The sequence below is a fragment of the Actinocrinis sp. genome (assembly GCF_035653575.1).
Taxonomy (GTDB): Bacteria; Actinomycetota; Actinomycetes; order Streptomycetales; family Catenulisporaceae; genus Actinocrinis.
The window spans coordinates 57672-115342 of record NZ_DASRBQ010000186.1; the positions used below are offsets into that span (position 1 = coordinate 57672).

Annotated in this window: 47 protein-coding genes and 1 pseudogene (2 of these 48 cut by a window edge); 21 read left to right on the plus strand and 27 right to left on the minus strand. The window is 71.3% G+C overall.

The window, feature by feature from the left end; genetic code table 11:
- Both VFA06_RS25490 and VFA06_RS25495 read right to left on the minus strand, forming a co-directional pair.
- Window positions 1-344, minus strand: partial view of a cellulase family glycosylhydrolase gene (locus VFA06_RS25490; RefSeq protein ID WP_324843260.1) — the beginning only. Its footprint begins 1615 nt before the window's first position; 344 of the gene's 1959 nt are visible here — the first part of the coding sequence; its start codon is at window positions 342-344; its stop codon lies beyond the left edge, outside the window.
- A gap of 145 nt (window positions 345-489) precedes the next feature.
- On the minus strand, window positions 490-2625 hold the full coding sequence (locus tag VFA06_RS25495; protein WP_324843261.1) for a transglycosylase domain-containing protein: 2136 nt from the start codon (window positions 2623-2625) through the stop codon (window positions 490-492).
- Between the two features lie 346 nt (window positions 2626-2971).
- Here VFA06_RS25495 and VFA06_RS25500 point away from each other — a divergent pair, with 346 nt between their 5' ends.
- From VFA06_RS25500 to VFA06_RS25515, 4 genes are all read left to right on the plus strand, one after another.
- Window positions 2972-3961 (plus strand): LacI family DNA-binding transcriptional regulator, encoded by a 990-nt coding sequence (locus VFA06_RS25500; RefSeq protein ID WP_324843262.1) that lies wholly within the window; start codon window positions 2972-2974, stop codon window positions 3959-3961.
- Window positions 3962-4292: 331 nt separating this feature from the next.
- Window positions 4293-5123 (plus strand): ZIP family metal transporter, encoded by an 831-nt coding sequence (locus tag VFA06_RS25505; RefSeq protein WP_324843263.1) that lies wholly within the window; start codon window positions 4293-4295, stop codon window positions 5121-5123.
- A 142-nt stretch (window positions 5124-5265) separates the two neighbouring features.
- A complete protein-coding gene (locus VFA06_RS25510) occupies window positions 5266-5709 on the plus strand; it encodes a DoxX family protein (RefSeq protein WP_324843264.1) in 444 nt (147 codons plus the stop codon).
- A gap of 318 nt (window positions 5710-6027) precedes the next feature.
- Entirely contained in the window at window positions 6028-8199 is a 2172-nt protein-coding gene (locus VFA06_RS25515; protein WP_324843265.1) for an NEW3 domain-containing protein, read from the plus strand.
- A gap of 24 nt (window positions 8200-8223) precedes the next feature.
- Here VFA06_RS25515 and VFA06_RS25520 read toward each other — a convergent pair whose 3' ends face one another.
- Window positions 8224-9159: a 2-oxoglutarate and iron-dependent oxygenase domain-containing protein gene (locus tag VFA06_RS25520; RefSeq protein WP_324843266.1), complete on the minus strand. Its 936-nt coding sequence runs from the start codon at window positions 9157-9159 to the stop codon at window positions 8224-8226.
- Window positions 9156-9584, minus strand: a complete 429-nt coding sequence (locus VFA06_RS25525) for an STAS domain-containing protein (RefSeq protein WP_324843313.1) — start codon at window positions 9582-9584, stop codon at window positions 9156-9158. The genes VFA06_RS25520 and VFA06_RS25525 overlap by 4 nt, the downstream gene beginning before the upstream one ends.
- Before the next feature lie 353 nt (window positions 9585-9937).
- Here VFA06_RS25525 and VFA06_RS25530 point away from each other — a divergent pair, with 353 nt between their 5' ends.
- From VFA06_RS25530 to VFA06_RS25550, 5 genes are all read left to right on the plus strand, one after another.
- Window positions 9938-11323 carry a helix-turn-helix transcriptional regulator gene (locus VFA06_RS25530; protein WP_324843267.1) on the plus strand — a complete coding sequence of 462 codons (1386 nt, stop codon included), beginning with the start codon at window positions 9938-9940 and terminating at the stop codon, window positions 11321-11323.
- 182 nt (window positions 11324-11505) lie between these two features.
- Window positions 11506-12870, plus strand: coding sequence for a glycoside hydrolase family 27 protein (locus VFA06_RS25535; RefSeq protein WP_324843268.1), 1365 nt, complete (start codon window positions 11506-11508; stop codon window positions 12868-12870).
- 46 nt (window positions 12871-12916) lie between these two features.
- Window positions 12917-13588: a polysaccharide lyase family 7 protein gene (locus tag VFA06_RS25540; protein ID WP_324843269.1), complete on the plus strand. Its 672-nt coding sequence runs from the start codon at window positions 12917-12919 to the stop codon at window positions 13586-13588.
- A gap of 119 nt (window positions 13589-13707) precedes the next feature.
- A complete protein-coding gene (locus VFA06_RS25545; protein ID WP_324843270.1) occupies window positions 13708-14589 on the plus strand; it encodes a patatin-like phospholipase family protein in 882 nt (293 codons plus the stop codon).
- On the plus strand, window positions 14586-15641 hold the full coding sequence (locus VFA06_RS25550; RefSeq protein WP_324843271.1) for a 1-acyl-sn-glycerol-3-phosphate acyltransferase: 1056 nt from the start codon (window positions 14586-14588) through the stop codon (window positions 15639-15641). The genes VFA06_RS25545 and VFA06_RS25550 overlap by 4 nt, the downstream gene beginning before the upstream one ends.
- A gap of 109 nt (window positions 15642-15750) precedes the next feature.
- Here the strand turns inward: VFA06_RS25550 and VFA06_RS25555 are convergent, their stop codons facing one another.
- The 3 genes from VFA06_RS25555 to VFA06_RS25565 all read right to left on the minus strand — a co-directional run bounded on the left by VFA06_RS25555 (window position 15751) and on the right by VFA06_RS25565 (window position 18683).
- A complete protein-coding gene (locus VFA06_RS25555) occupies window positions 15751-16401 on the minus strand; it encodes a GNAT family N-acetyltransferase (protein ID WP_324843272.1) in 651 nt (216 codons plus the stop codon).
- A complete protein-coding gene (locus tag VFA06_RS25560) occupies window positions 16398-17906 on the minus strand; it encodes an APC family permease (protein WP_324843273.1) in 1509 nt (502 codons plus the stop codon). Before VFA06_RS25560 ends, VFA06_RS25555 begins: the two co-directional genes overlap by 4 nt.
- A gap of 105 nt (window positions 17907-18011) precedes the next feature.
- A complete protein-coding gene (locus tag VFA06_RS25565) occupies window positions 18012-18683 on the minus strand; it encodes a GOLPH3/VPS74 family protein (protein WP_324843274.1) in 672 nt (223 codons plus the stop codon).
- Between the two features lie 430 nt (window positions 18684-19113).
- On the opposite strand from VFA06_RS25565, the gene VFA06_RS25570 reads away from it, so the two are divergent.
- Window positions 19114-20088 (plus strand): beta-ketoacyl-ACP synthase III, encoded by a 975-nt coding sequence (locus VFA06_RS25570; RefSeq protein ID WP_324843275.1) that lies wholly within the window; start codon window positions 19114-19116, stop codon window positions 20086-20088.
- Window positions 20089-20137: 49 nt separating this feature from the next.
- Window positions 20138-20989: an alpha/beta fold hydrolase gene (locus VFA06_RS25575; RefSeq protein WP_324843276.1), complete on the plus strand. Its 852-nt coding sequence runs from the start codon at window positions 20138-20140 to the stop codon at window positions 20987-20989.
- A 39-nt stretch (window positions 20990-21028) separates the two neighbouring features.
- Here the strand turns inward: VFA06_RS25575 and VFA06_RS25580 are convergent, their stop codons facing one another.
- Window positions 21029-22498: an aldehyde dehydrogenase family protein gene (locus tag VFA06_RS25580; RefSeq protein WP_324843277.1), complete on the minus strand. Its 1470-nt coding sequence runs from the start codon at window positions 22496-22498 to the stop codon at window positions 21029-21031.
- 249 nt (window positions 22499-22747) lie between these two features.
- Here VFA06_RS25580 and VFA06_RS25585 point away from each other — a divergent pair, with 249 nt between their 5' ends.
- A complete protein-coding gene (locus tag VFA06_RS25585; protein ID WP_324843278.1) occupies window positions 22748-23665 on the plus strand; it encodes an IclR family transcriptional regulator in 918 nt (305 codons plus the stop codon).
- On the opposite strand, the gene VFA06_RS25590 is transcribed toward VFA06_RS25585, so the two are convergent.
- Both VFA06_RS25590 and VFA06_RS25595 read right to left on the minus strand, forming a co-directional pair.
- Window positions 23637-24062 (minus strand): PPOX class F420-dependent oxidoreductase, encoded by a 426-nt coding sequence (locus VFA06_RS25590; RefSeq protein ID WP_324843279.1) that lies wholly within the window; start codon window positions 24060-24062, stop codon window positions 23637-23639. The two genes, VFA06_RS25585 and VFA06_RS25590, sit on opposite strands and share 29 nt — an antisense overlap.
- A 120-nt stretch (window positions 24063-24182) precedes the next feature.
- Window positions 24183-24869, minus strand: coding sequence for a pyridoxamine 5'-phosphate oxidase family protein (locus VFA06_RS25595; protein WP_324843280.1), 687 nt, complete (start codon window positions 24867-24869; stop codon window positions 24183-24185).
- Between the two features lie 39 nt (window positions 24870-24908).
- On the opposite strand from VFA06_RS25595, the gene VFA06_RS25605 reads away from it, so the two are divergent.
- On the plus strand, window positions 24909-26246 hold the full coding sequence (locus VFA06_RS25605) for an aminotransferase class I/II-fold pyridoxal phosphate-dependent enzyme (RefSeq protein ID WP_349260355.1): 1338 nt from the start codon (window positions 24909-24911) through the stop codon (window positions 26244-26246).
- Window positions 26247-26287: 41 nt separating this feature from the next.
- Here the strand turns inward: VFA06_RS25605 and VFA06_RS25610 are convergent, their stop codons facing one another.
- Window positions 26288-26968, minus strand: coding sequence for a lysophospholipid acyltransferase family protein (locus tag VFA06_RS25610; RefSeq protein WP_324843281.1), 681 nt, complete (start codon window positions 26966-26968; stop codon window positions 26288-26290).
- Between the two features lie 206 nt (window positions 26969-27174).
- Between VFA06_RS25610 and VFA06_RS25615 the strand changes: the two genes are divergently transcribed.
- Window positions 27175-27966: a methyltransferase domain-containing protein gene (locus tag VFA06_RS25615; RefSeq protein WP_324843282.1), complete on the plus strand. Its 792-nt coding sequence runs from the start codon at window positions 27175-27177 to the stop codon at window positions 27964-27966.
- A gap of 52 nt (window positions 27967-28018) precedes the next feature.
- Here VFA06_RS25615 and VFA06_RS25620 read toward each other — a convergent pair whose 3' ends face one another.
- The 8 genes from VFA06_RS25620 to VFA06_RS25655 form a co-directional block, all read right to left on the minus strand.
- Window positions 28019-28999, minus strand: coding sequence for a SanA/YdcF family protein (locus tag VFA06_RS25620; protein ID WP_324843283.1), 981 nt, complete (start codon window positions 28997-28999; stop codon window positions 28019-28021).
- An 87-nt stretch (window positions 29000-29086) separates the two neighbouring features.
- Window positions 29087-29644: a MerR family transcriptional regulator gene (locus VFA06_RS25625; protein ID WP_324843284.1), complete on the minus strand. Its 558-nt coding sequence runs from the start codon at window positions 29642-29644 to the stop codon at window positions 29087-29089.
- Between the two features lie 381 nt (window positions 29645-30025).
- Window positions 30026-30490 (minus strand): bifunctional nuclease family protein, encoded by a 465-nt coding sequence (locus VFA06_RS25630; protein WP_324843285.1) that lies wholly within the window; start codon window positions 30488-30490, stop codon window positions 30026-30028.
- Window positions 30491-30875: 385 nt separating this feature from the next.
- On the minus strand, window positions 30876-32174 hold the full coding sequence (locus VFA06_RS25635; protein ID WP_324843286.1) for a hypothetical protein: 1299 nt from the start codon (window positions 32172-32174) through the stop codon (window positions 30876-30878).
- A 340-nt stretch (window positions 32175-32514) separates the two neighbouring features.
- The gene (locus VFA06_RS25640) at window positions 32515-33045 is read right to left on the minus strand and encodes an FHA domain-containing protein (protein WP_324843287.1); all 531 of its coding nucleotides are present in this window, start codon (window positions 33043-33045) and stop codon (window positions 32515-32517) included.
- 222 nt (window positions 33046-33267) lie between these two features.
- The gene (gene gcvH, locus VFA06_RS25645; RefSeq protein WP_324843288.1) at window positions 33268-33660 is read right to left on the minus strand and encodes a glycine cleavage system protein GcvH; all 393 of its coding nucleotides are present in this window, start codon (window positions 33658-33660) and stop codon (window positions 33268-33270) included.
- 207 nt (window positions 33661-33867) lie between these two features.
- Entirely contained in the window at window positions 33868-36363 is a 2496-nt protein-coding gene (locus tag VFA06_RS25650) for a mannose-1-phosphate guanyltransferase (protein WP_324843289.1), read from the minus strand.
- Between the two features lie 166 nt (window positions 36364-36529).
- The gene (locus tag VFA06_RS25655) at window positions 36530-37129 is read right to left on the minus strand and encodes a CDP-alcohol phosphatidyltransferase family protein (RefSeq protein ID WP_324843290.1); all 600 of its coding nucleotides are present in this window, start codon (window positions 37127-37129) and stop codon (window positions 36530-36532) included.
- A 456-nt stretch (window positions 37130-37585) separates the two neighbouring features.
- On the opposite strand from VFA06_RS25655, the gene VFA06_RS25660 reads away from it, so the two are divergent.
- The 3 genes from VFA06_RS25660 to VFA06_RS25670 all read left to right on the plus strand — a co-directional run bounded on the left by VFA06_RS25660 (window position 37586) and on the right by VFA06_RS25670 (window position 42558).
- Entirely contained in the window at window positions 37586-38488 is a 903-nt protein-coding gene (locus tag VFA06_RS25660; protein WP_349260357.1) for an aldose 1-epimerase family protein, read from the plus strand.
- Window positions 38489-38800: 312 nt separating this feature from the next.
- Window positions 38801-39340, plus strand: coding sequence for a MarR family winged helix-turn-helix transcriptional regulator (locus tag VFA06_RS25665; protein ID WP_324843292.1), 540 nt, complete (start codon window positions 38801-38803; stop codon window positions 39338-39340).
- 446 nt (window positions 39341-39786) lie between these two features.
- Window positions 39787-42558 (plus strand): ATP-binding SpoIIE family protein phosphatase, encoded by a 2772-nt coding sequence (locus tag VFA06_RS25670; RefSeq protein ID WP_324843293.1) that lies wholly within the window; start codon window positions 39787-39789, stop codon window positions 42556-42558.
- Here VFA06_RS25670 and VFA06_RS25675 read toward each other — a convergent pair.
- Window positions 42494-43987, minus strand: a complete 1494-nt coding sequence (locus tag VFA06_RS25675; protein ID WP_324843294.1) for a hypothetical protein — start codon at window positions 43985-43987, stop codon at window positions 42494-42496. The two genes, VFA06_RS25670 and VFA06_RS25675, sit on opposite strands and share 65 nt — an antisense overlap.
- 368 nt (window positions 43988-44355) lie before the next feature.
- Between VFA06_RS25675 and VFA06_RS25680 the strand changes: the two are divergent.
- Window positions 44356-44697 (plus strand): annotated as a pseudogene (locus VFA06_RS25680) (RNA polymerase-binding protein RbpA); the annotation flags it as partial.
- Window positions 44698-44987: 290 nt separating this feature from the next.
- Here the strand turns inward: VFA06_RS25680 and VFA06_RS25685 are convergent.
- The 4 genes from VFA06_RS25685 to VFA06_RS25700 form a co-directional block, all read right to left on the minus strand.
- Window positions 44988-45755, minus strand: a complete 768-nt coding sequence (locus VFA06_RS25685; RefSeq protein ID WP_414639960.1) for a polyprenol monophosphomannose synthase — start codon at window positions 45753-45755, stop codon at window positions 44988-44990.
- Window positions 45756-45814: 59 nt separating this feature from the next.
- Window positions 45815-47395, minus strand: a complete 1581-nt coding sequence (lnt, locus tag VFA06_RS25690) for an apolipoprotein N-acyltransferase (protein ID WP_324843296.1) — start codon at window positions 47393-47395, stop codon at window positions 45815-45817.
- Window positions 47396-47573: 178 nt separating this feature from the next.
- A complete protein-coding gene (locus VFA06_RS25695; protein WP_324843297.1) occupies window positions 47574-49283 on the minus strand; it encodes an amidohydrolase in 1710 nt (569 codons plus the stop codon).
- A 9-nt stretch (window positions 49284-49292) separates the two neighbouring features.
- The gene (locus VFA06_RS25700; protein WP_324843298.1) at window positions 49293-50357 is read right to left on the minus strand and encodes an FUSC family protein; all 1065 of its coding nucleotides are present in this window, start codon (window positions 50355-50357) and stop codon (window positions 49293-49295) included.
- A gap of 169 nt (window positions 50358-50526) precedes the next feature.
- On the opposite strand from VFA06_RS25700, the gene VFA06_RS25705 reads away from it, so the two are divergent.
- Window positions 50527-51432, plus strand: a complete 906-nt coding sequence (locus VFA06_RS25705; protein WP_324843299.1) for a LysR family transcriptional regulator — start codon at window positions 50527-50529, stop codon at window positions 51430-51432.
- A gap of 60 nt (window positions 51433-51492) precedes the next feature.
- On the opposite strand, the gene VFA06_RS25710 is transcribed toward VFA06_RS25705, so the two are convergent.
- Together VFA06_RS25710 and VFA06_RS25715 are read right to left on the minus strand one after the other, a co-directional pair.
- Complete coding sequence (locus VFA06_RS25710; RefSeq protein WP_324843300.1) at window positions 51493-52251, minus strand: Sir2 family NAD-dependent protein deacetylase; 759 nt, start codon at window positions 52249-52251, stop codon at window positions 51493-51495.
- A gap of 70 nt (window positions 52252-52321) precedes the next feature.
- A complete protein-coding gene (locus VFA06_RS25715) occupies window positions 52322-52777 on the minus strand; it encodes an Lrp/AsnC family transcriptional regulator (protein WP_324843301.1) in 456 nt (151 codons plus the stop codon).
- A gap of 79 nt (window positions 52778-52856) precedes the next feature.
- Between VFA06_RS25715 and VFA06_RS25720 the strand changes: the two genes are divergently transcribed.
- Window positions 52857-54698, plus strand: coding sequence for an HSP90 family protein (locus tag VFA06_RS25720; protein ID WP_324843302.1), 1842 nt, complete (start codon window positions 52857-52859; stop codon window positions 54696-54698).
- Between the two features lie 6 nt (window positions 54699-54704).
- Window positions 54705-57467, plus strand: a complete 2763-nt coding sequence (locus VFA06_RS25725; protein ID WP_324843303.1) for a hypothetical protein — start codon at window positions 54705-54707, stop codon at window positions 57465-57467.
- Between the two features lie 8 nt (window positions 57468-57475).
- Here VFA06_RS25725 and VFA06_RS25730 read toward each other — a convergent pair whose 3' ends face one another.
- A protein-coding gene (locus VFA06_RS25730) for an FAD-dependent oxidoreductase (RefSeq protein WP_324843304.1) crosses the window boundary here: on the minus strand, window positions 57476-57671 show its final stretch. Its footprint extends 1001 nt past the window's final position; the window shows 196 of its 1197 coding nt (coding positions 1002-1197); the start codon falls outside the window, past its right edge; its stop codon occupies window positions 57476-57478.

The window sequence follows — 57671 nt, forward strand, 5'->3', positions numbered from 1 at the left end:
GAGTTCGCGCCGGTCAGCTGGCGCATCGCGGCGGCCGAGGTGCGCGCGTCGGCCACGCTGGCGAACGGCAGCCCGTTGTTCTCGGCCAGCTTCGCCTCGCCGGAGACGTTGAAGCCGCGCAGCACGACCTCGCGGCCGTAGCCGTCGACGAAGCCGTTCGGCGTGACGGTGAGCGTGGCGCTGGTCGCGTTGTCGAACCACTGATTGCCGGTCGTCGCCGCGATCGCCACCGCGCCGCCGGTTCCTGTCGCCGCACCGGCCGCCGCGGCCAGGCCGATCGCCAGGGCCGTCGCCGTCATCCTGCCGCGCAGTCGGCTCAGCCGCCCGCTTCGCACCGCCGCCATCGATCTTCCATCCTTCGCGCCGTAGGTATCCCGGCAGTGTCGGATAGCCCGGCGGCCGGCGGAAGTACGCGGGTTGCCAATCTTGCGCGTTCCGGTTGTCGCCGGGCGACAGGCCGGGCGGGCAACCGGATACACGCCCCGGGGGTTACTGCGGTTCGGGCGGGAAGCCGTGCGGCGCGGTGAAGTCCTGGACCGGCACGCCCGACAGCGCGCGGGTCATCGCCTCGTGCCAGATCGGCGCGGAGATCGTCGCGCCGAAGATCTGCCCGTAGTAGTACTGCCCGCCGACGCGCATGTTGCCCATGTAGTCGCCCTTGAGCGTGTCCGGGCGGATGAAGCCGGTCCACACGGCGGTGGCCAGCTGCGGTGTGTAGCCGTCGAACCAGGTGGCGATGGAGCTGGTGGTGGTTCCGGTCTTGCCCGCGGCCGGGCGGTCGAGGCCGAGTCCGGAGGCGGTCGCGCCCGGCTGGGTGAGCACGCCGCGCAGCAGCGCGGTCAGCTCGTTGGCGATGTTGGGGTCGAGCACCGCGCGGCAGTTCGGGTGCTGCGCCGGAAGCTGGCGGCCGGCGCCGTCGGTGGCGGCCGTGATGACGTACGGCTTGCAGTAGGTGCCCTGGGCGGCGATGGTCGCGTAGGCGCCGGCCATCTCGATCGGCGTGATCAGGTTCGTGCCGAGGGTGAAGGACGGGAACTGGTCGAGCGGCCTGCCGTCGCCGCTGTCGTTGTCGAAGGTCACCCCCATCGACTGGGCGATCTGCGCGGGGTGGCACAGCCCGGTCTGCTCCTCGAGGGTGAGGAAGTAGGTGTTGACGGAGAACCAGAACGCCTGGTCGAGGGGGCCGGTGAACGGGTTCCCGTCGTCGTTGCTCGGGTGGTAGTCCGGCGTCCAGAGCACCGAGTGCGTGCCGTTGCCCGGGCAGGCGGCGATCCGGGTGCCGGCGTCGTCCATCGGGCTGGGCACACTCATCACCTGGCTGGGATCGTGCCCGTCCTCGAGCGCGGCGAGCCCGACGAAGATCTTGAACGAGGAGCCGGCCTGATAGCCGCCGCTGCCCTCGTGCGCGGGATCGCCGGCCAGGTTCAAGTAGGTGTCGCCCAGGTTGTTGCCCATCGGCTTGGACTGCGCCATCGCCTTGATCTGGCCGGTCCCCGGCTGGATCATGGCCAGCGCCGAGGCGACCTTGTCGGTGGCGTAGGTGTGGCTGGAGATGGCCGCGTCCGCCGCCGTCTCGTCCTTCGCGCTCATCGTGGTGTGGATGGTCAGGCCGCCCATGTTCCACATCTGGATCCGGGCCGCCTTGGTCGGCCCGTAGTCCGGGTCGTTGATGAACGTCTGGTACACGTAGTTGCAGAAGAACGCGGCCGAGCCCTGCGCGACGATGCAGCCGTGCTTCGGCGGGGTCGGCTTCAGGCCGAGCGCAGTCTTCTGATACGCGGCCACCTGCGCGTCCGTCAGGTATTTGAGCACCGGGCTGGCCATGTCCTGCAGGACTATGTTGCGGCGGGCCAGCGCCGCGGCCGGGTGCTGCAGCGGGTCGTAGTCGCTCGGGCTGTTGACCAGCGCGGCCAGCAGCGCGGCCTGCGGGACGGTGAGCTTGGCCGAGGTGGTGGAGAAGTAGCGCTCCGCCGCCGCCTCGACGCCGTAGGCGCCGTTGCCGAAGTACACTAGGTTGAGGTACCGCTCCAGGATCTGCTCCTTGGTGAGCGACTTCTCGACCGCGACCGCGTACTTGAGCTCGGTGACCTTGCGGGTGAAGGTGTCGGCGATGGCGGCCTGCTGCTTGGCCTTGTCGGTGCCCGCCTCGAGCAGCAGCACGTTCTTCACGTACTGCTGCGCGATGGTCGAGCCGCCCTGCAGATTGCCGCCGTTTGAGTTGTGCACCAGGGCGCGGATCGTGCCCTTGATGTCGATGCCGCCGTGCTGGTAGAAACGCACGTCCTCGATGGCGACCAGGGCCTGCGGCATGCTCGGGCTTATCTGCGACATCGGCACCACGACCCGGTTGCCGCCCAGGTCGTCGCTCCAGGTGTACGCGATGAGGCTGCCGTCGTCGGCGAGTATCTTCGAACGCTGCGGCAGCACCGGGGTCTCGAAATCGCTGGGCAGGTCCTCGAAATGGTCCGAGGCGGCCTTCGCGGCCAGCCCCGCGCTGCCCACCAGGGGCAGGCTCAGCCCGGCGACCATGATGCCGCCGAGCGCGCTGATGATGATGAATATCAGCAGGTTGCCGAGCAGTCGGCCCGCTCCCCGCAACCCCGTCCCACCGGCCGCCTTGCTCATGGGGATCAGCGTACTCGGGTCACCACGTGCAGCAACCGGACTCGCTTGCGTAACGCAGCAGTCTTGGCGCGAAAACCGAGCGGCCGTCAGCTTCGCGCCGGTTCACCGGGGAGCGGAACGCATCATCCGTGACATTCCGGAAGTCACCCGGCTGATTTTCCGCCCCTTTCAGAACACACGTTTCACACCCGGCCCGGCTCCCCCGATGCTAGCCTGGCCATAAAGCACCAGGTGCGAGCCGCAACAGCGCAGGCCGCTGCCGGAAATCCGGGCTCGCCGCCGCGCCGCGGCCGCGGAACGAAGGGGAGGAGCCGTGGTGGCTGCCCAGGATGGGCCCAGAATCACCATGACCAGCATCGCCCGAGAGGCGGGGGTCTCGGTGCCGACGGTCTCCCGCGTGCTCAACGGCCGCTCCGACGTGGCGCCGGAAACCCGCGAGCGGGTCGAGGAACTGCTGCGCCGGCACGGCTACCGGCGCCGGGTCAACCGCTCGCAGGAACCGGCCGGGCTGATCGACCTGGTGTTCAACGACCTCGACAGCCCATGGGCGGTGGAGATCATCCGCGGCGTCGAGGACGTCGGGCACGCCGCCTGTGTGGGCACGGTGGTCTCGGCGATCCACCGCCGCCCGGCCGCGACCCGGCAGTGGCTGCGCAACGTGCAGGCGCGCAACACCGACGGCGTGATCCTGGTGACCTCCGACGTGCAGTCCCCGCTGCACGCCGAGCTGCGGCGCCTCAACGCGCCCACGGTCGTGATCGACCCGGCGGGCGTGCCCGGGCACGAGGTGCCGACGATCGGGGCCGCGAACTGGTCCGGCTCGCTGGCGGCGACCGAGCACCTGATCTCGCTGGGCCACCGGCGCATCGGCTTCATCGCCGGGCCGCGCACCCTGGTGTGCAGCCGCACCCGCCTCGACGGATACCGCGCCGCGCTCGAGGCCGCTGAGATAGCGGTGGATCCGCAGCTGATCGTGCAGGGCGACTTCTACCACGAGTCCGGCTTCAAGGGCGCCGCGGAACTGCTCGCGCTCGCGCAGCCGCCGACCGCGATCTTCGCCTCCAGCGACCAGATGGCGCTGGGCGGCTACGAGGCGGTGCGCCAGCGCGGGCTGCGGGTCCCGGACGACCTGAGCATCATCGGGTTCGACGATCTGCCCGAGGTGCGCTGGTCCTCGCCGCCGCTGACCACGGTGCGGCAGCCGCTGAGCGAGATGGGCGCGCTGGCCGCGCGCACGCTGCTGCGGCTGGCCGGCGGCGAGCAGATCGAGGGCCTGCGCTTCGAACTGCCGACGCAGCTCGTGGTGCGCGACAGCACCGGACCGGCGCGCGCGTGACGGTTTCGCGTCCGGCCGCGGCCCGCGGATCCAGGTAGAGATCAGGCAACCGGGGTAAGGACCAGTCAACCCCGGCGGTGCCGCGGCCGTGTCCACCAGGGCCGGCTCTCAGCGACCTACCCCCACCTCGCTGAGCTCCGGCCCGTTCGGCCCTAGCCACCCGCGGACGGGTGCGGCGATCATTAGTCCGCCCGGCCGATTGCGCGAGCGGATTTGTTAGGCAATCCTAACTTAGGCTAGCCTTGCCGACTGGTCGCCCCGGAATGCCCGGGCGGCGAAGCCTGCGCGCCCGCGTCCCGCGCGCCCCCGATCCGCCGTGGAGGATTTCCGGATGTCGTCGTCGCAGATAACGCTGCTGGGGGCGGTGGCCGGTTTCACCATCTACCTCGGCCTGCCGATCGGGCGGCTGCGTTCCCCCGCGCCGACGCTGCGCGCGCTGCTGAACTCGGTCGCCACCGGCATCCTGATCTTCCTGCTCTGGGACGTGCTCTCGCACGCCTGGGAACCGATCGACTCCGCGCTCTCCGACCACCGCTACGGCTCCGCGGTCGGCAATGGCGCGGTGTTCTTCGCCTGCTTCGGCGCCGGCCTGGTGGCGCTGGTGTACTTCGACCGCTACGTCGCCCGCCGGGTCGCAAGGGCGCGCGGTTTCGGTCCCGGCGCGGCCGCGGTCGACGAGCTCAATCCGCGCTCTGCCGCGTTCACCCGGTTCTTCGACCTGGCGATGATGATCGCGGTGGGCATCGGCCTGCACAACTTCGCCGAGGGCCTGGCCATCGGCAACTCGGCCGCGACCGGGCAGTTGCAGCTCGCGGTGCTGCTGATCATCGGCTTCGGGCTGCACAACGCCACCGAGGGCTTCGGCATCGTGGCCCCGATGGCCGCCGAGGGGCGGATGCCGACGTGGGCGCGGCTCGGGCTGCTCGGCCTCGTCGGCGGCGGGCCGACCTTCCTCGGCACCATCGTCGGCCAGCACGTGGTCAACGACACGCTCTCGATCGGCTTCCTGACCCTGGCGGCCGGCTCGATCCTGTACGTCGTGATCGAGCTGCTCGCGGTGGCGCGCAAGATGGGCCGCAAGGAGCTGACCACCTGGGGTCTGCTGCTCGGGGTGTTCCTCGGCTTCGTCACCGACGCCGTGGTGACCGCCGCAGGGGCCTGATACCGGCGCGAAATTCCGCAGCGCACAGGTTTAAACCGCGCGGCGCGGCAAGTTTCACAGAGTACTGAACTACCCGTCTCGGGGATCCGTTTCGCGCATAATCCGGCGCTCGCCGGCGTACCCACCCTGAGACGGTGATCAGATGCGCAACGCCCTGACGCTCAACCAGCACCTGACCTCCCTGTACCGCATCGTGCTCGGCCTGCTGATCTCCTGCCACGGCGCGTCGACGCTGTTCGGCCTGTTCGGGGGCTCGCTCGGCACCGGGAAGACCGTTTCGCCGACGCAGTGGCCCGGCGGCACCGCGGCCCTGATCCAGCTGGTGTGCGGGCTGCTGATCCTGATGGGCCTGGCCACCCGGCCGGCCGCCGTGCTGCTGTCCGGTTCGATGGCCTACGCGTACTTCTCCGTGCACCAGAAGCACGCCCTGCTGCCGATCCAGAACGGCGGCGAGCCCGCCGCGCTGTTCTGCTGGGGCTTCCTGATGATCGCCGTCCTCGGTCCGGGACCGCTGTCCCTCGACGCCGTGGTGGCGAGGCTGCGCGCCAGATCCGGCGCGGCGCGGCCGGCCGTCAGCGAGGCGTAGTCGACACAGAACCCTGACCTGATTTCCCCCGCTCCGTCCGGCGCGCGGTCCGCCGGACGGAGCGGTCGCGCTCCAGGCCTTGACAGCGTCCCGGGCCGGTCGTTTACTCCGGGGCGAATAAGTTTCGTTTCCTAACGAATTGTGTTCGCGAGTGTTGAATTGCCAGCGGAAGCTGAGAGTTCTGGAGCGTACATGCACCGGCTGACGGGAAAAGCAGGACCTAAGCGGCGCGCGTCGCTCGTCGCGTTCGCGCTAGTAGCGGCAAGTGCGGGTTATGCGACGCTGATATCGTCGCCCGCGTTCGCCGAGGACAACGGCGTGGGTACCACACCCGCGCTGGGCTGGAGCAGCTGGAGCTTCATCCGGCACGATCCGACCGCCGCGAAGATCGACGCCCAGGCGGACGCGATGAAGAGCAGCGGCCTGGCCTCGGTGGGCTACCAGTACGTCAACGTCGACGACTTCTGGTACCAGTGCCCCGGCAGCCAAGGGCCGAACGTGGACGCATACGGCCGCTGGGTCACCGACGCCACGAAGTTCCCGCCGAACGGAACCGAGGACGGCATCCAGGCGGTCGCGGATCATGTGCACGCCGACGGTCTCAAGTTCGGCCTCTACGTCACGCCCGGCATCTCCAAGCAGGCGGTCGCGCAGAACACACAAATCCTCGGCACCTCTTTCCACGCCGACGACATCGCGACCACGACCGGCGAGAAGAACTACAACTGCAAGGGTATGGTAGGGATCGACTACACCAAGCCCGGCGCACAAGCGTTCATCAACTCGTGGGCCGACGAGTTCGCCTCCTGGGGCGTGGACTACGTCAAGATCGACGGTGTAGGGCTCAGCGACGTCGCGGATATCCAGGCTTGGTCGACCGCGCTGCAGCAAACCGGGCGGCCGATCCACCTGGAGCTGTCCAACAGCCTCGCGATCAGCGGGGCCGCGACCTGGAAGCAGTACTCGAACGGCTGGCGCACCGGCGGCGACATCGAGTGCTACGGCTGCGAGAGCGGCGGCAGCAGCTACCCGCTGACCAGCTGGAACAGCGTGCAGTCGCGGTTCAACCAGGTCGCGAACTGGCAGCCGTACGGCGGCCCCGGCGCGTTCAACGACTACGACTCGATCGAGGTCGGCAACGGCGCGAACGACGGGCTCACGCCTGACGAACGCCAGACGCAGCTGAGCCTGTGGGCCCTCGCCTCCTCTCCGCTGATCCTGGGCACCGATCTGACGAACCTGGATCCGGCCGACCTCAGGCTGCTGAAGAACCGAGCGGTGCTCGCGGTGGATCAGGACTCGATCGACGCCTCGCGGATCGCGCAGTCGGCCACCTCCCAGGTCTTCGCCAAGACTGAGCAGAACGGGGACGTGGTCGTCGGGCTCTTCAACACCGGGCCGAGCGCCGCGTTGCTCTCCACCACCTCCTCCGCGCTCGGTCTGCCCGCCGCCAAGGCCTATCTGCTCGACAACCTTTGGACGCATCGGACGACCGAGACGACCGGCACCATCGCCGCGGACGTCCCGTCGCACGGCGTCGCGCTCTTCCGCGTCACCGGCACCAGCTTCCCGTACCTCGCGCCGCCGGACGTGACCGTCGATCTCAGCTCGCTGACGAACGCGGCAGCCGGGCAGCCCGCTTCGGTCACCGAGACCTTGGCCGACAACGGGATCGAGCCGGTCGAGCTTGCCCAGCTGGGCCTCGCGGCGCCCGCCGGATGGACCGCGAGTGCCGCCTCGGCCAGCCGGTTCCCCGTCGTCCAGCCGGGCCAGAGCGTGCAGACCACGTATCAAGTCGTGCCGGCTGCGCCCTCGGCGCTGTTCGAGACGGACACGGTCACCGCGAACGCCGACTACCGCTGGCACCTGCTGTTCCCCGGCAGCGCCTCGCTGGCCGAATCGGTGACGCTCGGCGCGCCCGTCCAGGCGCCGTATCAGACCTTTGCCTCGACGACCGCGAACTTCGCGCAGCTGGGCAACCGGCTCGGCATCCAGGCCGGCGGCGGCGACGTGTACGGCAGCACGAACCAGTACGGTGCGATCTACCTCCACGGCGCCGAACAGGACGGAACCGTGGCGACGGTCGAGATCACCGCTCAGGCGAACACGAACGCGTGGGCCAAGGCGGGGATCATGGTGCGCAACGACGTCACGAACGCTAACGGCTCGCCCGGATTCCTCATCCTTGCGGAGGCTCCCGGACACGGCTACGTCATGCAGTGGGACGCCAACGGCGACGGCCAGCTCGACTCCAACAGCGCGCCCAACAACCAGGGGCTCGGCACGGCGGCGTATCCGAGCTGGCTGAAGCTGGTGCGCAGCGCCACCTCCTACACCGGCTACTACTCGACCGACGACGTGAACTGGACGCTGATCGACACGGTCACGGTGCCGACCGCGGCCGCGACGCAAGATGTCGGGGTCTTCGCCACCGCGCACAACTCGGGGGCGATCGGCGAGGTCGACTTCCAGGACTTCACGGTCAGCTAGGCCGACGCCTGCGGGCGTACGGTCTCAGACCAGGCTCGCGGCGCGGGCCGCCTGCTGCCGGAGCCCGGCGAGGACGGAGAGCCGGTCCTCGGCCAGGATCCGCAGCGTGGTGGCCCGCGCCGGGAAGCGGCGCAGGTAAGTCGTGGTGAAGTGCGTTCCGTAGTGGACGAAGTCGTCGCGGGAGGCCTCGTTCAGCGGCCTGACACAGGCCTGGAAGTTGGGCGCGTGGAAGTACGTCATGGCGAACCGCTCGGCGGCCTGCGGCCAGGATTCGCGCGGCGCCGGCGGCAGCAGACCGCAGGTCATGTACTGCATCAGCACACCGGGAAGAACCGTCAGCGGCTCGGCCTCATCGGGCCGCACGACGATGGCCAGCAGGCCGTCGTCGACGCGCGCAGCGGCGGCCGCGATCGCCTCTGTCCGGTCGGCCTGCGCGGGTCCCGGCTCGAATCGAAGGGCACGCAGGGAATGCCAGCCGCCCCAGGTCAGCCTCGCGAACACGTCCGGATCCTCGGCCGCGAGGCCGAGCGCCACGAGCCGCAGCACGCGGTCGGCGACCTCACCGAGCCGGTCGGCCAGGGCGAGCATCGCGCGGCGGTACTGCGCGTCCGGCCAGGGCACTGGACCGTGGCAGGGCCAGTACTCGCGCACCCGCGGGTCGTCGGGCGCGATGTCCTGGCACACCGTGAAGGTCTCGCAGCGGTCCGGCTCCGTCGCCTCCGCCTCCTCGCCCGGCGCAGCGTATCCGGCGTACGTCAGATTGCTGACATAGCGGGCCTTGGCTGCGGCCGGCCGGGCGAAGAAGCGCTCGCTGGCGGCGAAGGCCCGCCGCGCCTCCGGCGCCAGCTCCCCGGCGGCGACCTGAAACGCGCCCTCGGTGCGCCAGGACCGCACCAGCGCCTCGCCGAGTCGCGCCTCGCCCAACGCGGGCTGCGACGCGAACGGATACGGCACCTTCACGCGTTCCTCCTCAGGCCGGGACCCCTATGCGGAGGAGCCCCGGCAGCCATGGCGGATCCCAGATCGGCGAAGACCGGCAGCCTTCGCTCACCACTCAGGACCCTGATGCGATCGCGCGCCGGACCGGGCGGGCACACCAGCCGCAGACCGCCGCCGAGCGCACGGGCCCGGGCATGGGCCCGCTCCAACACGTGCAGTCCCGCGGCGTCGAGGAAAGCCACCTCGGACAGGTCCACGACCAGGTCGGCGCAGTGCGGGCCGATCGCCCCGGACAGCTTCCACTCGACGCTGCCGGCCGCCGCGCAGTCGATCTCCCCGGACAGCTCCATCACCGTCCAGCCGCCGATCACGAGGCAGTGCGCGGCGTGCAGCGCGGGCGGCGGCGCTGGGCGCAGGCCGGGGCCGATGATCAACCGGGTCTCCATAGTCACAGGTCAGCGGGCGATTGAGCGCAGGGAACCGAGGTACGGCCGCGGCCTGCGCTGTCTCCGAAGCCTGATGGTGTATGAGATACGATGGGCGGTCGGATGCGGCTCACGCATGCCCTTATGCGAAATCGGCATACGCGATCACCCGGCGAGCCGGCGGCGGTGGGTTAGCGTGAGATCCGAGCCGGCCGCAGCGGTACGGCTCGGCAGACTCGGGCGGCGCGGAATCCAGCCCTGCGGGGAGACCGATGCACAGGTCGACAAGTGACGGCCACCAGCCGCGGCCACGGCAAGTGATCGCCGCGGCGCCCTCACACGCGGTGACGGCGCACGGTGTAACAGCTCACGGCGTGACGGCGCAGAACCGGCTGAGCGACCCGCGGGCCGGGTACCGCCCCGCGGCCGCCGGGCTCAGCCCGCTGCCGGCGGAGTTCTGGCGCTCCTGGGAGGTCACCCGCGCGGTGGCGGGCAACACGCCGGGCACGGTGATCGCGCTCACCCGCCAGGCGCACGGCCTGAGCCAGGCGGAGCTCGGCGCGCTGGCCGGGTTCTCCCAGTCCGCGATCTCCCGGCTGGAGACCGGCGGCAACCTCGGCTACGACATCAGGGTGCTCAGATCGCTGGGCCGGCTGCTCGGTGTGCCGCCCCGGCTGCTCGGGCTGGCCGACGACAGCCCGCCGGCCGCGCTGGAATCGGTCCGGCTGCCGATCGTGGGACGGCTCGAGGAGCTGGCCGGCGAGAGCTCGGTGGCGCTGCCTGGCACCGCGGTGGATCGCAAGACCCTGCTCGACGCCTGTATCGCGGCGGTCGTGGGCGCGCCGACTCAGGAGGCCTGGCGGCTGGTGGACGACGGCCGCGTCGCCGATCCGCGCACGGTGCACCGGTTGCTCGTGGTGCGCCGCCTGGTGAACGACGCGGACTCGTGGATCGGCGCGGACGGTCTGGCACCGGCGGTCGCCGAACTGTACCGGCTGATCGATCTGATGCGCCGGGCGGCCAGCGGCGGGATGCGGCAGTGGCTGCTGGACGTGACCGCGCTGTACGCGGAGTTCTACGGCTGGCTGCGGCAGGAGGTCGGCGACCTGCGCGGCGCCGCGGAGTGGACCGAGCGTTCGCTGCAGCAGGCCCAGGCGGCCGACGACCGGGACCTGGTCGCGTACGCGTACGTGCGGATGGCGCAGCTGGCGGAATCAGACCGCGACGACGACCGGGTGATCGGCCTGTCGCGGGCCGCGCTGCGCGAGCCCGGAACCTGCGCGCAGGTGCGCGCCCTGGCGCTGCAGCAGGAGGCGCGCGGCCACGCCATCGCCGGTAACTCGGCGGCCTGCATGAGCAGGCTCGAGGAGGCGCGCGGACTCGACCTGCCGGACGCGCCGCCGTGGAGCGACCGCTATCGGGTCGGCTACTACTTCGACGCCAACCACCTGAAGATCCAGCATGCCTCCTGCCTGCTGGAACTGGGCCGGGTGCGTGACGCGATCACCTTCTACGAGGACCACACCGACAGCCGCGAGCACCTGTGCCGCTGGGAGCAGGCCGTGCACGTCGCCCGGCTGGCCCGCGCCTACGCGCTGGTCGGCGAGCTCGACCGGGCGGCCGCGGTCGGGACGCAGGCCCTGGAGATGGGCACCGGCACCGCCTCCACGCTGGTCGTGCAGGAGCTGCGCAAGCTCGACGTGTGGGACGCGGTGCCCGCGATCGCGAACCTCACCGCCGAGCTGGACAGGCTGTCCTGAGGCACATCCCGGCAAGTCATAGGATGTTTCATCGTTGTTTCAATGCTCAGCGCAAGATGAGCTGGGATATCCCTTGGCCGATGCACTCATCCATCGGATGATTTGTTGACCGGGCGTTCGCCTCGGTGTAAGAAGTCGCCGTGTACACGACGAGGTCTACACCAGTAGGGAGGCGGTACCCGATGATGCGGCGATCCAGGACAACCGCGAGGCTCTTGGGCACGCTCGCGGCAGCGGCGCTGTGCGCGGGAGCCGTCCAGGGAACGGCTTCGGCCGGGGCGCTGGGAGCCGGCTCCTCCTCCGCCGCGCCTGACCGCGTGCCGTGGCAGCTGCTGCGGCCGCCGATGGGCTGGAGCAGCTGGAGCTCCTTCCACGGCGGGATCAGCGAATCGCTGATCGAGGCGCAGGCCACCGCCATGCACACCACGCTGCAGAAGTATGGCTACCAGTACGTCAACATCGACGCGGGCTGGTCCGACCACGTGGACCAGTACGGCCGCGACGCCTGGAACGCGACGAAGTTCCCCGACGGGATCCCCGCGGTGGCCAAGTTCGTGCACTCCCTCGGCCTCAAGTTCGGCATCTACCTCGTGCCCGGCATCCCGAAGGCCGCGCTGGCCGCGAACTCGCAGATCGCCGGCACGCCGTACCACGTGGCCGACATCGCGGACACCACCAGGCCCGGCAACACCGCCGCAGACGGCTCGGCCGCCATCGACTACGCCAAGCCCGGCGCCGCCGCCTACGTGCAGTCCCAGGCCGACCTGCTGGCCTCCTGGGGCGTGGACTACATCAAGATGGACTTCGTCGGGCCCGGCGGCGGCCGGGTGGCCGCGGACAACCGGGCCGACGTCGAGCACTGGCACGCCGCGCTCGCCCGCACCGGGCGCCCGATCCACCTGGAGCTGTCCAACTCGCTCAGCTTCGCCAACGCCGCGACGTGGGCGCAGTACAGCAACGGCTGGCGCATCGAGGGCGACGTCGAGTGCTACTCGCACTGCCCGGGCCTGACCAACTGGTCCGTGCGCGTGGCCCGCCGCTTCACCGATGTCCCGCAGTGGATCCCCTTCGCCGGGCCCGGGCACTGGAACGACCTGGACTCGGTCGAGGTGGGCAACGGCGCGGCGGACGGGCTCACGCCCGACGAGCGCCAGTCCATGGTCACCCTCTGGTCCGTAGAGTCCGCGCCGCTGCTGCTGGGCACCGACCTGAGCAAGCTGGACCCCGCCGACCTCGCGCTGATCACCAACCCCGAAGTCATCGCGGTGGACCAGGCCGGGCACCCGGCGCACCCGGTCTCGCAGGCGACCCCGCAGCAGGTGTGGATCGCGGCCAACCCGGACCACAGCTATACCGTCGCCCTGTTCAACCTCGGCGACACCGCGGCCCCGGTCACCGCGAACTGGAGCGACCTTGGCGGCGCCGGGTACGCCCTCGTGCGCGACCTGTGGCAGCACAAGAACCTCGGTCTCATCCGCGGCGGCTACACCGCGACCCTCGCCCCACACGCCTCGCTGCTGTTCCGAGTCATCCCGCTGGGCAAGTGACCGGTTCGCCCATCCACCACAAGGGGGACGGAAGGAAGAAAGAACCTTGAAACGCATTCTGCTAGGCGCGGGCGCCGCCGTCGCCGCGGCAGTGACCGCGATCGCCGTCGCGACGAGCGCACAGGCCAGCCCGCCCGTGACGCACGCCGCCTCCCCCGCCGCCGACCCGACCTCCGGGCTGACCCGCTACACCGACAGCTACAAGGTGCAGCACCCGTACAACCTGCCGGAGTCGGCGCGGTTCTCGGTGACCGGCGGCGAGTACAACCTCTGGATCCTCAAGGGCGACAAGGGATACAGCCCGGGCACCACCACCGGGGCGCGCACCGAGATGCGCTGGGCCACGAACTGGACCAGCGGCGAGCACCTGTGGGAGGCCGACGTCCTGATCGACCCGGGCACCACCGGCACCTGCATCATGCAGGTCCACGTCAACGGCCCGGGCGAGGCGATCTACATCCAGACCAAGAACGGCAACCTGTACAACAGCGTCAACACGCTGCTGGCCACGAACATGGTCGGCAAGTGGTTCCACCTGGCCGCGGCGTACAACCCGAGCAACCACCTGGTGCAGATCTGGGTCAACGGAAGCCTCGCCCTCAGCACCCACTACACCAAGCCCGCCGGAACGGCGTTCTACTTCAAGAACGGCGTGTACAACCTGAGCGGCAGCAAGTCCGAGACCCACTTCAAGAACATCGCGCTCTGGCACGGGTGACCCGGCCCGAGCTGGGGCACTGACCTCCCGAACGCCGAAATCCCGGCGCGTTACCGCAGTTCAGCGACGCGCGCCGGGACTTCGCGCGTGCCTGTGATCGATCGGGGCATACTCCAGGCATGTCAGCGCCCACCCGGTCAAACACGATGCCGGCCTACGACACCGCGTTCGTCCTGGGCGGCGGCGGGCACCTCGGCGCATACGAGGTCGGCATGCTGCGCGCCCTGCTGGAGGCGGGGATCAAGCCGGACCTGGTGCTGGGCACCTCGGTCGGCGCGATCAACGGCTCGGTGCTCGCGGCCGATCCGACCGAGCAGGCGGTGGCCCGCCTCGCCGAGCTGTGGAGCGGCCTGAGCAGCGGCGGGATCTTCGAGGCGAACCTGTTCACCAGGCTCGGCACGGCGGCGCGCACGCGTACGCACATGTACTCCAACTCGGTGCTGCGCCAGATGCTCGAATCGGACCTGCCGGTCTCCCGGATCGAGGAGCTGGCGGTCCCGTTCCAGTGCGTGGCCGCCTCGATCGAGCGGGCGGCCGAGCACTGGTTCGCCGAGGGGCCGATCGCCGACGCGGTGCTCGCCTCCTGCGCGGTCCCCGGGCTGCTGCCGCCGGTGGCCATCGGCGGCGAGCACTATCTGGACGGCGGCCTCGTCAACAGCGTTCCGGTCGGCCGGGCGGTCGCGCTGGGCGCGCGGACGATATACGTGCTGCACGTCGGGCGGCTCGAACAGCCGCTGCGGCCGCCGCGCCGGGCCTGGGAGGTGGCAGCCGTGGCCTTCGAGATCGCCCGGAGGCACCGGTTCGCCCGCGACATGGCCGACCTGCCGCACGGCATCACCGTGCACCTGCTGCCGACCGGCGCGGACGCCGACCGGACCACCAGCTGGTCGCAGTATGTGCGCTACCGCTCCTTTGACGACACCCGAGACCGCATCCGGCGCGCGTATACGGCGTCGGCCGCGTATCTCGAGCGCTCCCGGCGCAATAGGACGCGCACATGAGGGCTCTGCTGCTGAAGCACGCCGCGCTGCGGCGGCCGCTCACCATCGCGGCGGCGGCGCTCTTGTGGACGCTCTTCGCGGTGCTGACACCGGTCGTCGCGCTGATCTGCGGGCTGATCTCGCTGCGGCCGGGCGGGCGCGCACGAGCGGTGCGCATCGCGGTGTTCGCACTCTGCTATCTGACCGCGGAACTCGCCGGGCTGGGCTACGCCGCCTGGCTGTGGCTGCGCGCCGGTTTCGGCCGCCGGCTCGCCACGCCCCGCATGCAGGAGGCGCACTACGCGTTGTTGGCCGCGCTGCTGCGGCGGCTGTACCTGGTCGGCAGCAAGCTATTCAACGTACAGATCAGCGCACCGGCGACGGTCACGCCGCACAGCTGCGCGCCGCCGAGCCTGCCGCCGACGCCGGGGCGTCCGCTCATCGTGCTCAGCCGGCACGCCGGTCCCGGCGATTCCTTCCTGCTCGTGCACGCGCTGCTCACGCTCGCGCATCGCAGGCCTCGTATCGTGCTGAAGGAGGCGCTGTCCTTCGATCCGCTCATCGACGTGATCCTCGGGCGGCTGCCGCACTGCTTCGTCAGTCCCGGGACGAGCGGCAGCGAGCGGGCCACGGAGCAGATCGGGCGCATCAGCGGCACGATGGGCGCGGCCGATGCGCTGCTGGTCTTCCCGGAGGGCGGCAACTTCACGCCGCGCCGGCGGCTGCGCGCGATCGCCAGCCTGCGTCGCAGGGGTCTGACCCGCGCCAGCGCCCGCGCCCACCATCTGCGCAACCTGCTGCCCCCGCAACCGGCCGGCGTGTTCGCCGCGGTCGACGCCGCCCCGCACGCCGACCTGGTCTTCGTCGCGCACACCGGCCTGGACCATATGCAGTCGGTGGGCCAGGTGTGGCGCGGCCTGCCGCTGACGCACCCGGTCGAGGTGACCTGGTGGACGATCCCCACCGAGCGGGTCCCGGTGCAGGAGGACGCGCGGCTGCGCTGGCTGCACGACAACTGGGCCGAGATCGACGCGTGGATCAGCCGCGCGCAGCGAACCGAATCCATGTCTTAGCGCTCTCGCGCGCCGGTGGCGGGCGCGTGCCCGCCACCGGCCGATAGAATTCAGTGCCCTGTCAGACTCGAGCTCTTCTAATCTCAGAGCTCTGCGCAAGGCGCCTCAGTCACATGACGTTGCTCGGCGGGCGCCACATCGGGTACATCATCGTGGTCGCCGGAACCCCGTCAGGGAACGGAATCGGCTTCGGCAGGTCCCGATAACCGTGCCGGGCATACAGCCGGCGGCTGTCGATGCTCGCGGCCTCCAGATACGCCGCCACCGGCTCCTCGGTCCCGGCCAGCACCCGATGATGCGCTTCGAGCAGCGCGGAGCCGATCCCGCGGCCTTGAAGCTTGGGGTGGACCGCGAGGATCGCCAGGTGGTCGTGGTTTTCGCCGCTCGGGTGGTGTCGCTCCAGCTGTGCGTCGAAGGCCCGGAAGCGGTCCACACGGGTGCCCGTCAGCTCGGCCAGGCGCGCGCTGTACTCGGCGTCGTCGGCGTGACCGTCCTCGCCGTCTTGGCCGCCCTCCCGATACGGGATCCACAACGCCGCCGCGGTCCGATCAGGAGTCGTGTACACCGTCCCGGTCGCCAGCGCCTGATCCACGTAGAGGCGGAAGTAGTCCGGGAACAGCTCCTCGCGCGCCGCCGCGTCGGGCACCAGCCAGACCGAGGCCGGCAGGTCGTGGAACGCTATGGCGATCAGGTCACTGAGTTCCGCGGCGTCGTCCGGTTCCGCCTCGATGACGTCGACCGCGCACAGTTCGGGGCTCATGCGCCCTCCCCTGCCAGCGACGCGGCCGACGCCTTGGCGTCCGCGGTGAGGCTGTGCGCCGTGGCCGCGTCCGGTCCGAGGCCGATCACCTCGTATACCTCGGGCCTGCTGGAGCGCAGGTAAAGGGCCCAGCACACGCCGATGACGCCCGCGACCGCGAACAGCGAGGGCAGCACCTTGCCGGGCGTCGAGGGCGAGGTGTACCCGAGCAGGAGCGAGTAGTTGTTCGCGCACAGATAAACCATGACCAGCAGCACGAGCACTGATATGCCCGGCGCGATCACCCGCCGCCACAGGTTCTCCTCGCCCGGATGCGCCGCGAAGTACCTGACCACGGCGATCGAGGTGAGCGCGAGCAGGATCAGGATGCCGAACCCGCCGGTCGTCCCGCCCCAGAAGAACAGGTCGGTCTGCGGATTCCAGCCGCCGGCCGCGAAGGCGAGGATCGCCGCGAGGCCGATCGCGCTCTGTACCGCGGAGGCGGTGCGCGGCACGCCGTTGAGGCCGGTGCGGCCGAAGGAGCCGGGCAGCACCTGCTCGCGGCCGAGCGAGAAGGCGTAGCGCCAGCAGGCGTTGTGGAAGGCGAGGGCGGCGGCGAACAGGGAGGTCATGAAGAGGACCTGGCCGGCGTTGTTCAGGAAGTCCGAGCCCATCGCGAACAGCATGCCGGGCCCTTCGCCGGCCGCGGTCTTGGCGACGTTGCCGACGCCGTAGTGGATGGACATCACCCAGGAGGCGGCGGCGTACACGACGCCGATGACCGCCAGGGCGAAGTAGGTCGCGGCCGGGATGGTGCGCCGGGAGTCACGGGCCTCCTCGGCGTAGACCGGGGACTGCTCGAAACCGACGTATCCGAGTACTGCGATCGCGAGCGCCGCGCCGATCCCGCCCTTGGTCAGGTCGCCGGGGTTGAGCGTGCTGAAGGTGACCTTCCCGCCGGCCGGGTGCAGGCCGCCGTCGATGGTGAGCGCGACGATGACCAGCACCTCGAGGGTGAGCAGAGCGCCGAGCACGCGGCCGCTCAGGTCCACCCGGATCAGGCCGAGCGCGGTGACCAGGACCCAGGCGATCAGCGCCCAGATCCACCACTTGACGTCGGTGCCGGTCTTCTGCTGCACGTAGGCCTCGACGGTCGGGCCGAGCATGCCGTACAGGCCGATCTGCAGCAGGTTGTAGGCCAGCAGCGCGATCAGCGCCGCGGCGACGCCCGCCTCGCGGCCGAGCCCGCGGGTGATGAAGGCGTAGAAGGCCCCTGCGTTGCTGATGTGCCTGGACATCGCCACGTAGCCGACGCTGAAGAGGCTCAGCACGACGGCCACCACGATGAAGGCGGCGGGGACGCTGGTCAGGCCGGTGGCCGCGTAGGCCGTGGTGACGACGCCCGCGGTCACGGTCAGCGGGGCCACTCCGGCGAGCACGAAGTAGACCACTGACGGGACGCCGAGCCGGTCGCGGGCGAGCGCCGCGGAGACGCTCCCCGGCTGCGCGAGTGTGCTTCTTGCCATGGTGGGTGCTCCTATCGGGGACGGATAGAGCCTTGATGGCGGGCGGACCGGGCGGATGGAGCCGGCCGGTGCCGTTATCGGATGGTGGTGGGTAGTTCCTCGCAGTCAGAGGCGGTGGGCGGCGATGGCGCTGCCGACCGCCGCCTCGGTCTGGGTGATCAGTTCGACGAGCGAGGCGCGCAGCGAGCCGAGCAGCTCCCCGGCCCGCCGCAGCGCGGCCGGGCGGCTCTGCCTGACCTCCCACAGCACCGGCTGGTCGAGCCCGGTGGCCCGCAGCAGGCCGATGAGCACGAGGTCCTGCGGGTCGAGGTCCTGGCCGCGGATCAGCTGCGTGCACAGCAGCGCGGTCGGGCGCACGGCGACGTCCACGGAGGTGGGCAGCCAGCGGCCGCCCTGCCATGGCCGCTTGCGCGCCTCGCGCACGAGCAGGCCGTCGCCGACCAGGCGCCGGCCCACCTCGTCGTGCGCGCTCTGGCCGAAGAAGGCCAGCCAGGTGCGCGTCGGATGCTGTTCCTGCTTGAGGAATTCCAGGACGCGCCCGGACAGCGCGTCCTCGCGCGGACTCGAATCGAGCACCGCGACGGTCCCGTCGCGCAGCTCGATGCATTCGGCCAGAGCCAGCTCGCCGAGCAGCGCCCCGGCCAGGCCGAGGCCGGCGATCCGCTCCGCGAGGCGCGGCTTGCCGGTCGACTCCTCATGCGCCATGAGGAAGAAGTCGTCGGCGAGCCGGCCGGTGCCGCCGGCTCTGCTCTCCTGACCATGCGGATGTCCGGTCACGGCGCCGCCATGCCGTCGGCGCGCCGCCTTACACGGCGTCGGCGGTGTGCCGGGCGCATGATCAGAGCCTCCAACATCGGACGACGGCTCACCGTCATCACGGAACGCATCGCCGTGGAGACTATCCGCTTAACCCGTGCAGATTCCAGAGCCCGGAGCGATCAGCTTCGAACTCTGCGACCGATCTTTCTGAGGATTCTGCGAGATCCCGGCCAGCGCACCTCAGTGACCTGCGATAACGCCCACGACGCCGGCCGCGGCCGTTGGCCGAAGCGGCCAACAATCCGGCCCCGGACTTGGCACACATCACACCTGTGCGGCGTCCGGCCGCACGGAAGAATCGGACCGGTCACGCCACGGGCGGCGCCGGCGCCGGCGTCGCGCGCAGCCGGCGCCGGCGCCGTGGCCTTCGTCCCCTGAAGGAGCCAGCGTGTCCTCCGGTACCCGAATCGTCTCGCTCGGCCACTACCAGCCCTCCCGGGTGCTCACCAACGCGGACCTCGAAGAGCTGGTCGAGACCAGCGACGACTGGATCCGCAGCCGCGTCGGCATCGTGACCCGGCGCATCGCGGGCCCGGATGAGACCGTGGACGAGATGGCGACCGCGGCCGCCGAGAAGGCGCTGGCCTCCAGCGGGCTGACCGCCGCGCAGATCGACCTGGTGATCGTCGCCACCTGTACCGCCCTGGACCGGTCCCCGACCATGTCGGCGCGCGTGGCGGCCCGGCTCGGCCTGGGCAGCCCGGCGCTGCTCGACGTGAACGTGGCCTGCGCCGGCTTCACCCACGCGCTCGCGCTCGCCGACCACGCGATCCGCGCCCAGAGCGCGACGAACGCCCTGGTGATCGGGGTGGAGAAGCTGAGCGACTTCACCGACTGGACCGACCGCAGCACCTGCGTGCTGGTCGGCGACGGAGCCGGGGCCGCGGTCGTCAGCGCGAGCGAGCAGGCTGAGATCGGCCCGGTGACCTGGGGTTCGGTGCCGCAGATGGCCAGCGCCGTTCGGATCGAGGTGGAGCGGGACGAGGACGGCGCGCCGCGGCGGGCCGGCGGGGCGCGATTCGCGCAGGACGGCCAGAGCGTGTACCGCTGGGCCACGACTCAGCTGCCTGAGATCGCGCGGCGGGCCTGCGAACGCAGCGGCCTGACGCCGGCGGACCTGGCCGCGGTGGTCTTCCACCAGGCGAACCTGCGGATCATCGAGCCGCTGGCGGTCAAGCTCGGCGCGGTCAACGCGGTGGTGGCGAAGGACGTCGTCGAGTCCGGCAACACCTCGGCGGCCAGCATCCCGCTCGCCCTGGCCAAGCTCGTCGAGCGCGGCGAGATCCCGTCCGGCGGCCCGGTGCTGCTGTTCGGATTCGGCGGCAACCTCTCCTATGCCGGGCAGGTCGTACGCTGTCCGTGATCGACGGACGGCATTCAGAGACCGGCACACACGGAGCGGACGAGCGCGCATGGCGGAGCAGGCAGGCTGGAGCACGCGGCGGGTAGAGACTGGCAACGGTCTGACCTTCAATGTGGCCGAGCAGGGTGACGCCGGCGGTCGCGCAGTGCTTCTGCTGCACGGTTTCCCGCAAACGCACCGCTGCTACGACGCTCTCGCGCAGCGCCTCGTACCGCACGGCCTGCGGTTGCTCGCGCCCGATCAGCGCGGCTACTCCCCCGGTGCGCGTCCGGTCGAGGTCGAGGCGTATTCGATCGATGAGCTGGCCGGGGACGCGGCGCGGATCCTGGACGCCTACGGGATCGAACAGGCTGACGTCGTCGGTCACGACTGGGGCGCGGTGGTCGGCTGGGCGCTCGCCGCGACACGGCCCGAGCGTGTTCGTACGCTGACCGCGGTTTCGGTACCGCACCCGCGGGCGATGGGGGCCGCGCTTGCGGACGAGAGCAGCGGGCAACGCGAGCGTTCCGCGTACATCCAGTTGTTCCGCCAGCCGGGCAAGGCGGAGGACGTGCTGCTCGAGGATGACGCGGCGCGGCTGCGCGCGGTGTTCGAGCCGCTTCCGCAGTCCGCCGCCGAGCCGCATGTCAGAGCTTTGAGCGACCCGGCGACGCTCACGGCGGCGCTGAACTGGTACCGCGCGATGCGGGCCGAGGTGTCGGCCGCGCTGCCACCGGTCAGCGTCCCCACGACCTACGTCTGGTCCTCCGGCGACATCGCGATCGGGCGCGCCGCCGCGGAGCTCTGCGCCGGGCAGGTGACCGGTCCGTACCGCTTCGTCGAGCTGGACGGAATCAGCCATTGGATTCCGGATCAGGCTCCTGACGCGCTCGCCGCGGCCGTGCTCGAGCGCCTCGGCTGACCGCGCACGCCAGGACGGATCCAGCTCGAGCGGATGCGCTTAGAACGGGTACGGAGCAATCTCCGCCCGGACGGTGACCCAGCGTGTCTCGGTGAAGGCCTCGACGTTGGCCGCCGCGCCGCCGAAGCGGGCACCGGTGCCTGACGCGGCCAGCCCGCCGAAGGGCACGGTCGCCTCGTCGTTGACGGTCTGGTCGTTGATGTGCACCAGGCCGGTCGGGATCCGGTCGGCCAGTTCGAGGCCGCGCATCACGTCGCGGGTCAGGATGCCGAGGGAGAGCCCGTATTCGGTGTCGGCGGCGAGCTTGGCGGCCTGGTCGAGCGTGGAGAACCGGGTGACCGGCGCGACCGGGCCGAACACCTCCTGGGCGTACGCCGGGGCGTCGGGCGTGACCTCGGCCAGCACCGTCGGGCGGTAGAAGAGGTCTTCGTAGGTGCCGCCGGCCGCCAGCCGCGCGCCGGCCTCGACGCTCGCGGTGACCAGGCCGTGCACCTTGTCGCGCTGCCGGGCGTCGATCAGCGGGCCGAGCGCGACGGTCCCGCTCGCCGGGTCGCCGACCGGCAGGTGGTTCGCCTTCTCGGCGAGCGCGGCCACGTAGTCGTCGTAGACGGCCTCGTGCACGAGGTGGCGTCCGGTGGTCATGCAGATCTGGCCCTGGTGCAGGAACGAGCCCCAGGCCCCGGCGGACACCGCGCGGTCGAGGTCGGCGTCGTCGAGCACGATCAGGGCGCTGTTTCCGCCGAGCTCCAGGTGTGCGCGCTTGAAGTGCTCGGCCGCGAGGACTCCGACGCGGCGCCCGGCCGCGGTCGATCCGGTGAACGAGATGACGCGCACGTTCGGGTCGGTGACCAGTGCCTCGCCGGCCTCGACCCCGCCGGGCAGCACGTGCAGAACTCCTTCAGGCAGTCCGGCCTCCTCGAAGAGGCGGGCCAGCACGACGCCGCCGCACACGGCGGTGCGCGGGTCCGGCTTGAGGATCACCGCGTTGCCGAGCGCCAGGGCCGGGGCGACCGAGCGGCTGGCCAGGATCAGCGGGAAGTTGAAGGGGGCGATCACACCGACCACGCCGACCGGCACGCGACGGGAGAAGCTGAGGCGCGGTTCGCCGCTGGGGATCAGCTCGCCGTAGGGGCGGGAGGGCAGCGCGGCGGCTTCGTGCAGTTCGCCGAGCACGAGGCCGATCTCGAAGGCGGCGGCGCCGGGCACCTTGCCGCCCTCGCGCACGAGCCACTGCTCGACCTCCGCTCGATGCTCATCGAGCAGCGCGGCGGCGCGGCGCAATACGGCGGCGCGCTCGTGGTACGGGGCGGCGGCCCAGGCCGGCTGCGCGGCGGCGGCGAGCGCGCTCGCGCGGGCGACGTCGGCGGCCGCGGCCGAGCCGATCCGGGCCAGCTGCGCGCCGGTCGCCGGTTCGACGACCGCGGCGTCCCCGCCGGCGGCCTCGCTCCAGCCGCCGAGGAACACCTGGCCGGTCCAGGCCGACGGGTCGAGGAATGCTTGGTCTGCCACGGCGAGTCTCCTGCTGACGGCGCGGCCGGTAAGGCCGGGTGGGACGGGCGATATTCCGGTGACGGGTGCGCAGGGCGAACGTTCGTGCTGGCTGCGAACATAGGCCCGCACGCCTGACTCGTCAACGGTTCAACTAGATGGCCCGATCAGAGCCTGCCGCGCGCGTGGGCGCGAGCCGTTGACCGGCCAATAGGAGCCGCCATAACGTGCGTGCGGATCAACTGAGTCGTTCACGGCAGGAGGGAGCGCATGTCGGAACCGACGCCGGAAGCCGCGCCCCAGCCGGGCCGGGACGGCGCGGGCGCGTTCGTGCAGTCGCTGGACCGCGGGCTCGCGGTGATCCGGGCCTTCGACGCCGAGCATCCGGAGCTGACGCTCTCGGAGGTGGCCAGGGCGACCGGACTGACCCGGGCGGCCGCCCGTCGCTTCCTGCTGACTTTGGTGGAACTCGGCTATGTGCGCACCGACGGCCGGCTGTTCGCGCTGCGGCCGAAGATCCTAGAGCTCGGCTACGCCTACCTCTCCAGCCTGAGCCTGCCGGAGATCGCGCTGCCGCACCTGGAGCAGCTGGTGGAGCGGGTGCACGAGTCCAGCTCGGTCTCCGTGCTCGACGGCGACGAGGTGGTCTACGTCGCACGGGTGCCCACCAAGCGGATCATGACGGTCTCGATCAGCGTGGGGACCCGCTTCCCCGCGTATGCGACCTCGATGGGACGGGTGCTGCTGGCGTGGCACTCTGCCGAGTGGCTTGACGGCTATCTGGCGTCGGCCAGCCTGCGCGCGCTGACCGAGCACACGCTCGCCGATCCCGAGTCGCTGCGCGCCGAGCTGGCGGCGGTGCGGGAGCGCGGTTGGGCGATGGCGGACCAGGAGCTCGAGGAGGGGCTGCGCTCGGTGGCCGCGCCGATCCGGGACCAGTCCGGTCGGGTGGTGGCCGCGATAAACGTGGCGACGAACGTGTCGCGGACCGGGACCGACGAGCTGGTCGACCGGATCGTGCCGCAACTGCTGGCCACCGCGGGCCTCATCGAGCAGGATCTGGCCCGGTCCGCGATCGCCCAGTCTTCGGGAGCCCGTTCCACGGGGCCTCGGCCCCCGGCCTCGACACGGCACGGATCGGTCGCGAAGCAGGCGGCGGCTAGCCGACAGCCGGTCCCGAGGCCCTGAGGATGTCGAACCGCAACAGGACGCGCCGGTCACGCACCATCGCGGCGCGGTACTCGCCCCAGTCGGGGTGCTCGCCGCTGACCGTGCGGTAGTAGTCGACCAGCGCCTCGATGCGGTCCGGGCCGTCCGCGAACTCGGCCTGCCCCTCGACCTGGACCCACGGTCCGTAGAAGCCTTCGCTGAACACGCACAGCGCGACGCGCGGGTCGCGGCGGGCGTTCTTCGTCTTGGCACGGTCCTCGGTGACGCTCACGATGATCCGGCCTTGGGCGTCGACGCCCGGCGTTACCGGCGACATCTGCGCCTGTCCGTCGCGGCGGTACGTCGTAAGCACGCCGCGCGGATTCGCGGCCACGAACTCACGCGCCCGCGCGATCCGGTCAACCTCGTCGCCCACGGCGTCTCCCCTCTCCGCTGAGTGCGCCGACTGCCCGTCAGCTCCCTTGCCGGGGGCCGACCGCGACGGCAACCGAAGTCAACCGGATCCGCGCCGCGCCGATTCCCGCGCCGCGCCGAGTCAGGCCTGAATTCCCCCGCGCGAGTAGCCGACCAGATAATCCGGTATCCGTACGCCCTGCGCGAGGTTCTCGTCCGGGACCGGCGCGCCGGCGGTGAGCCTGAGCGGGATGTGCCCGGCCCAGTACGGCAGGCCGACGTCCTCGGGCTCCTCGCCGATATGGGAGCCGCGCGCCTTGAGCGAGACCTCGGCGAGCTCGATCGCCACGATGGCGGTCTTGGCGAGCTCCTTGCGGGTCGCGGGGCGGGTGTCCTTCGACCGGCCCTCGGCGACGTGGTCGATCAGCGCGGCCATGGCGCTGAGCTTCTCTTCCTCGGACCGCACGACTCGGGCGGTGCCGTGGATGACCACCGAGCGGTACGGGGCCGAGTGGTGCAGCCAGGAACGCGCGAATACGAGGCCGTCGATCAGCGTGATGGTCACGCCGACCGGTTCGCCGTCGAGCAGGGAGAAACGCCCTCCGGAGGAGCCGTGGATGTACAGCGTGTCGCCGTTGCGCGCGTGTACGGTCGGCAGCACGACCGGGGCGCCGTCGCGAATGAAGCCGACGTGGCAGACCAGCGCTTCGTCGATCACCGCGTGGACTGCGGCGCGGTCGTAGCTGACTCGCGACGCGTAGCGAGTCGGAGTACTGCGCTCGGTCTGTATGTACTCGTCCTGGGTGTATCCGCTGTCTGTCGCCGCCACCGCTTGCCCCTTCTATTGTTCTAATACATAATACATTTTGTGTTGGAACAAAGCTCCTGGGTCGCAGACTATGAGGTGACCGGGGCCCGCGCAAGCGATATCGCCGCGAGCATCGAGGCGGCGATCACGCACGGCCGGTTGACGCCCGGCGCCGCGCTCCCCCCGGTTCGCGAGCTGGCCGCGCAGCTCGGCGTGAACGCGAACACCGCCGCGAGCGCCTACCGGCTGCTGCGTGACCGCGGCACGGTCGAGACCCGCGGCCGCAACGGCACGCTGGTGCGTGAACGCCCGGCGACCAGTCCGGCCAGCCGCGCGCTCGCGCTGCCGCTGGGGACGGTGGACCTGTCGACGGGCAACCCGGACCCGACGCTGTTACCGCACCTGAACCCTCGACCGGTGACACGGCCGCACCTTTACGGCGAACCGGTGCTCGATCCCGCGCTGCGCCGTCACGCCGAGCGCATCCTTTCCCGCGACGGCATCGACTCCGAGCACCTGGCCTGTACTTTCGGCTCGCTCGACGGCATCGACCGGCTGCTGACCGCGCATCTTCGGCCCGGCGACACGGTGGCGGTCGAGGACCCGGGCTGGTCGCATCTACTCGACCTGCTGGCCGCGGACCGGCTCACGCCCCTGCCGGTCGCGGTCGACGACGCCGGCCCCGATCCGGAAGAACTGGCCAAGGCGCTGGCGGCGGGCGCGAAGGCGTTCATTGTGACCACCCGCGCGCAGAACCCGTACGGCGCCGCGATCACCGAGCAGCGTGGCAGGCAACTGCGCGCGGTACTGCGGGACTATCCCGATGTCCTGACGATTGACGACGATCACGGCGCGGACGTGACTCCGGGTCCGCCGCACACGCTGGCCGAGGCGACGCGGTATTGGGCCTATTTGCGCAGCGCATCGAAGGCTTACGGTCCGGATCTGCGTATCGCGCTGTTGTCCGCGGACGCGATTACTCACGACCTGGTGGCCGGCCGGCTGCGTCATACCGCACGGCACGTGAGCCGCATCATCCAGACGACGTGGGCTGACGCCCTTGCCGATCACACGACGCAGAAGCTGGTGAGCAGCGCCGGGGAGCGGTACGCGGAGCGCCGTACCGCATTGATCGATGCGTTAAAGCAGCGGGGCGTTCAGGCACACGGAAGTAGCGGGCTGAACGTGTGGGTGCCGGTTCCAGACGAGAGTGCCGCTCTGAGCGCTTTGCTGGCGGCGGGATTCGCTGCGGCTCCTGGTGCGTGGTTCCGAATCCGAACCGCACCGGGCCTACGCGTCACGAGCGCGGTACTCGATCCGAGCCAGTCCGATCGCGTGGCGGACGCGCTGGCGACTGCCGTACACCGGCCGCCCGATCCCGGCACGGGCTGGAGCTGACGCGCCGTCACGGCGCGCAGGTCGAGATCGAAGCGGCGAGATCAGAGCTCGGCGGGGCGCTCGTTGTACACGCCCGCGTACTCCTGGCCGGAGAGCTTCTGGATCTGCTCGATGACCGCGTCGGCCACCACCCGCCGGGCCCGTGAGTTCTCCGCCACCGGCTCGCCGGGGAAGTCCAGCTTCGTCGCGTCGATCGGCTCGCCGAAGCGCACGGTGACCGGGACGATCTTCGGGATCTTCGCGCCGACCGGCAGCACCTCGCGGGTGCCCTGGACCGCGAGCGGCACGATCGGCGCACCGGACTTGAGCGCCAGCCAGCCGACGCCGACCTTGGCCCGGTAGAGCCGGCCGTCGAGCGAGCGGGTGCCCTCGGGGTAGATCACGAAGGCGCCGCCGCTGTTGATGACGGCCAAGGACTGGTCTAGCGAGTCTTTAGCGGCGCGATGGTCTCCGCGCCGCACCGGGATGGCGCCGATGGCGGTGAAGAAGGCCTTCATCATGGCGCCCTTGATGCCCTTGGTCTCGAAGTACTCCGCCTTCGCGATGAAGGCGACGCGCCGCGGGGTGATCATGGGGATCAGGAGGGAGTCGACGAAGGAGAGGTGGTTGGAGGCGAGGATCACCGGCCCGTGGCTGGGGATGTTCTCCCGGCCCTCGATCTTCGGCCGCCAGATCAGCAGCGTCAAGCGGGTCGTCAGCGCCTTCAACACCACGTAGAACACGCCACGCCTCTCTAGTCCGTCACGGCGCCGTCGTCCGTGTCTGTGTGAGCGGGCCGGAATCGAAGGATACGGCCTAGCCTCGTTCGGGTGACAGCCGCCCGACACGTCCGGCGCAGTGTCGCGCCGACCGCGTCTCGTCTGCCAACCTCTCGTTCACTGTGCTCGATACAGCGCCTGTCGTCGATGGCGACCTGATGATCAATACCATGCGCGCGCCGTTGCCGGAACGGGTGTTCCCGTCTCGTCTGCCGCGCGACCGCCCGCCGCTCGGCCCGGACGGAAGGCCCGCGACGCGTTGGACCGATCCGCGAGTCGCGGCGGCGTACGCGGAACGCGACGACGAGACGGAACGCGAGGTGCTCTGGCCGGTCCTCGCCGACGCGGTACGCCCGCCGCAACCCAAGCGCGTCTCCGGTAGGCCGGACGGCACGGTGCTGGACCTCGGCTGCGGTCTCGGCGGCCTGGCGCAGTACCTGGCGGACCGTCATTGGCTGCGGGTTTACGCGTTCGATGTCTCCCCGACAATGCACCGGATCGGCGCGCAACGCTTCCGCGACGCCTGGGTCGTACGCACGATGCCCGACACGCGCGGCCGAATCCCGCTGCGCCGGGCGCAATGCACCGCGGCCGTCGCCCACCGGCTGTTGCTCCATCTGGCGCACCCCTGTCTGATCGTCGGGTTGCTGACCGAGGCTCGCAGGGTGCTGCGCCGCGGAGCGCCGCTGGTCGTGGTCGAGCGGGACACCCGCGAAGCGCTCGCCGCGACACTGGTCGTGAGCCCAGGCGCGAACGACCCAGCTGCCTGGAACCTGTCAGACGGCGCCCCGTACGTCGAGCACTACCGCTTGCGCGACGGGTCGACGCTTTCCGTCACCGCGTGGTGGTACTCCCCCGCGACCATCGTTGAGTGCATGGCCACGGCCGGGTTCCAAATCGAGGAGATCCGGGTTCTGCAATGCCCCGGGGGTGCGCTCCTGTATCGCGCCTCCGCGCTTTAGCGACGCTGCGCCAAGCCCTTGGTCATCCTTTACCGATCCCCGGCCCGCTGATTTAGCCGCCCGCCGTCCGCAGCGCGTCCGCGACCCCGCTGTCGTGCGGGCCGAGGAAGGTCGGGTTCGGCGTGAAGACGCCCTGGTACATCGCGCTCGCCCCGGCCAGGATCTCGCGCGCCTCGTCGTTGAGGTATTCGTCGTGGCCGAGCCGCCAGCCGGCGGTGCCGTCGCCGACCCCGTAGGCCTCGATCCCGGCCGCGCGGCACAGGTACACCGCGCGCGGCACGTGGAAGGACTGGCTGACGACGATGGCGCGGGTGACGCCGAAGACCCGCTTGGCCCGGTCGCAGGTCTCCCAGCTGTCGAATCCGGCGTAGTCGAGCACGATCAGCCGGCTCGGCACGCCGCGCGCCTCGAGGTAGTCGCGCATGGCCTTGGGCTCGTTGTAGGTGGGCGCCGAGTTGTCGCCGGAGACGAGGAACACTTTGATCTTGTGCGCCCGCCACAGCGCGAGGGAGACGTCGAGCCGTGAGGCGAGGTAGGGGCTCGGGGTGTCGCCGGAGACTGCCGCGCCGAACACGATGCCGACCGGCTCGGCCGGAACCGTGGATACGGAGCGGACGTACTGGTCCCCGCTGAGCCGTACGAAGGACACCGGTAGGAAGAACAGCACGGTGGCGACGCAGATCAGCTGGTAGGCCCGCCGCAGCCGTCGACGCCGAACCGCCGCGCGCGAAGGTGCCTGCTCACTTCCGACGCCTGCCCGCTCCTCGGGCAACCGCTCCGCTCCAGCGCCCGTCTGGTCACCCTCGGCGCCCGCCCGCTCCCCCGGCCCTCGCTCCGCCCCAGCACCCGCCTGCTGCTCGTCGACGCCCGCCCGCTCCCTCGGCCCTCGCTCCGCCCCAGCATCTAGCTCCGCGTCCTGTGACCGCTCCGCCTCGCCCCCGGCCGTCAGTTCACCGTCAGCGGCCTCAACACTGTCAACGCCGTCAACGCCGCCGTTGCCACCATTGCCGCCGTCATCAGGAATCTGCGTCACCGCTTCCGCCTCCGCCCCGCCGCCCAGCATCGACCCGGAAGGTCACCTGCTGGAAGGGACTGTGGCCGCTGCCTTAGCGGTTGCGACTCACACGGCGCGGGACCGGCGGCGCAGTGCCAGCTCGTCCACGACTCCGTGGCTCAGCAGCGCAGCGGGCGGTTCGGCGGCCGCGCCGTCCACCGGTTCGCCGGGCAGCTGCGTGAGCACCGCCTCGACTTCACGCCACACGGCGCCGACGGAGATGCCGAACACGCCCTGGCCTGCGTGCACCAGCTCCACGACCTCCTCGGCGGAGGTGCACTCGTACACGGTCGCGCCGTCGCTCATCAGGGTGATGCCGGCGAGTTCCGAGCTGCTGCGCGCGTGGACGTGCGCGACGGCCGCACGGATGTTGTGCAGCGAGACTCCGGTGTCCAGTAGTCTCTTGACGATCTTGAGAATGACGATGTCGCGGAAGTTGTACAACCGGCCGGCGCCTGAGCCCGGCACCGGGGTCAGCGAAGGACGCACCAGGTCGGTCCGCGCCCAGTAGTCGAGCTGACGGTAGGTGATCCCCGCCGCAGCACACGCGACCGTACCCCGGTATCCGTACGTGTCGAACGGATCCGGGGCAGCGCCCCGCGCACCGGTGGCAACCGCGCTCAACGCCGACCTCCGTTCCGCACGTCGTACTTACCGCTGACTGCTTACCGCTAGGTGCCGTCTGCCGTTCTCGTCCGCCGTCTGTCGTATACCGCGCACCGCTCAACCCACACCACCGGCCGCCGCAGCGCTTTCACGCCCTCGGCCGGAAACCCGCCCCGTCAGTGGCCTTCCCACTGTGTTCTTCCCGTGGGGAGCCGGTCTGGCAAACCCTCCGAACCGGTGACCCGGCCCGCCGGGACGGCCGTCCTGCCATCCCATCGCAGCTCCCGCGACGCTGTCGACGCTTCGTGGCAGGCTCTGCCGACCGTACGCAGTAGCCCCTCCCCGCGTCAACGACCACCGCGTTCGCCACGCCGGGCGACCGGGATCGCGCCGGATGGATCAGGCCTCGAAATCCTCTGGCGAGATCTGGTCCAGGAACTCCCGGAACCGCTCCACCTCGTCCTCCTGGTCGTCCGGCAGCAGGATGCCGGCCTCGGCGAGCACCTCCTCGGCGGCGAAGATCTTCGCCCCGCAGCGCAGCGCCATCGCGATGCCGTCGGAGGGCCGGGCCGAGACGGTGACCCCGCCGTCGAAGACCATCTCGGCGAAGAAGGTGCCGCCGCGCAGCGAGGTGATCCGCAGCGCGGTGAAACGCCGTCCGAGCGCTTTGAGGGTGTCGCGGAACAGGTCATGGGTCAGCGGCCGGGGCGGCGCGGCCCCCTCAAGCGCGGCCGCGATCGCGCTCGCCTCGCCCTGACCGATCCAGATCGGCAGGAACCGCTCCCCCGAGCTCTCCCGGAGCAGCACGATCGGCAGATTGGACGGCAGTTCGACGCGAACGCCGACAACGTCGAGTTCGTTCACGATAGACACCCTAGCGCGCGCCGGGGCGCACAACCGCTCCAGCCGGTTGATTCCAAGGCCTGGCGGCCGAAACACCCCGAAACCAGGTCCCAGGCGCGTCGCGGAGCAGGAAGGAGAGCGGGAGGAAAGCGGGAAGACCAGTCGAGGAGGCTAGGGAATCCGGGCCGCCCGGACGCGCTCCGGAGACGGTGCTGCGGTCCGAGAATGACCGCTGTCCGCCGCCTGGCCGGGGGCCGGCCCGGGCGGCAAGTACCAGCGCTGCGGGTCAGCCACTACCGCAGGAGCACAGCGCGGGAGAAGGACAGCGTCGAGGCGAAGGTGCAAACGCCGGTAGGCCGCCGCGATTTCGGCGCTTCGGGTCAGCGTCAGCGGTGCGGGTCAGGCGTCAGCCGCGCAGGAGGGCGGCGCGGACGAGCGCGGCGTGGAGCCGGACTGCGGCTGCCGCAGCCTCGGCGCTGCGGCCAGGACCGGCGAGCAGGGTGCGTTCCCGCCGGGCCGCGTCACGGTTGGGGCCGGGCGAGGTCGCCGAGGTGATGAGTTCCGCGACGCGGGCGGCCGAGGCCGCTACCACGCGCAGGTGCCGCGGCTCCATGCCGAACTGGGCCAGTTCCGCGGCCGCGCGGGCGACCAGCAGGTCCGCGCCGCCGGCCGACCGGTTCCCCGACAGCAGGCCGTACTCCACCAGCCCGTCCACCCAGGCCCGGTCCGTGCGCGCCGCGGCTGCCAACTGGTCCCGGTCCAGGGCCACCTCGCCGAGGTCGGGCGCGAAGAATTCCGGGTCGGGCCAGCGGCGCTCGGCGCGACGGGACGCGATTGTGGATGTCGCCGTGGCGCTGGTGGCGGAGCCGTTCGCGATCGTGGTGTTGGCGGCCGCGCCATTGGGGGCTGAACCGTTGGCGGCCGAGCCATGCACGGCTGAGCCGTTGGCGATCGTGCTGTTGGCGGCCTGGCCGTTCGGGGTCTGCGTGGTCAGAGACGGGGCGCTCGTTGCGGGGGCTTTGGCGGACTCGATGCCGGCGGACGCGGACACGGCACCAGGCACCGTTGCCGCCGTGCCGATTAGGTCAGCACACTGCGACTGGTGCTCGAGACCCGCCAGCCCCTGCTGCGGCACACCGGCGACCTGCTTCCCACCGCTGGCCGCCGGGACGTCGAAGAGCGCGTCCGCGGGGATCCTGCCGGCTTGACGCCGGGTCGCAACGCCCTGCATGTCGTCCACCGCGGCCGAGCGCGCCGCCGGGACCCGCGAGGATGCGGAGCGGCCGGTACGCGCCATGCCGCGGCCCGTGTGGCGTGCGGCTGCGGCGGCCAGGTCTCGCGCCGCGCCGACCGCTGCGAACTCGTCCTCGGCCGCGGATTGCCCGGCCGCCGGATGGGTCAGCGGATGCTCGGCTCCCGAAAGGTCGGCAGGATCGGGGCTGCCTGCCCAATCGGCGCCCGCTGCTCCCGGGGCCGGATGCTCGGCGTCGGCCGGATCCGGCGCCGCAGCGGCAGGCTGGTTCGACAGCACGATCCTGATGAGGTCGAGATCGGCCTCGGAGTAGCGGCGGTACCCCGAGGAGCTGCGCGCCGGGATGAACTGCCCGGCCGCCTCGATCCGGCGCAGCGCCGCCGCCGTGACGCCGGGGAAGTCGGCGGACAGCGCGGCCGCCGCCTCGCCGATGGTCAGGGTGCGGCGGCTCACGCGGCCAAAGGACGACGAGGCCGCGGTGTGCGCCCGCGCCCCGCTGCCCGCCCGGCCCTCGGCCGCACCGCGCGCTGTGCGCGTGCCGGCCCCACTACCGTTCGTCGACCCTCGCGTGCCCGCCATGGTGTCTCCCGGTCCTCGTGGTGCCAGATGGTGCTCGGTGCCCTCACCGCTTCCGGATCCAGTATGTCGGGGGCCACCGACAGGAACGGACGACCGCCGTCGAACCGGATCCGGCCCGGCCGTCCCAGCTTGCCGGGTGCCGCGGGCGCGCGTCCACGCCACGCGCCGCCGCTTTACCGCTTTGCGTAGCGCCTTTCCGGCCGATGCCGAGGCACTAACGACCTCCGGTGAGGAATACCAGCCGGTACTTGCCGATCTGGACCTCGTCGCCGTCCGCGAGGAGGACTTCCTCGATGCGCTCCCGGTTCACGTACGTGCCGTTGAGCGAGCCGACATCGCGCACCAGGTAGCCCTGCGCGGCGCGGGTGAACTCCGCGTGTCGGCGGGAGACCGTCACGTCGTCGAGGAAGATGTCGCTGTCGGGGGCGCGCCCGGCCGAGGTGACCTCGGTGTCCAGGAGGAAGCGGCTGCCCGCGTTCGGCCCGCGCTGCACCACCAGCAGTGCGGTGCCCGCCGACAGGCTCTCGGTGACACCGGCCTGTGGGTCGGCCAGCTCCCCGGCGGCGGGCTCCCCGGTGTCGGTGAGGTTGACCGCGCCGAGGGCGAGGGTCGAGGTCACCTCCGCGGGCCGCTCGCCGGAGGCAGGGTCCACCGGCACCGCCCCGGGCACCAGCGGGTTGCCGCAGTTGGAGCAGAAACGGCTGCCTTCCGAGTTGGCGTGCCCGCAGCGGGCGCACAACGGCATCGATCCGACCTCCCGCCGCGGCTCCGGCGCGGCAGCTCGTGACTGGCTGGGGGCGCCGCCGGGAGCGGGAGGCGGCGACGCATCGAAACCTAGGCGTCCGTCCGGCTCCGGGTCAACCGACCCGCCGGGCGCCGCGGGGGCCGGGTTGCCGCCCCGGCCGCGGCCGAACCGACCGAACAGCGCCACTGAACCCTCCCGCCGCCCTTTCTCGCGATCCGTCGGCTACTTCTCGGCGACGGCGCGGTAACCGGCGGCGTCGAGCAGCCCGTCCAGCGCCTCGGGCCCGGACACCTCGACCTCGAACATCCAGCCCTCGCCGTAAGGGTCCGAGTTCACCAGCTCCGGGTTGGCGTCGAGGGCGCCGTTGACGGCGGTGACGGTGCCGCTGACCGGCGCGTAGATGTCGCTGACCGACTTGGTGGACTCCAGTTCGCCGCAGGGCTCGCCGGCCTGGATCTCGGCCCCGGACTGGGGCAGGGTGACGAACACGATGTCGCCGAGCGCGTCCTGCGCGAAGTCGGTGATGCCGACCCGCAGCACCGTGCCGGAGTCCGCCCGCACCCATTCGTGTTCGGCGGTGTACTTCAGGTCCTCGGGGATGTCGGCCGTGGCCACTGCGCTGCTCCGTTGCTGGTTCGGGGCCGCGGACCGGTGCCCGGCGGATCTCGCCGGAGCGCCCCCTTGCCGCGCGTCCGTGGTTTGTACTGTCAGGTAGCTGGTGTCGCGACCATACACGGTGGCCAGGCCGACCGACCACACAGCCACAGTGCCTGTGGCCGGTCGGCCCGACATATGTCTTATGCGTCCCGTCTTAGGCGTCCGTTACGCACCTGCCTGTTCCACGACAGCCGCCCACAGGCCGAGTAGTTCGTCGGCCGATTCGGGGTCGGGTCCTTCCGCCCAAAGGTGCGTGACGGCCTCTGCGGGGTCGGGGAGGACGAGCGTCCAGCGGCCGTCGGCTTCGACGATGCGTACGCCGTCGGTCGTGTCGAGAATCCGGTCCTGCGCGGCCTCGACGACGGTACGCATCACCATCCCCTTGGCGGCCCACGGTGTCGGTACGTCCATCCTCCGCACGTACGCACGCGGGATTCGTGCGTCTGCCTGCGACAGCGTCAGGTGCGTGCGCGCGAGCAGGCCGAGCAGCCGCGTGAATGCCGCGATGCCGTCGAGCGAGGCGTGGAATTCCGGGATGACGAAGCCACCGCGTCCGTCGCCGCCGAAGATCACGCCCTTCTGCGCGGCGACACGGGTCAATTCATCGGGTGCGGTAGAGACCCACTCGATGCCGACCTTGTGGAAGCCGGTGACCCGTTCAGCAACACGCGTCGTCGTCACGGGCAGCGCGATGGTGCCCGAGACCCGCTCGGCCGCCACCAAGTCCATAAGGACCAGTAGCGCCCGCTCGTCGTCGATACGCGCACCGGTCTCGTCCACGAGCCAGATGCGTTCGCCGACCGGGTCGAACCGGACGCCCACCGAGGCGCGGGAAGAGGAGACCAACTCGCCGAGCCGGCGCAGCGCCGCGGCCTGCTCGGCGGGCGACTCGGTCGGATGCGCCTCGTCCATGCCGAGGTTGACAGTGAACGCGTCGACGCCGATCCGGCCGAGCAGCGCCGGCAGCACGAGTCCCGCAGAACCGCCGCCGGAGTCCACGACGATCTTCATCCCGGACTCCGCGACACCCGACACGTCGACCCGGCTGAGCAACTCCTGCACGTAACTTTCAAAGATCCGGGAAGGCGTGGCCAAATCGCCGATCTCGCCGGGGAACGCCCGGCGGAACTCGGCGCGCGAGTAAACCCGGTCGAGTTTGCGTTGCGCGGCCGGCGAGAGATCCGCTCCGGTGGAGTCGAGGAACTGGATCTCGACCGAATCCGGCACTCCGGGCGTCGTACGGATCGCGACGCCGCCGACCGTGCCGCGCGCGGTCTGAAGTCGCGCCACGGGCATCGGCACGCACTCAAGGTCACGCACGTTGAGCGCGCTCGATGTAAGCGCCGCGATGACTGCACGCTTAAGCGCACGCGCGGCACGCGAGCCATCACGCGCCGCGGTAACCGTCGCACCTTTCTTCAGCGTGGTCGCGTAGGCGCTGGCCAGCCGGACCGCGAGTTCCGGAGTGATCTCGACGTTGACCACGCCGCTCACCCCGCGCGGCCCGAACAGCGAGCGCTGGCTGCGCTGCTCCCAGATGACGTCGGTGTTGACCACCGCGCCGGCCTCGACCGTCTTGAACGGGTAGATGCGCACGCCGGCGGCGAGGATCGACTCCTCTTCGATCAGGCACTCGTCGCCCACGACGACGCCGTCCTCGATCCGGGCCGCGCGCATCACGTCGGTGTTCTTGCCGACGACGCAGCCGCGCAGGTTGGCCTGCGGTCCCACGTAGACGTTGCCGTGGATGACGGCCCGGTGCAGGAACGCCCCGGTCTTCACCACGACGTTGGAGCCGATGACCGTGTGTTCCCGGATTTCGACTCCCGCCTCCACCTTGGAGTAGTCGCCGACGTAGCACGGGCCCTTGAGCACCGCGGCCGGGTCGATCTCGGCGCCCTCGGCCACCCACACCCCGGGCGCGGTCTCAAAGCCGTCGATCTCGGCCTCGACCTTCCCGGTGAGCACGTCCGCCTGCGCCTTGATGTACGACTCGTGCGTGCCGACGTCCTCCCAGTACCCCTCGGCGACGTATCCGTAGACCGGCTTGCCTTCGGCAAGCAGCCGCGGGAAGACGTCGCCGGACCAGTCCACCTGCTCGCCGGGCGCGATGTAGCTGAGGACTTCGGGCTCCATCACGTAGATGCCGGTATTGACGGTGTCCGAGAAGACCTGGCCCCAGGTCGGCTTCTCCAGGAACCGTTCGACCCGCCCGTCCTCGGCGGTGATGGTGATGCCGAATTCCAGGGGGTCAGGCACGCGGGTCAGGCACACCGTCACCAGCGCGCCCTTCTTGCGGTGGTACTCGATCAGCGCGGTGAGGTCGATGTCGGTGAGCGCGTCCCCGGAGATCACCAGGAAGCTGTCGCCCTCCAGCTGCGCCTCGGCGTTCTTCACCGATCCCGCGGTGCCCAGGGGCGTGTCCTCGTTCGCGTAGTACAAGCTCATGCCGAGCTCTTCGCCGTCACCGAAGTAGTTGCGCACCAGTGAGGCGAGGAACTGCACGGTGACGACGGTCTCGGTGAGTCCGTGCCGTTTGAGCAGCCGCAGCACATGCTCCATGATCGGGCGGTTCACCACGGGTAGCAGCGGCTTCGGCATCGAGGAGGTCATCGGTCGCAGCCGGGTCCCCTCTCCCCCGGCCATTACGACGGCTTTCATGGTCCGCTGGGTCCTCTTTCCCGAATCAAAGGCGCGCCAAAGGCGCGCGGTCGCCCCCGTCGCCTCTTCCCTCCCCCGTTCGATCTCCCTTAATCAGCCGGGCGGCGCGAGAGGACGGATGTAGCCAAGATCACGCGGAGGCGGGATGGCGGGCGGCTGAGGACCGTCAAGCGGCGCTGTCGGGGCGCGCGATCAGCCTGCGGACCTGCACGACGTAGAGCCCGGCGGCTAGGTAGTACAGCGCGGTTCCCCAGATCGCGAAGGCCCAGCCGACCTCGCCGGCCACGTCGTGCAGCAGGCCGGTCCCGTCGCCGAGCAGCAGCAGCGGGAAGGCGTAGAGCAGGTTGAAAGTGGCGGCCTTGCCGAGGAAGTGCACCGGCGGCGGGCCGTAGCCATGGCGCCTGAGCACGGCGAGCGGGATGCTCATCAGCAGGTCGCGGGCCACCAGCAGGACGGCGAGCCATACCGGGATGATCTGACGCGCCGCCAGACCGGCCAGGGTGGAGAGGATGTAGAGCCGGTCGGCCGCCGGGTCGAGCAGCTGGCCGATCCGGCTGACCTGGCCGAACGCGCGGGCGATCTTGCCGTCGAGGTAGTCGGTGGCGCCGCTGACCGCGAGCAGCAGGATGGCCCAGCCGTCGTAGTGCGGCCCGTGGAAGACCGGCTGCAGGATCAGCCAGAGGAACAGCGGCACGCCGAGCAGTCGCAGCAGGCTGAGCGCGTTGGGGATGGTCCAGACCTGGTCGCCCGGCGTCGGCTCCGTCATGGCGCGAAGTCTACGGGTTGCCGCACGTCGAGGATGCAGGTGGCGGGGGCATGGCGGCCACGTGGCGAGCGGCGCGGCGGTCCGATGACCAGACCTGTCTAATGCCAAAGACGGGCAAAGCTTGTGCCAAGGCCCGCGCCGCGGCCTTCCGGCCAGCATGAGCGGGTCGTAGCGTTGAAGCGAACCGGCCGGCAGATGACACGTCCATCGGCGGTCGCGAGCACAGAGCACAGCCGTCCGCGCGTCCACGCTTCTCCCCCCTTGGCGTGGCCCGCGGGCGGCTGTCGTCCTTTCCCGGCTGCCGCGTCTGCGTCCCCGGCCGGTATGGAAGAGTATTCGCTCATGGACTCAGCGAAGACGCCGTCTGGGGCGCCCGGGGCGGATGCAATTGCGGGGAATGGGACCGGCCCGGTTTCGGGCGCGCCGGGGGCCTATCCGACGGGGCGGCAATTCTCCATCGCCGGCGGCGGATATCGCGCCGTGGTCACCGAGGTCGGCGCCGGACTTCGCGAACTGGAATTCCTCGGCGGCGGTGAACCCAGGCCGCTGGTCTACGGTTTCGCGGCGCATGAGGCGGCGCACGGCGGTGCGGGCCAATTGCTCGCGCCCTGGCCGAACCGGGTCGCCGGAGGCCACTACCGCTTCGACGGGGAAGAGCGGCAGCTCGATCTGACCGAGCCCTCCCGCGGCAACGCGATCCACGGGCTGGTGCGGTGGTCGGCGTGGCGGGTTGAGGAGCACTCAGCTGAGCGCGTTGTGCTCGGCCTCCGGCTCTACCCGCACCCCGGTTACCCGCACATCCTCGACCTGACCGCGGCCTACGCGGTGTCCGAAGCAGGGCTCGAAGTCGAGGTGACGGCCCGAAACGTCGGCGAGAACGCGGCGCCGTACGGCTATGCGGCGCATCCCTATCTGCTGCCGGGCGTGGCGCCGGAGCCGGACGCCGCCGACCAGTGGACGCTGCACCTGCCCGCGCAGCACTGGGTCCAGGTCGACGAGCGGATGAACCCGGTGGGCCTCGCCGACGTGGATGGCAGCGGATACGACTTCCGCTCTCCGCGGCAGCTCGGCCAAAGCCGGCTCGATACCGCTTTCGGAGGCCTGCAAAGGGAATTGGACGGCATCGGCAGGGTGCGGCTCAGCGAGCCCGGCGGAGGGTGCGTCACCCTGTGGATGGACCGTGGTTTGGAATGGATCCAGGTATTCACGGCGGACCCGCTCGACGGGGAAAGACACCGCGCTGCCGTGGCTGTTGAGCCGATGTCGTGCCCGCCGGACGCTTTCAACAGCGGCACGGATCTGATCCGCCTGGAACCTGGTGTGACGGTTGGCCACCGGTGGGGAATTCACGCGGGTTGAGGTGCATCCGCATGTGCATGCCGAACCCGAACTGACGGGGCGTCAGGGTAACAACTCGCAGGCCGTCTCGTCCAGTGCCTTGATCTCATGCTCGCTGATATCAGTGTTTTTTCTGACTATGGTTCCTGGCTGCTCCATTCGGGTTTATCATGGCCTGGAGAGTGAGCGACGGCGCTATCCCGTGCGCTCCCCCGGACCGCACGGACGGGGCAAAAGAGCAGCTGGGGCGCGCGGGGCGATGGTCGCATACATCGTCAAAGCCCTGCGAAAACGCCGTCTGGAGTAGCGCATCAGGATGCGAAGGGGTCAGTAATGAGTACAGCGACGAAGAAATCAAGCCTGTTACCGGCCTCGGGCGGCCGGTCGGCGCGCCGCGCCAGGGCGGTGGCGGAGGCGGAGCAGGTGCGGGCGCAGGAGTCGGCCTACCGGCCGGCCAGCGGGTACCTGTCCTGGCTGCTGACGCGGGCGAACCGGGAGCTCGGCCGGCAGATCGACCGGGTGCTCGACGAGGTCGACCTCACCGAGGCGCAGTACGGGGTGCTGCAGGCCCTGATCCACCTCAAGAGCGCGTCGTCGGCGACCCTGGCCCGCTCCGTGCAGGTGACCCCGCAGGCGATGGTCGGCCTGGTCGCGGCGCTCGAGCGCAAGGGCTACATCGCGCGCACGTCGCACCCGGGCGCCGGGCGGGTCATCACCACCACGGTGACCCCGATGGGCCAGGAGGCGTTCGACACGGCCAAGCGGCGGATCCGCAGCCTGGAGCGCAACGTGCGCAAGACGCTGACCGACGAGGAGTACGAGCTGGTCGTCACCAAGCTCGAGAAGCTGAGCACGATAATCTCCGAGGTCTGATCCACTCGGGATGACCCGCTCCGGCGGGCCGGCCACACCCACCGGCCCGGCCCGGCAGGCGGCGAGGTTCGTTGACGGCCGCGCCGTGCATCGTCCGCCCCCCAGTCGGGGCGATGCACGGCGCGGCCTTCGTGTGCGCGCCCTTCATCCGTGCTCTTCCTGTCTGCTCTTCATGCCTCCGCATTGCCGCGTTTCGGTACGAATCCGGATCTTCCGGCGCTCGCTCGCCTCACCTTTCCGAACGATCCGGCGAAAGCCCCTGTCGCCGGGCGCCGAAGAGGCGATGATGATGTGGAACACCACGCGGGCGCCGGAGCTGGACCCGGCCCGGAGCCCGTGAGCCCGCGGACCGGCGTCCGCGGCGCGCGCCGGTTGGATCGTCGTCGCCGCGGGAACAACCTTCTCCGCGTGGCTGTACCCGGATCGGGCGGAGGCGAGGCGCTCAGGTGGACCCCGTGGCAGGCGGAGTCGGGCTAGGCGTTCACCGCGGCGCGCTCTCGGCGCACTCTCCGGAAGTCGTCTTCGCCCCGGAGCGCATCGCCGCGCTGGCCGCCGCGATCGCCCGGTGCGGCGATCAGGCAGCGTCGATGGAAGGGGCCGCCCGGCAGGCGGTGGCCGCCATGCGCGGCGCCTTCCTCTCCGCGGAGGGCGAGTCCGCGATCGTCCTGGTGCGGCTCTTCCAGACCACCCGCTTCGAGCTGCTGACCCCGCAGCTGCGCTCGTACGCGCTGGCCCGCATGGCGCCAGGGGCCAGCGGCGAGGGCACCCGCTGCCTGGCGTTGCTGGCCACCCTCGGCGACCGTCCCACGTGGTGCGACCGGCACGCCTCCCGCGACCACCAGGCGCTTCCGCTGGCCGGCACCGAGGTGGTGCGCCGGGTGCCGCTCGGCCTGACCGTCATGGACCACCTGGTCGGCGCGGACGCGCAGCGCGCCGCGCATCCGCCGCATACCGGCCGGTCGAGCGCCGACGCCTGGCGCGGAGACCCCGCCGCCCACGGCGACTTCGCGCAGGGCGAGGTCACCTTTCACGGCGAGCCCAGACCGTCCCGGGTCGCCGTCCACCTCGTTTCCCAGGTGGCCGGCTCCCCGCTGGTGCCGGCGCAGTGGCTCGTCGAGGCGCACGGCGTAGCCTCAGCGCTGGGCCTCGGCGGGATCCTGCCGAACGGCGAGCTGTTCAGCGCGGTGATCTTCTCGCGGGTGCCGATCGACACGGTCACCGCGCACCGCTTCGGCGCGGTCGCCGAGGCACTGTGCGCCACTCTGGCCCCCTTCGCCCACCTGCCGCTGTTCGATCCCGCGCCGCCGGTGGGCCGGGTCGTGCCGCGCACCGAGGCCGCGTCAGCGCTCGACGAGCGGTACCACGCCAGCCCGATCCTGCCGGGTTCGGCCGACAGCTCGGCCGGCTGGTCGATGCAGCCGCGCCCCTCGGTCGAGTCGGCGCTGCGCGAGCAGCGGGAACGGCTGGCGCAGGAGTCGCGGATCGTCGAGACGCTGTACTCGGTGGGCCAGTCGCTGGCCCGGCAACTGGACCTGGGCAAGCTGGTCCAGCACGCGATCGAGGCGGCCACCAGCGTGGTCGGGGCGCGTTTCGGCGTGTTCTTCTATACCGCGCACGGCGAGGACGGCGCGCCGCGGCGGCGGTACGCGCTGGCGGGCTCGCCCCCGGAGAGCTTCGAGCGGCTCGAGCAACCGCAGGGTACTGCGTTGTTCGCTACCAACCCGCCGAACCGCGCGACCGTCCGATGCTCCGATGTGACGCGCGACCCGCGTTACGGCGCGAGCCCTCCGCACCACGGCATGCCAGCGGGGCACCCTCCGGTCCGGTCGTTCCTCTCCGTGCCGGTGATCGCGGCCAACGGCGAGGTCCTGGGCTCGTTCTACTTCGGCCATCCGGACGCGGGCATCTTCACCGAGCGCGATGAGCAACTGGCTCAAGGCATCGCGGCGCAAGCCGCCAGCGCGATGGAGAACGCGCGGCTCTACCGGCACGAGCGCACGACGGCGATGCGATTGCAGCGCTCGCTCCTTCCGGCCGCGCCGTCGCGTATGGGCGACCTGGACGTGGCCACCGCATACCTGCCCGGCGAGCAGGGCGCCCGCGTCGGCGGCGACTGGTTCGACGTGATACCGCTGTCCGCGGACCGGGTGGCGCTGGTCATCGGCGACGTCATGGGGCGCGGGATCGGCGCGGCGGCGGTGATGGGCCAGCTGCGCGCGGCGATCCAGGCGTACGCGGTGATGGACCTGCCGCCGGCCCAGGTGCTCGACCAGCTCAACAATCTGGTGTGCCGGCTGCCGCACGAGCAGATCGCCACCTGCGTCTACGCGGTGTACGACCCCTGCGACGGCACGGTGCGCTGGGCCAACGCCGGGCATCTGCCGCCGGCGCTGGTCTGCCCGGACGGTTCGGTGAACCTGCTGGAAGCGGACCTGGGCATGCCGCTCGGGGTGGACGGCGCGGTGTTCGCGGACGCGGTCAAGCCGCTGCCGGAGAACGCGCGACTGCTGCTTTACACCGACGGGTTGGTCGAGTGCCGGGACCAGTCGTTGCAGGACCGCCTCGGCAAGCTGCGCTCGGTGCTCGGCGGGCTGTGCAGTCCGCAGGCCCCGGTCAATGTGCAGGAAGGCGCGGCGCGGCTGGCCGAGGCGATGCTGACCGGCGCCGAGCACGACGACGTGGCGGTGCTGTTCGTCGCGGCGCATCCGGCGGCGACGCAGAAGGCCGCGATCACGCTCTCGCCGACGCTTGAGGCGGCGCGCGCGGCCCGCCGCTTCGCCAAGAAGACCACCGCGGACTGGGGCCTTGACGAGCTGACCGACTCGGTCCTGCAGATCGTCAGCGAGCTGGTGACCAACGCGGTCGAGCACGCGGGCACGCCGATGGAGCTGCGGATGCGCCGCCGGCCCGGGTCGCTGCTGCTCGAGGTAGCCGACGGGGACGGCCGGCTGGCCCGGCCCACGCCCACCGACAAGACCGACGAGCGGCACCGCGGGCTGATGATCGTGCAGACGCTCTCCGAGCGCTGGGGCGTGCGGCCCACCGGCAACGGCAAGGTGGTGTGGGCGCAGATCGCGAACCCGTACGAGACCGAGGTGCCGAAGCCGGTCGCGCCGGAAGACGCGCGCGAGGAGCCGGGCCCGACCCCGGCGATCAGAACTCGGGGCGGCCGGCGGGCAGCAGCGGCCGCAGTTCCTCACGCACCCGCCGCTCGATGACCGCGAGGTAGAGATTCGCGTCCTCGTCAGCGAAGCGGTCGGTACCGGTCTTGGCGGCCACCGCCTCACGCAGGTCGTAGCGTGCGCCAGCGGTCACCGTGAGGCCTGAGGCGGCGGCGCGGCCGAGTAGCGAGCGGTGGCGGCGACGGCGTACTGGGTCGCACGCGGTGCGCAGCACTCCGCGCGGAGCGGTGAATACAGCGGTCGGCAGTTTCCGCAGGGCGCGTACCGCACAGGTGAACGCGATGGCGGCGTCGAACGGCGCGGTACGGTCCGGAACGCGGTAGCGCTGGGCGATCGGTCCCAGGACGTGGCCGTAGAGCTCGACCTGCAGCAGCCCCGCACCGGCGGTGGCGTTAATGTACCCGGTCACGGCCAGCCCGGCCGGGTCACCGCCGATGCGCACGCGGCGGAACACCCTCGGTCCGGTGCCCCGCTGGGAGGGATCGGGCGCGTCGGGCAGCAGCCGCACCTCGTTGTCGCCGAGCCGGGTGGCGAGCGCGGGGACCGTCGAGATCGCGCAGTCGTCGATCAGGACCGTGCCGCCCTTCTCGGACGGGTCGGCCGGGTCCAGCGACCCGAGGCCGTCGGCCAGCCGCTCGGAGATCCGGTCGAGCAGGTCGGCCACGTCGAAGGAGCCGGAGCGTGAGGCGGCCGGGCCGAGGTCGACCAGCCAGCGGCGGCGCAGCGCCTGCGGTCCCGCGCCGATGAAGGGGTTCGCCGGGTCGGTCACCGGGTGCTGTTCGAGCCGGCCGTCGGCCAGGCGCTCGCCGAGCACGCCGAGGGCGTGCTGGGCCCAGGCCGGCTCGGCGGACAGCCAGCGGCTCGGCGTGAACCGGTCGCGGCGCAGCCGTTCGGCGACGGTGATGTAGGCGGCGATCTCGTCCGTGAGCGTGGCCAGCCAGCAGCACAGCGCGGCCGCGGCCGGGGCTCCGAGCCGCACGGCCGCGTCGGTCGCGCTGGGGACGGCCAGGCGCCAGGTCTCGCGCAGCCCGAACGGGTCCCAGCTGGTGACGGCCAGGCTGAGCAGCACGAGGGCGCCGAAGCCCCACAGCAGCCCGGCCAGCAGGCCGACGTTTCGGGCGACCGGGCCCGCCTCCGGGCGCCGGGTGGTGCGCAGGATCAGCCATAGGCCGGCCAGGGAGACGTACCAGGCGGCGATGCTCCATCCTGCGACCGTGGCGGCCAACGCGAGGATGACGACGATCGCGGCGTCCCGGTACAGCCTGCGGGCGCGCGCCGCGATGCAGTGGCGCAGCACGGTGGGCAGGTCGAGCTCGGGATGCGCCACCGGGAGCCGGTGCTCGTCGACCAGCAGTTCGCGTACCGCGCGGCGGGCGAACTCGGGATCGACGTGGGCCGCCGCGCACAGGTAACGGGTGGCGTCCTGGTCCGCAGGCCGCTGCGGCTCCACGGCGGGGCCGCTCATCGGCTCGCCCTTCTACTCCTTGACAGCGCCTCCATTGTCGCCTGTAGCGGCGCTGCCTGCGGCGTCTCCCGGCGCATTTGACCAACAGTTTGCCACTCAGACGCTCTACCGTGTCCGCGCCGCGGACCCGTGCCGGGTCCGGCGCCGGGCGGCGCGGCCGCCCCCGGCGTGTCCAGGACGTGGGCGCCATCCGCTCGACAGGCGGGATTCGAAGACTTATGTCCGGGTATGGCGTAGCTGTCGATGGTTCGCTGCGCCTTGCGGCACCTGCGGGGGAACAAGACGGCGCGCCGCGACGTTGGGCATACACGGTAGAGACGATGCGGAAGGCGCTGCGGCGCGCGCCGCAGGCAGGAGGAGACCGGACGATGAGCGAGCGAGCGCTTCGGGGCACGCGGCTCGGCGCGACCAGCTACGAGACGGACAGCGGCATAGATCTCGCGCCCCGCCAGGATGTGGAATACAGCTGCCCGAACGGACACCGGTTCGAAATGCCGTTCGCCCTTGAGGCCGAGGTCCCGGCGACGTGGGAGTGCCGGGTGTGCGGCGCGCAGGCGCTGCGCGTGGACGGCGTGGCCCCGGAGGAGAAGCAGGGCAAGCCGTCCCGTACGCACTGGGACATGCTGCTTGAGCGGCGCACGGTGGCGGACCTCGAGGAGGTCCTGGCCGAGCGCCTTGAGGTGCTGCGCACCGGCGGGATCAGCTACGCCCCGCCGACGCCCGCTCCGGCCAAGGCGGCCACGAAGGTGGCGCCGACCAAGAAGAGCGCGAGCGCCGCGCCCGCGTCCAAGGCGCCGACCACGAAGACCGCGGGCAAGTCCGCGGCTCGCCCGGCGAAGAAGGCCCCGGTCAAGAAGTAGTCCGACCGGTTTGGCGCGCCGCCTTGGCGGCGCGCTTGTGCCGTTAAGGGGGCATGCCGAGGCGGCCGAACGCACGGCTAGAGCGGAGCGACGCAGGTCCAGCGCGCCGCACTTGTCCCGCTCGGCGGTACACGAACCGGCTAGTTGTTCTTCGCGCCACGGCGAGTCAGCTTCGCCGTGCGGTCCTGGACGCCCCACACGGTGGCGCGCCACAGCGCCTCGACCACGATGTTGCCTGACATCTTCGAGACGCCGAACTCGCGCTCGACGAAGGTGATCGGCACCTCGACCACCCGGAATCCGGCCCGCACCGCGCGGCGGGCCATGTCCACCTGGAAGCAGTAGCCGGCCGACTCGACTCCGTCGAGGCCGAGGCCTTCCAGGGTCGCCCGGCGGAACGCGCGGAAGCCGCCGGTCGCGTCGCGCAGCTTCATCCCGGTGGCCAGCCGCACGTAGAGGTTGCCGCCGCGGGAGAGCACCTCGCGCGACTTCGGCCAGTTCACCACGCGCCCGCCGCTGACCCAGCGCGAGCCGAGCACGAGGTCGGCGCCCTGCTCGTCGAGCGCGGCGAGCAGCTTCGGCAGGTCCTCGGGGCGGTGTGAGCCGTCGGCGTCCATCTCGACCAGGACCTGGTACCCGGCGTCAAGGCCCCAGCGGAAGCCGGCCAGATAGGCCGCGCCAAGCCCTTCCTTGCCCTTGCGGTGCAGCACCTGGACGCGCGCGTCCTCGGCGGCCAGCTTGTCCGCGATCTCGCCGGTGCCGTCGGGGCTGTTGTCGTCGGCTACCAGGACGTGTACCTCGGGATTGTGTTCGTGAAGCCGCGCGACGATCCGCTCCAGGTTCTCCGACTCGTTGTACGTCGGGATGATCACAAGGGTCTGGGCGGCGGTCACGTGCGGGCCTTTCATTGCCGGTGGCGGTCGCGGGGATCGGGGCGCGAGACGGCGGCGATCGCGAGGCGGATAGATTATCGGAGCTTTGAGTCGCGTTTGGCACGGGCCACGCCCAGCGCCCACGCGGCGAGCGCGGCGGCGGCCATCGCGAGCTCGGGCCAGGCGCCGACCCGGTCGGCGAGGGTCAGCCCGGTGCGCGGGGTGACTTCGGCGGCGACCACCGCCGGGGTGAACTGCTTCGTCTGCTGGCGGATGTTGCCGTCCGGGGTGATGTACCCGGAGATGCCGCTGGTGGCGGCGATCATCACCGGGCGGCCGTGTTCGACCGCGCGCAGCTGGGTGATCGCCAGCTGTTGCTCCGGCTGCCCGCTCCAGCCGTAGGTCGCGTTGTTCGTCTGCACGACCAGCACCCCGGTCTGGCTGTTGACCGACGAGCGCACCGTGTCGTCGTAGGCGACCTCGAAGCAGATGACATCCGCGATGTGTACTCCGCCGACGGTGAGGATGCCGGGCTTGTTACCGGGAACATCGTCGCGCGGGACGCGGGCGAGTTCGGAGATGTACCGCGTCAGCAGCGAGCGGTACGGGATGTACTCGCCGAACGGAACCAGGTGTCGCTTGGCGTAGGTGGCGCCGGGGCCGGTGACCGGGTCCCAGACGATGCCTTCGTTGCGCGCCTGCCCCTTGCCGAGCAGCACCACTGTTCCGACCAGAACCTGGGTGTGGACGGCCTGGGCGGCCTGGGTGAGCGCGGCGTAGGCGATCGGGTCCTGGAAGGGGTCGACGTCGTCGGAGTCCTCGGGCCAGAACACCGCGGCCGGCTGCGGCAGCTTGCCCGCGGCGACCTCGGCCGCGTACTGCTCCGTGACGTTCAGGTGGTTGTCGAGCACCGCCGAGGCCTGTCCGTAGGCGTCGAGGCCGGTGCGCGGTACGTTGCCTTGGATCGCGGCGAGTTGAACGGGCTTCTCGGCAGTCGTCTGAAGCGGGGTCAGAATGCCGGCCAGCGGGACGAGCACGGCGAGCGCGAGCCAGCCCGCCGCTGCGCTCCAGGCGCGACGCGCCGAGGTCTCGTTGCCGGAACGCAGGACGTGATACGCCGTCAGGAGCACGGCAGCCAGGGTGGTGCCGACCAGGGCGGTGGCGAAAGTGACCAACGGCGCGCCACCGAGCGCGGCCAGCGGGGTGAGGACGGTGTGGCTCTGGCTGAAGGCGAGCCGGCCCCAGGAGAAGCCCTGCAGCGGCCAGCGGTCGCGCAGCGCCTCCTCGGCCACCCAGAGCAGCGCCTGCCAGAGCACCGCGCCGCGCAGCCGGCCGACCGCGGCGGTGGCCGCGCCGAGCGGCACGAAGTAGAACGCCTCCACGATGGCCAGCACGATCCAGGCGTCGGTGCCGACGGTCGTGACCCACTTGAAGGACAGGAAGCAGAAGGCCAGCCCGAACCACAGGCCGCACCAGGCCGCGGCGACGGCGGGCCGACGCAGGCCGCGGCGGGCTCGCAGGCGGGCGGCGTTGTGCGCGCACAGGACGAAGCCGGCGACGCTGATCGGCGCGAGCCACCACCAGCCGATCGGCGGGAAGGCGGCGACGAGCAGGAACCCGAGCGCGATCGCGGCCAGTTGCGGCAGCCAGTGCAGGCCGGGTCGTGGTTTGCGCAATCGCGGTCTGCGCCAGCGCGGGCGGCGCAGTCGCGGGACGGGCAGGCGGCGGCTTCGCGTCCGCGATTCCTCGCTCACGCTCTCTATCGAGGCCGGCACCGTGTCCACTTCGCGGAAGTGTACAGCCGTTGCCTGAGACGCCGGTTGATCAGGTCGTTACCGACCGCCCCCGCTGAGCTCAGGCGGCGAGCAGGTCGTGGATCGGACGTCCGCGCACCGCCGTGCGCAGGCAGCGTGGCAGGTCGAGTCCGGGCGTCAGATCGGGCAGACCGGGCACCGCGGCCCGCTCGTCGGTGGACCACGCGGCGACCCGCTCGTCGGGGGCCTGCACGATCAGGTCTCCGGCTTCCCACACGGCGTACGTCGCCGGGGCTCCGGGTGACAGGACGCCGGTCTCGTCCTGCGGCACGCCCGCCGCGGCCGGGTTCAGCGCGCGCCATCCGCCGCGGGTGTGCGCCGCGAACGCGGCGCGCGCGGTCATGCGCGAAGCCGCGGTGCGGTGGAAGACCGCGGCGCGCACCGCCTCCCACGGGCCGAGCGGGATGACCGGCGAGTCGGAGCCGAACGCCAGCACGACGCCTGCCGCGGTCGTCGCCGCGAACGGGTTCATGCCGAGCGCACGGCCGGGTCCGAGGCGCTGGACGTACATACCGTCGGTCCCGCCCCACGCCGCGTCGAATCCGGGCTGCGCCGAGACCACGACGCCGTGGTGCGCGAACTTCTTGATGTGCTCGCTGTCCATCAGCTCGGCGTGTTCGGCGCGCACCCGCATGGCTCGCAGTCGCCGCTCGCCCACCAATTCATGTGCGAGGTCGAGCCCGGCGACCAGCAAGTCGAGCCCGTAGTCGCCGATGACGTGGAAGCCGGGTTGCACCTGCGCTTCGACGCAGGAGACGAGGAACGCACCGATCTGTTCGGCCGTCAGGTATGCCGCGCCTGCGTAGCCGGCCGCCGTCGCGCCGCCGAGGCCCGACTCGCTCGCGTCGGCGTAGGGCTCGCGCAGGCAAGCGGTGTGGGAGCCGATCGCGCCGTCGATGAACAGGTCGCCGCCCGCGCCCACGCCGCCGAGTTCGACGGCCTTGATCGGGTCGGTCAGCTCCCCCCAGTAGCCGAATACGTAGGGGCTGGCAGTGCTCGGATCAGCGGCCAGCGCGAGCAGGCTGGTGAAGTCGTCCTCGCCGGAGATCTGCGGACCGGCGCACTCGTGGACGGCTCCGATGCCGAGTTCGGCGGCGCGGCGCAGCGCGGCGAGCTGCGCGTCAGCACGCTGAGCGGCGGTAATGGAGCCGAGAGCAGCGGCGCGTACCGCGTGGTGGGCGTCGCGCGAGAGCGGGCCGTCCTCGGCGTATCCGGTGGCTGAGCGGGCCTCCGGGGCCGCGTCGAGCAGCGCGCTGGAGACGACTGCGCTGTGCACGTCGACCCGGGAGAGGTAGGTGCGGCGGCCGCCCGCCGCGCGATCCAGCTCGGCTCGGGTGAGTGGTTTCCGGCCGTCCGGCGTGCCGTGATCCCAGGTGGTCTCGTCCCAACCGGTACCGAGCACGACCGCGTCGTCCGGAAGCGAAGCCGCGAAGGCGGCGATCCGACCCAGCGCGTCGGAGCGCGAGGCACACCCGGATAGGTCAAGGCCGGTGAGCGCGAGGCCGGTCGAGGTGGCGTGCACGTGCGCGTCCACGAAGGCCGGGGTGACGAGCGCGCCATGCAGGTCGATCGACTCGTCAACCCCGCCGGCCTGCGCCTCGGCCGCGCCTTGCGAACCGACCCAGGCGACGGTGCCGTTCTCGACGACCATCGCGGTGGCGAACGGATCGGCCGGGGTGTAAATCGCGCCGTTGTGCAGCAGCGTCGTCTTGGATCGTGCCTCGCCGGGTGACCTGCCCTCAGCCGTCATGCACTCAGCTTAGGAGGGGCGGGCGTGCGAGGCGACCAGGGCGATGGTCCCGCCGAGCAGGGTCGCAAGCAGCCGGGGCACGACCGTCTGGCCCGCCCCGAACCCGAGCAGATCGAGCAATACGACCACGAAACCGGTCAGGAACACCGAGTAGAGGAAGTAGTTAGCCGAGAAGACGGTGTACCCGAGCGTGATCGCGACGCCCGCGCCGATCAGCAGCGCGGCGGGACCGAAGTGGGCGAGCGCGACGAGCGGCAGGCCGAGCAGGATGCCGACCGCGGTGCCGCCGATGCGGTCGAGGGCGCGGCGCACGGTGAGTACGTGCTCTGTCTTGAGTACCAGCACGGCGGTCAGTGCGGCCCAGTACGGGTGCGCGAGGCCGAGCAGCAGCGCGGCACTCTGTGCGATGGCCGCGGTGACGGCGAGACGCAGCGCGTGCTGGCCGTGGTGCGTGCTCAAGCCGACGTGGGCGCGGATCGTGGTGGCGAGGTGAGCGGCGAATTCGCGGGCGCTACGCCGGGGAAGAGGCGCTGACGCGGCGTCGATGTCAGTCCGTTCCGCGTGGACGGCGAGCGCGACGAGTGCGGCCTGAAAGAGTCCGCCGACGAGAACGAATCCCGCGCGTGCGGCGGCTTGGCGGGGCGTGTCCGGCGTGGAGGTGGCGATGAGCAGCGCGCCCGGCCATTGGAGCGCGGCGATGGCTACCCGGTCGCTGAACGCGCCCGCGATGCCGGCCGCGTAGGCGAAGGCAGCGATGAACAGAACGAGCAGCGCCGGGGTGTTGGCGTCAAGGGCGCCGACGAAGGTTCCCCATGCCATGCCAACCGAAGCGAGTGCGACGGCGGTCGGCTTCTTGCGGCCCTCGCCAAGCATCGCTGCGAACCCAGACGGTAAGGCACCGAGAGCCGCGTAGACGCCGTAGTCGTAGCGGCCAAGGCACACGCCGAGTGCGAGCGGCAGCATCACGCCGAATGCGAGGCGGACGCCGCGTATCGGGGCCAGCGCGGAGCGCGGCGCTTGGGCGATCCGGCCCGGGGATCGAAGTTCGCGAACAGTTTCGCTGTAGGTGGACACGGCCCTCCCCCGGCAGTGCTGTGGACGGGCGACGCGTCTTCGGGCCGTCCCCGCCGCGTCCCGGGCGGGACGCGGTCGAGGCGGTTCCATGGTGACTCAGGCAGGCCTGATGCGTCCAATAACCTGAGATCACCGTTTCCATGCGTTTTTCGCATGTAAGAATTCAGGTATGCAGATCGAGGAGTTGCGCTGGTTCACCGTGCTGTGCGAGACGGGGAACGTCGGGCGCGCCGCGGCCGAACTCGGCTTGTCGCAGCCGGGATTGTCCCGAGCGCTGGCCCGGCTGGAGCAGGAGCTCGGCGCGCCGCTGTTCGACCGCAAGGGCCGCGTCCTCGCGCTCAACCGCTACGGCGAGGCGTTCCTCGCCCACGCGCGCCGGGTGCTGCGGGAACTGGAGGCCGGGCGGCGGGCGGTTGCGGAGCTGGCCAGTCCCGAATCCGGCACGGTGGCGATGGCGTTCCTCCACACGGTCGGCCCGTGGCTGGTACCGCGCCTGCTGCTCTCCTTTCGCGCGCAATACCCGGGCGTGCGCTTCCACCTGATCCAGGGCGGTTCGGCCACCAATCTGGCCGCCCTCGAGCGCGGCGAGGTGGACCTGGTGATCACCTCGCCGCGCCCGGACGGCCCGCGGCTCGTCTGGCGGCCGCTGCGCCGCGAGCAGCTGTACCTGGCCGTCCCGGTGGAGCATCGATTCGCGCGACGGCAACGAGTACGCCTCGCCGAAGCGGCTGCGGAGACCTTCGTGGCCAACAAGCCGGGCACCGGTCTACGTGAATCCACCGAGGAACTGTGGCGCGAGGCCGGCATCGCCCCGACGGTCGCGTTCGAGGGCGACGACGTGGCGACGCTGCGCGGGATGGTCGCGGTCGGACTCGGCGTGGCGGTTCTGCCGCGTGCGCGAACGTACGACGGCGGCATCGACCAGGCCGGAGACCCGTGGCTGCGGTACGTCCCGCTGGCCGGAACCGGCGGCACGCGCGTGCTCGGCCTGGTTTGGCGGGAGGATCGCTGGGCGTCCCCGGCGGTGACGGCGTTCCGTGAGTCAGTGCTCGCACTCGCGCCGGAGCTGCCGTAGCCGCGGATCCGATGGATCCGATGGATCCGATCCGCGGTGACGGAACCGCATGACGAGCTGTCAGGCCGTCTGTCCGGCCGTAGCGCTGAGCTCTGCGACGATGCGCGGCAGCGCCTGCGAGATCGGTTCGCGGATGATCTCGCTGGCCAGGTCGTCGTAGGGCGTCGGCTCGTTGTTGATGATCACCAGGTCGGCGCCCGAATCGACGGCCACTTCGCAGAGCCCGGCGGCCGGGTGCACGCGCAGCGAGGTGCCCACTGCGAGGAAGATCTCGCAGACCTGGGCGTACACGGCGGCCTGGGCGATCACTTCCTCGTCGAGCGCCTGCCCGAACATGATCGTCGCGGACTTGAGGATGCCGCCGCAGCGCAGGCAGGCCGGATCCGGTTCACCGGCGGCGACGCGGTCGAGCGTCTCGCGCATCGTGACCCGGGCGGCGCAGGAGACGCAGACCACCTCGAACATGTTGCCGTGCAGTTCGAGCACCCGGCGCCCGCTCGAGCCGGCCCGCTGGTGCAGCCGGTCGATGTTCTGCGTCAGGATGCGAACGGACCTGCCCGAGCGCTCGAGATCCACCAGCGCCCGGTGCCCGGCGTTGGGCTCAGCCTGCCACGCGGGATTGTCCCGCCGCGCCAGCCAGGAGCGCTCCCGCAGCCGAGGGTCGATCAGATAGTCCTGGTAGTTCGCGCTCAGCTCGGCGATCGGATTGCGCGTCCAGACGCCCTGAGGCCCGCGGAAGTCCGGGATTCCGGAATCAGTCGAGATGCCCGCGCCGGTGAGCACGGCGATCGGTCCGGTACGCCGCCGCCAGTCGTTCATGCCGCCTCACCTTACAAGCAGCCCGGCTGAACGGTACTGACTTTGTGATCGGCCGCGATCGGCTGCGTGCTCAGCCGAGCGGCTCGGGCAGGTCGGGCAGGCGGCCGTCGAACGAGGTGGACAGCACGATCGTGGTGCGGGTCGAGACGTTCGCGGCCGAGCGGATCCTGGCCAACAGGCCCTCCAGCGCGCCGGGCGTCGCGACGTGCACCTTGAGGATGTAGTTCTCGTCACCGGCCACCGAGTGGCAGGACTCGATCTCACTCAGGCCCTTGAGCCGGTCGGGCACGTCGTCCGGCGCGGCCGGGTCGAACGGCTTGACGGAGATGAACGCGGTCAGCGGCAGGCCGATCGCCTCGGCGTCCACCACGGCGCGGTAGCCCTTGATCACGCCGCGCTGCTCCAGCCGGCGCACCCGCTGGTGCGCGGCCGAGGTGGACAGCCCGGTGGCCTTGCCGAGGTCGGTGTAGCTCATCCGCCCATCGGCCAGCAGCAGCCGGACGATCTGCCGGTCGATCTCCTCCATCCCCCAACGGTAACGGGTTCGGGCAGTAGTATTCGAAACAAGGCCGCGCATGTCACAAGGCTCCCCTACGATCAGCCGCATGCCGGAAAACCCGCTGACCGACCCGCCCCTGGCCGACGCGCACGCGTTCCAGGTCGACCTGCGCGGGCTGGTCGACCTGCTGTCGCACCACCTTTACTCCTCGCCGCGCATCTACGTGCGCGAACTGCTGCAGAACGCGGTGGACGCGGTGACGGCGCGGCTTGGCACCGATCCGGCGGCGCCGACCGGCATCCGCCTGGTCGCGGACGGCGCCTCGGTGCGCATCGAGGATCCGGGGATCGGGCTGACCGAGGCGGACGTGCACCGTTTCCTGGCCACCATCGGCCGCTCCTCCAAGCGCGACGACCTGGCCGGGGCGCGGCGCGAGTTCCTCGGCCAGTTCGGCATCGGGCTGCTGGCCTGCTTCACCGTCGCCGACACCATCCGGGTGACGACCCGCTCCGCGGCGGCCCCGGACGCGCCGCCGGTGGAGTGGCTGGCCACCTCGGACGGCCGGTACACGATCCGCGCGCTCGACCCGGCGGCGCGCCCGGAGCCCGGCACCACCGTGGAGCTGACGCCGCGTCCGGGCGCCGAGCGCTGGTTCGCGCCGGACCGGGTGGCCGCGCTGGCCAGGGACTACGGCGCCCTGCTGCCGTACCAGGTCGTCGTGGAGACGCCGGACGGCGCCGTGCGCACCACCGACAGCCCGCCGGTCTGGGACCGCGACCACGTCTCGCCGGCCGCCCGCCGCCTGGCACTGTTCGACTACGGCGAGCGGGCCCTCGGCTTCACCGCCCTCGACGTGATCGAGCTGAACGTGCCGCTGGCCGGCGTGCGCGGGGTGGCCTACGTGCTGCCGTCCGCGGCCAATCCGGCGGAGGCCGGCCGGCATCGCGTGCACCTGAAGGGCATGCTGCTCTCCGACGCGACGACCGGGCTGCTGCCGGAGTGGGCGTTCTTCGTGCGCTGCATCATCGACACGGACACGCTTCGGCCTACCGCCTCGCGCGAAGGCCTGTATGAGGACGAGACGCTCTCGGCGGTGCGCGAGGCGCTCGGCGTCCGGATACGCGACTGGCTGACCGATCTGGCGGCGCAGGACCCGACCCGGCTGGCCACGTTCCTGAGCGTGCACGCCCTGGGTGTCAAGGCGATGGCGAGGCACGACCGGGAACTGCTGCGCATCATGCTGCCGTTCCTGGACTTCGAGACCACCGACGGCCGGGTGCCGCTGACCGAGTTCGCCCGCAACCACCCGAGCATCCACCTGGCCCGGACCGTGGACGAGTTCCGGCAGGTCGCGCCGATCGCGGCGGCACAGGGCATCGGGGTGGTCAACGGCGGCTACACCTACGACGCGGACCTGGTCGAGCAGCTGCCGCAGGTCATCCCCGGCACGGTGGTCGGCGAGCTCGGCGCGGACGTGGTCACCGCGCATCTGGACCTGGTGGACCCGGCCGAGGAGCTGGCCCTGGCCGGCTTCCTGGCCTCGGCGCGGGCCACCCTCGACCCGCTGGACTGCGACGTGGTGCTGCGCGCCTTCGCCCCGGTGTCCGTCCCCGCGCTGCACCTCGACAACCGCGAGGCCCGGTACGAGCGCACCCGCGCTGAGACCGAGGCGGCGGCGGACGAGCTGTGGGCCGAGATCCTGGGCGCCCTGAAGTCCTCGGCGCCGCGCGCACAGCTGGTGCTGAATCACCACAGTCCGGTGGTCCGGCGACTGAGCGGCATAACCGACCGCACGCTGCTGAACACGGCGGTCGAGGCGCTGTACGGCCAGGCGTTGCTGATGACGCACCGGCCGCTGCGCCCGAGCGATACCGCGCTGCTCAACCGGGCCTTCGGCGACCTGCTCGCCTGGGCGTCGCTGGCCGCGCGCGCCGGGGACGAGGTCTGAGTCGCGATGCCCGCGATGACCCCGGCGGAGATCTGGGCGGCGCTGGCCGAGAACGCGCAGAACCCGAACGGGCCGGTCAAGGTGGCCCGCGCGGAGTACCTGGTGGAAGCGGCCGAGGCGGCCGACGACGCTCCGCTCTACGCGCAGTCGCTGCTCGACGTGATCAACGCGTACGAATACTGCGCGGAGCAGTCGAAGCTGCTGGTGCCGTTCGCCCGGCTGCTGCGGCTCTGGGACCGGGACCCTGGCGCGTTCGACGCGCGGCGCCGGCACAGCCTGTTCTGGTACTTCAAGTGGGCGACCGGCGGAATGCTGCGGGTACCGGAGGTGTCGCTGGCCTCGATCACCGGCTGGCTGACCGAGATGGAGTCGCGGTACCGGCAGGCCGGCCACTCGCCGCGCCCGGTGCACATGGGCCGGCACCGGCTGGCCCGCGCCACCGGGCAGGCGGCGGTGGCCGAGCGCGAGTTCGAGGCCTGGCTCGACGCGCCGCGCGACGCGATGGCGGACTGCAACGCCTGCGAGGCCGGGGACCAGGGCTGGTGGCACGCGTTCAACGGCCGGGATGAGGAGGCGCTGCGGCTCTGGGAGCCGGTGCTCGGCGGGCAGCTGGTGTGCGCGGAAGAGCCGCACCGGGTGCTCGCCTACAGCCTGCTGCCGCTGCTGCGCCTCGGCCGGACCGACGAGGCGCGGGCGAATCACCTACGCGGCTACCGGATGGCCCGGGGCGTGGCGAATCTGCGTTCGACGATCGGGATGCACCTGGAGTTCTGTGCGCTGACCGGCAACGAGGCGCGGGGCCTGGAAATCCTCACCGAGCACGCGGGACTGCTGACCCCCGGCGCGGAGGACGCGACCTCGCGGCTGGAGTTCCTGATCGGCGCCCAGGTGCTGCTGCGCCGCCTGTCCACGCTGGGCCTCGGCGACCTGGCGCTGACCAACCTCGAGCCCGGACCGGCGACGGTGAGCGACACCGCGGCTCGGCTCCAGGAGCGGATCGACGAGCTGTGCGCGCGGTTCGACGCGCGCAACGGCAGCACGACCGTGTCGGATGGCGCGAAGGAGCGGCTGAGCGCCGAGCCGGTGCTGGCCTCGCTGCCGCTCGGCTCCTCAGGCACGCTGCCGGCGCGTGCGGCGGCAGCGCCATCGGCCGCACCGCCCCACCCGGCGCCCCGACCGGCCGCGCCCTCCCTCGACGAACTGGTGACCGAAGCCGAGCGGCTGTCCGACGCGCGGCACCCGCACGCGCGGCAGGCCTGGGAGCGGGTCGCGGCGAGCGGGCACGAACTGCCGCCGGTGATCGCCGCCCGGGTCGAGCGCAGCCGTGCCCGGACGCTGCTGGAACGGGATCCGGCGGCCGCGCGCGGCGCGCTCGCCGCGATCGCCGAGCGCCTCGCGCAACTGGGCGAGGCCGCGGAGGCCCGCGAAACCCGGGCCAACGCCGCCTTCGCCGCCTTCCTCGCCGGGGACCGGGAGACCGCGGAGGCGGAGGCCGTGGTCATCGGCGCCGAGGCGGAAGCCGCCTACGCCGCCGGCGATCTGACGACGCGCCAGTACCTCAGCGCGCGTAGCCTGCCGGTCTTCATCGCGTTCAACGCCTTCGCCCGGCTGGCCGACCCGACCGTCGCCGCCGAAGAGCAGGACGACGCGGCGGATCCGCGGCCGGCCACCGAGCTGATCGAGTCTGAGCTGGAGATCACCGAGAAGCTCGCTGATCCGGGGCGCGCCGCCGTCTATCACCGCATGCTGGCTCAGCTCGCCTTCCGCCGCGACGACCGCGCCGAGGCCGCCGCCCGCCTGCAGGCGTCCCGGGACGCGGCGCTGCGGGCCGCACAGCCCTGGGACGCCGTGGAACCGGCCGATCTGCTCGCCCAGCTCGCCCTGCAGCAGGGCGACGCGGCGGCGGCGGAGCGCCACGCCCGGGACGCGTTGGCGCACGGCGGCGACCTGCTCGACCGGGCCGCGCAGGCCCGGCTCTATTCGCTGGTGACCGAGGCGCTCTGGCGGCAGCCGGAGCGCCGGCTGCAGGTCGTGGACGCGGCGCTGCGCGCGGGCGAGCTGTGGGAGGGCACCAGCGAGCCGGACAGCCTGCACAATCGCTTTATCGCGGCCCGCGCGTACGCCGGGCTGAAGCGCCATGGCGAAGCAGCCGCGTTGTTCGACGAGCTGATGCCGCGCGTGCACGTGCCCTACGACGCAGCGGGCATCGCGATGACGCGGGAGCAGTACGCCGACTGCCTTACCCAATTGGGCGAGCACCGGCGCGCCGCCGAGCAGTACCTGGCCGCGGCGACGCTCGTGCAGGACGACCCGCACAATCGCCTTCCGCACGCTCGACTCGCCTGGTCGGCGGCGCAGGCCCTGCAGAGCGCCGGGCTGACGGCCGAGGCGCTGCCCGCGTACCGGCGCGCGGCCGACCTGTGGGGCGAGATCGGCAATCTGCCGGCGCGGGCGCGCTGCCTGCGCTCCGCCGCGTGGTTGATCGGCTGGGCAAAGGGCGACGACAAAGACGAGGACGCAGACGACGCCGCGCCGGCGCGATGGACCGAGGCGCTGAGCGCGATGCGGTCCGTGCTGGCCGAACTGACGGGGCTGCCGAAGGAGCAGCGCTCCGAACCGATTACCGAGGAGATCGGGCACACCAACGACCAGCTGCGCCAAATGCTCGGCTGCCTGCGCGAGGCCGAGCAGCAGGTCGCGCAGAAGGCGCAGAAGGCTGAGGCGCCAGAATCCCCGCGGGAGAGCGGGCCGCCGTCCTCAGGCGAGTGAGGCGCCGCTCAGGGCTTCCAGCCGAACACCGGGTCGAAGGAGCGCAGGAACAACCCGACCGTGCGCTCACTACTGCTGAGCCGCAGCGCCTGGTTGCGCAGGAAAATGCCCGCCGGCGTCGAGGCGTGGTGGAAGGCTGACATGCGCTTCGAGCGCTTCACGATGTCCATGGTGCGCGGCAGCCGCGCGGCGGTGTACGAGGCG

What these genes read in the sequence shown, in the direction of transcription:
- VFA06_RS25555 (WP_324843272.1), bottom strand. Translation starts at nt 16,401, where the DNA reads ATGAGCCCCGAACTGTGCGCGGTCGACGTCATCGAGGCGGAACCGGAC.
- VFA06_RS25725 (WP_324843303.1), top strand. Translation starts at nt 54,705, where the DNA reads ATGCCCGCGATGACCCCGGCGGAGATCTGGGCGGCGCTGGCCGAGAAC.
- VFA06_RS25640 (WP_324843287.1), bottom strand. Translation starts at nt 33,045, where the DNA reads ATGCCGTTGTGCGCCCGCTGCGGGCACGCCAACTCGGAAGGCAGCCGT.
- VFA06_RS25500 (WP_324843262.1), top strand. Translation starts at nt 2,972, where the DNA reads ATGACCAGCATCGCCCGAGAGGCGGGGGTCTCGGTGCCGACGGTCTCC.
- VFA06_RS25710 (WP_324843300.1), bottom strand. Translation starts at nt 52,251, where the DNA reads ATGAACGACTGGCGGCGGCGTACCGGACCGATCGCCGTGCTCACCGGC.
- VFA06_RS25575 (WP_324843276.1), top strand. Translation starts at nt 20,138, where the DNA reads ATGGCGGAGCAGGCAGGCTGGAGCACGCGGCGGGTAGAGACTGGCAAC.
- VFA06_RS25655 (WP_324843290.1), bottom strand. Translation starts at nt 37,129, where the DNA reads ATGACGGAGCCGACGCCGGGCGACCAGGTCTGGACCATCCCCAACGCG.
- VFA06_RS25715 (WP_324843301.1), bottom strand. Translation starts at nt 52,777, where the DNA reads ATGGAGGAGATCGACCGGCAGATCGTCCGGCTGCTGCTGGCCGATGGG.
- VFA06_RS25650 (WP_324843289.1), bottom strand. Translation starts at nt 36,363, where the DNA reads ATGAAAGCCGTCGTAATGGCCGGGGGAGAGGGGACCCGGCTGCGACCG.
- VFA06_RS25675 (WP_324843294.1), bottom strand. Translation starts at nt 43,987, where the DNA reads ATGAGCGGCCCCGCCGTGGAGCCGCAGCGGCCTGCGGACCAGGACGCC.
- VFA06_RS25505 (WP_324843263.1), top strand. Translation starts at nt 4,293, where the DNA reads ATGTCGTCGTCGCAGATAACGCTGCTGGGGGCGGTGGCCGGTTTCACC.
- VFA06_RS25510 (WP_324843264.1), top strand. Translation starts at nt 5,266, where the DNA reads ATGCGCAACGCCCTGACGCTCAACCAGCACCTGACCTCCCTGTACCGC.
- VFA06_RS25545 (WP_324843270.1), top strand. Translation starts at nt 13,708, where the DNA reads ATGTCAGCGCCCACCCGGTCAAACACGATGCCGGCCTACGACACCGCG.
- VFA06_RS25705 (WP_324843299.1), top strand. Translation starts at nt 50,527, where the DNA reads ATGCAGATCGAGGAGTTGCGCTGGTTCACCGTGCTGTGCGAGACGGGG.
- VFA06_RS25685 (WP_414639960.1), bottom strand. Translation starts at nt 45,755, where the DNA reads ATGAAAGGCCCGCACGTGACCGCCGCCCAGACCCTTGTGATCATCCCG.
- VFA06_RS25615 (WP_324843282.1), top strand. Translation starts at nt 27,175, where the DNA reads ATGCGCGCGCCGTTGCCGGAACGGGTGTTCCCGTCTCGTCTGCCGCGC.
- VFA06_RS25665 (WP_324843292.1), top strand. Translation starts at nt 38,801, where the DNA reads ATGAGTACAGCGACGAAGAAATCAAGCCTGTTACCGGCCTCGGGCGGC.
- VFA06_RS25535 (WP_324843268.1), top strand. Translation starts at nt 11,506, where the DNA reads ATGATGCGGCGATCCAGGACAACCGCGAGGCTCTTGGGCACGCTCGCG.
- VFA06_RS25585 (WP_324843278.1), top strand. Translation starts at nt 22,748, where the DNA reads ATGTCGGAACCGACGCCGGAAGCCGCGCCCCAGCCGGGCCGGGACGGC.
- VFA06_RS25560 (WP_324843273.1), bottom strand. Translation starts at nt 17,906, where the DNA reads ATGGCAAGAAGCACACTCGCGCAGCCGGGGAGCGTCTCCGCGGCGCTC.
- VFA06_RS25525 (WP_324843313.1), bottom strand. Translation starts at nt 9,584, where the DNA reads ATGGAGACCCGGTTGATCATCGGCCCCGGCCTGCGCCCAGCGCCGCCG.
- VFA06_RS25695 (WP_324843297.1), bottom strand. Translation starts at nt 49,283, where the DNA reads ATGACGGCTGAGGGCAGGTCACCCGGCGAGGCACGATCCAAGACGACG.
- VFA06_RS25550 (WP_324843271.1), top strand. Translation starts at nt 14,586, where the DNA reads ATGAGGGCTCTGCTGCTGAAGCACGCCGCGCTGCGGCGGCCGCTCACC.
- VFA06_RS25720 (WP_324843302.1), top strand. Translation starts at nt 52,857, where the DNA reads ATGCCGGAAAACCCGCTGACCGACCCGCCCCTGGCCGACGCGCACGCG.
- VFA06_RS25495 (WP_324843261.1), bottom strand. Translation starts at nt 2,625, where the DNA reads ATGAGCAAGGCGGCCGGTGGGACGGGGTTGCGGGGAGCGGGCCGACTG.